This window comes from Burkholderia sp. MSMB1072, from assembly GCF_001524725.1.
In the GTDB taxonomy this organism is placed as follows: Bacteria; Pseudomonadota; Gammaproteobacteria; order Burkholderiales; family Burkholderiaceae; genus Burkholderia.
The window spans coordinates 1-42,053 of sequence record NZ_LOYC01000023.1 but is presented as its reverse complement, the minus strand read 5'-3'; the positions used below and the strand labels follow the sequence as shown (position 1 = coordinate 42,053).

Annotated in this window: 40 protein-coding genes and 1 pseudogene; 24 read left to right on the top strand and 17 right to left on the bottom strand. The window is 66.1% G+C overall.

Annotated features, from left to right (window positions below):
* A pseudogene (locus WS89_RS33755) lies at positions 1–77 on the bottom strand (sel1 repeat family protein); the annotation flags it as partial.
* Between the two features lie 414 nt (positions 78–491).
* Between WS89_RS33755 and WS89_RS12255 the strand changes: the two are divergent.
* From WS89_RS12255 to WS89_RS12230, 6 genes are all read left to right on the top strand, one after another.
* The gene (locus WS89_RS12255; RefSeq protein ID WP_059500092.1) at positions 492–1,094 is read left to right on the top strand and encodes a TetR/AcrR family transcriptional regulator; all 603 of its coding nucleotides are present in this window, start codon (positions 492–494) and stop codon (positions 1,092–1,094) included.
* Between the two features lie 61 nt (positions 1,095–1,155).
* Complete coding sequence (locus WS89_RS34625) at positions 1,156–1,341, top strand: hypothetical protein (RefSeq protein ID WP_257128163.1); 186 nt, start codon at positions 1,156–1,158, stop codon at positions 1,339–1,341.
* Positions 1,342–1,448: 107 nt separating this feature from the next.
* Entirely contained in the window at positions 1,449–1,670 is a 222-nt protein-coding gene (locus tag WS89_RS34620) for a hypothetical protein (RefSeq protein WP_257127210.1), read from the top strand.
* Between the two features lie 84 nt (positions 1,671–1,754).
* A complete protein-coding gene (locus WS89_RS12245) occupies positions 1,755–3,047 on the top strand; it encodes an NRAMP family divalent metal transporter (protein ID WP_059791212.1) in 1,293 nt (430 codons plus the stop codon).
* A gap of 328 nt (positions 3,048–3,375) precedes the next feature.
* Positions 3,376–3,657 (top strand): hypothetical protein, encoded by a 282-nt coding sequence (locus WS89_RS12240; RefSeq protein WP_059500094.1) that lies wholly within the window; start codon positions 3,376–3,378, stop codon positions 3,655–3,657.
* Between the two features lie 592 nt (positions 3,658–4,249).
* Positions 4,250–5,155: a manganese catalase family protein gene (locus WS89_RS12230; RefSeq protein ID WP_059791209.1), complete on the top strand. Its 906-nt coding sequence runs from the start codon at positions 4,250–4,252 to the stop codon at positions 5,153–5,155.
* Positions 5,156–5,257: 102 nt separating this feature from the next.
* On the opposite strand, the gene WS89_RS12225 is transcribed toward WS89_RS12230, so the two are convergent.
* The 3 genes from WS89_RS12225 to WS89_RS12215 all read right to left on the bottom strand — a co-directional run bounded on the left by WS89_RS12225 (position 5,258) and on the right by WS89_RS12215 (position 7,689).
* A complete protein-coding gene (locus tag WS89_RS12225) occupies positions 5,258–5,554 on the bottom strand; it encodes a hypothetical protein (RefSeq protein WP_059500097.1) in 297 nt (98 codons plus the stop codon).
* Positions 5,555–5,668: 114 nt separating this feature from the next.
* Complete coding sequence (gene groL / locus WS89_RS12220; RefSeq protein WP_059791208.1) at positions 5,669–7,291, bottom strand: chaperonin GroEL; 1,623 nt, start codon at positions 7,289–7,291, stop codon at positions 5,669–5,671.
* Between the two features lie 80 nt (positions 7,292–7,371).
* A complete protein-coding gene (locus WS89_RS12215) occupies positions 7,372–7,689 on the bottom strand; it encodes a co-chaperone GroES (RefSeq protein ID WP_006482399.1) in 318 nt (105 codons plus the stop codon).
* Positions 7,690–7,985: 296 nt separating this feature from the next.
* On the opposite strand from WS89_RS12215, the gene WS89_RS12210 reads away from it, so the two are divergent.
* The 3 genes from WS89_RS12210 to WS89_RS12200 all read left to right on the top strand — a co-directional run bounded on the left by WS89_RS12210 (position 7,986) and on the right by WS89_RS12200 (position 10,283).
* Positions 7,986–8,435: a hypothetical protein gene (locus tag WS89_RS12210; RefSeq protein ID WP_257128162.1), complete on the top strand. Its 450-nt coding sequence runs from the start codon at positions 7,986–7,988 to the stop codon at positions 8,433–8,435.
* Positions 8,429–8,707, top strand: a complete 279-nt coding sequence (locus tag WS89_RS12205) for a hypothetical protein (RefSeq protein ID WP_059791204.1) — start codon at positions 8,429–8,431, stop codon at positions 8,705–8,707. Before WS89_RS12210 ends, WS89_RS12205 begins: the two co-directional genes overlap by 7 nt.
* 370 nt (positions 8,708–9,077) lie before the next feature.
* The gene (locus WS89_RS12200) at positions 9,078–10,283 is read left to right on the top strand and encodes an MFS transporter (RefSeq protein ID WP_059791201.1); all 1,206 of its coding nucleotides are present in this window, start codon (positions 9,078–9,080) and stop codon (positions 10,281–10,283) included.
* Positions 10,284–10,321: 38 nt separating this feature from the next.
* On the opposite strand, the gene WS89_RS12195 is transcribed toward WS89_RS12200, so the two are convergent.
* Positions 10,322–11,215: a LysR substrate-binding domain-containing protein gene (locus WS89_RS12195; protein ID WP_059500101.1), complete on the bottom strand. Its 894-nt coding sequence runs from the start codon at positions 11,213–11,215 to the stop codon at positions 10,322–10,324.
* Positions 11,216–11,310: 95 nt separating this feature from the next.
* Here WS89_RS12195 and WS89_RS12190 point away from each other — a divergent pair, with 95 nt between their 5' ends.
* From WS89_RS12190 to aepX, 6 genes are all read left to right on the top strand, one after another.
* Positions 11,311–12,507 (top strand): MFS transporter, encoded by a 1,197-nt coding sequence (locus WS89_RS12190; RefSeq protein WP_059791199.1) that lies wholly within the window; start codon positions 11,311–11,313, stop codon positions 12,505–12,507.
* Positions 12,508–12,544: 37 nt separating this feature from the next.
* The gene (locus tag WS89_RS12185) at positions 12,545–13,366 is read left to right on the top strand and encodes a hypothetical protein (protein ID WP_059791197.1); all 822 of its coding nucleotides are present in this window, start codon (positions 12,545–12,547) and stop codon (positions 13,364–13,366) included.
* Positions 13,367–13,437: 71 nt separating this feature from the next.
* The gene (locus tag WS89_RS12180) at positions 13,438–14,724 is read left to right on the top strand and encodes a pyridoxal phosphate-dependent aminotransferase (RefSeq protein WP_257128160.1); all 1,287 of its coding nucleotides are present in this window, start codon (positions 13,438–13,440) and stop codon (positions 14,722–14,724) included.
* A 121-nt stretch (positions 14,725–14,845) separates the two neighbouring features.
* Positions 14,846–15,676: a hypothetical protein gene (locus WS89_RS12175; protein ID WP_059791196.1), complete on the top strand. Its 831-nt coding sequence runs from the start codon at positions 14,846–14,848 to the stop codon at positions 15,674–15,676.
* A 162-nt stretch (positions 15,677–15,838) separates the two neighbouring features.
* A complete protein-coding gene (fumC, locus tag WS89_RS12170; protein WP_059791194.1) occupies positions 15,839–17,224 on the top strand; it encodes a class II fumarate hydratase in 1,386 nt (461 codons plus the stop codon).
* 58 nt (positions 17,225–17,282) lie between these two features.
* Complete coding sequence (gene aepX, locus WS89_RS12165; RefSeq protein WP_059791214.1) at positions 17,283–18,173, top strand: phosphoenolpyruvate mutase; 891 nt, start codon at positions 17,283–17,285, stop codon at positions 18,171–18,173.
* An 81-nt stretch (positions 18,174–18,254) separates the two neighbouring features.
* Here the strand turns inward: aepX and WS89_RS32280 are convergent, their stop codons facing one another.
* Positions 18,255–18,485, bottom strand: coding sequence for an IS1096 element passenger TnpR family protein (locus WS89_RS32280; RefSeq protein ID WP_082741854.1), 231 nt, complete (start codon positions 18,483–18,485; stop codon positions 18,255–18,257).
* 365 nt (positions 18,486–18,850) lie between these two features.
* Here WS89_RS32280 and msrB point away from each other — a divergent pair, with 365 nt between their 5' ends.
* The 4 genes from msrB to WS89_RS12145 all read left to right on the top strand — a co-directional run bounded on the left by msrB (position 18,851) and on the right by WS89_RS12145 (position 23,458).
* Positions 18,851–19,381, top strand: a complete 531-nt coding sequence (msrB, locus tag WS89_RS12160) for a peptide-methionine (R)-S-oxide reductase MsrB (protein ID WP_059791192.1) — start codon at positions 18,851–18,853, stop codon at positions 19,379–19,381.
* 35 nt (positions 19,382–19,416) lie between these two features.
* A complete protein-coding gene (locus WS89_RS12155) occupies positions 19,417–21,276 on the top strand; it encodes a cytochrome c biogenesis protein DipZ (protein WP_059791189.1) in 1,860 nt (619 codons plus the stop codon).
* 72 nt (positions 21,277–21,348) lie between these two features.
* The gene (gene msrA / locus WS89_RS12150) at positions 21,349–22,092 is read left to right on the top strand and encodes a peptide-methionine (S)-S-oxide reductase MsrA (RefSeq protein ID WP_059791187.1); all 744 of its coding nucleotides are present in this window, start codon (positions 21,349–21,351) and stop codon (positions 22,090–22,092) included.
* A 250-nt stretch (positions 22,093–22,342) separates the two neighbouring features.
* Positions 22,343–23,458 carry an aromatic ring-hydroxylating oxygenase subunit alpha gene (locus WS89_RS12145; RefSeq protein ID WP_059791185.1) on the top strand — a complete coding sequence of 372 codons (1,116 nt, stop codon included), beginning with the start codon at positions 22,343–22,345 and terminating at the stop codon, positions 23,456–23,458.
* A gap of 21 nt (positions 23,459–23,479) precedes the next feature.
* Here the strand turns inward: WS89_RS12145 and WS89_RS12140 are convergent, their stop codons facing one another.
* The 8 genes from WS89_RS12140 to WS89_RS12105 form a co-directional block, all read right to left on the bottom strand.
* Positions 23,480–23,869, bottom strand: coding sequence for a cytidine deaminase (locus WS89_RS12140; RefSeq protein ID WP_059791183.1), 390 nt, complete (start codon positions 23,867–23,869; stop codon positions 23,480–23,482).
* A gap of 19 nt (positions 23,870–23,888) precedes the next feature.
* Positions 23,889–25,205, bottom strand: coding sequence for a thymidine phosphorylase (deoA, locus tag WS89_RS12135; RefSeq protein WP_059500107.1), 1,317 nt, complete (start codon positions 25,203–25,205; stop codon positions 23,889–23,891).
* A 39-nt stretch (positions 25,206–25,244) separates the two neighbouring features.
* Complete coding sequence (locus tag WS89_RS12130) at positions 25,245–26,519, bottom strand: NupC/NupG family nucleoside CNT transporter (protein WP_059791181.1); 1,275 nt, start codon at positions 26,517–26,519, stop codon at positions 25,245–25,247.
* A 248-nt stretch (positions 26,520–26,767) separates the two neighbouring features.
* Positions 26,768–28,225 (bottom strand): dihydropyrimidinase, encoded by a 1,458-nt coding sequence (gene hydA, locus WS89_RS12125; RefSeq protein ID WP_059791180.1) that lies wholly within the window; start codon positions 28,223–28,225, stop codon positions 26,768–26,770.
* Between the two features lie 65 nt (positions 28,226–28,290).
* The gene (locus WS89_RS12120; protein WP_059500110.1) at positions 28,291–29,799 is read right to left on the bottom strand and encodes an NCS1 family nucleobase:cation symporter-1; all 1,509 of its coding nucleotides are present in this window, start codon (positions 29,797–29,799) and stop codon (positions 28,291–28,293) included.
* Positions 29,800–29,899: 100 nt separating this feature from the next.
* Positions 29,900–31,216 (bottom strand): NAD-dependent dihydropyrimidine dehydrogenase subunit PreA, encoded by a 1,317-nt coding sequence (gene preA / locus WS89_RS12115; RefSeq protein ID WP_059791178.1) that lies wholly within the window; start codon positions 31,214–31,216, stop codon positions 29,900–29,902.
* Positions 31,217–31,268: 52 nt separating this feature from the next.
* Positions 31,269–32,606, bottom strand: a complete 1,338-nt coding sequence (locus WS89_RS12110; RefSeq protein WP_059791176.1) for an NAD(P)-dependent oxidoreductase — start codon at positions 32,604–32,606, stop codon at positions 31,269–31,271.
* A gap of 127 nt (positions 32,607–32,733) precedes the next feature.
* Positions 32,734–34,014 carry a Zn-dependent hydrolase gene (locus WS89_RS12105; protein WP_034209427.1) on the bottom strand — a complete coding sequence of 427 codons (1,281 nt, stop codon included), beginning with the start codon at positions 34,012–34,014 and terminating at the stop codon, positions 32,734–32,736.
* 320 nt (positions 34,015–34,334) lie between these two features.
* On the opposite strand from WS89_RS12105, the gene WS89_RS12100 reads away from it, so the two are divergent.
* Complete coding sequence (locus tag WS89_RS12100) at positions 34,335–35,027, top strand: TetR/AcrR family transcriptional regulator (RefSeq protein ID WP_059500113.1); 693 nt, start codon at positions 34,335–34,337, stop codon at positions 35,025–35,027.
* A 108-nt stretch (positions 35,028–35,135) separates the two neighbouring features.
* Here WS89_RS12100 and WS89_RS12095 read toward each other — a convergent pair whose 3' ends face one another.
* From WS89_RS12095 to WS89_RS12085, 3 genes are read right to left on the bottom strand one after another with little or no spacing between them, the layout of a single operon-like run.
* Positions 35,136–36,326, bottom strand: coding sequence for an acetyl-CoA C-acetyltransferase (locus tag WS89_RS12095; protein ID WP_059791173.1), 1,191 nt, complete (start codon positions 36,324–36,326; stop codon positions 35,136–35,138).
* Between the two features lie 18 nt (positions 36,327–36,344).
* Entirely contained in the window at positions 36,345–37,112 is a 768-nt protein-coding gene (locus tag WS89_RS12090; protein WP_059791172.1) for a 3-hydroxyacyl-CoA dehydrogenase, read from the bottom strand.
* 13 nt (positions 37,113–37,125) lie between these two features.
* Positions 37,126–38,793 carry an acyl-CoA synthetase gene (locus tag WS89_RS12085; RefSeq protein WP_059791170.1) on the bottom strand — a complete coding sequence of 556 codons (1,668 nt, stop codon included), beginning with the start codon at positions 38,791–38,793 and terminating at the stop codon, positions 37,126–37,128.
* A gap of 143 nt (positions 38,794–38,936) precedes the next feature.
* Between WS89_RS12085 and WS89_RS12080 the strand changes: the two genes are divergently transcribed.
* The 4 genes from WS89_RS12080 to WS89_RS12065 all read left to right on the top strand — a co-directional run bounded on the left by WS89_RS12080 (position 38,937) and on the right by WS89_RS12065 (position 41,814).
* Positions 38,937–39,941 (top strand): AraC family transcriptional regulator, encoded by a 1,005-nt coding sequence (locus WS89_RS12080; RefSeq protein ID WP_059791167.1) that lies wholly within the window; start codon positions 38,937–38,939, stop codon positions 39,939–39,941.
* A gap of 236 nt (positions 39,942–40,177) precedes the next feature.
* Complete coding sequence (locus tag WS89_RS12075; protein ID WP_059791165.1) at positions 40,178–40,777, top strand: hypothetical protein; 600 nt, start codon at positions 40,178–40,180, stop codon at positions 40,775–40,777.
* Between the two features lie 54 nt (positions 40,778–40,831).
* Positions 40,832–41,203, top strand: a complete 372-nt coding sequence (locus WS89_RS12070) for a nuclear transport factor 2 family protein (RefSeq protein WP_059791163.1) — start codon at positions 40,832–40,834, stop codon at positions 41,201–41,203.
* A 146-nt stretch (positions 41,204–41,349) separates the two neighbouring features.
* A complete protein-coding gene (locus tag WS89_RS12065) occupies positions 41,350–41,814 on the top strand; it encodes a GNAT family N-acetyltransferase (protein ID WP_059791161.1) in 465 nt (154 codons plus the stop codon).
* The last annotated feature ends 239 nt before the right edge of the window (positions 41,815–42,053 follow it).

Sequence of the window (42,053 nt, the reverse complement as noted above, 5' to 3'; positions counted from 1 at the left end):
CCGGCGGTAACCGACGGATCCTGCGCGCACGCGGCCAACAGCAACAGCAGCCCCGGTGCGAGTAAACGGCGATACATGGGTATTTTCCTCACGTTTCATTGGCGCCGTATTACTTCGCGCGCTCGCCCGCGAGCATGCCCCGGCCGGTGCGGGGTGCGGCGAACATCGTCCGCGGGCCGCGTACCAAGGTTCTCTCAGGTTCTCTTTTCGTCTTGAAACATCGTTGCAGCGGCTGATACGGCGGAAAACGGCACGCAGGAACCTGCCCCGTTCTGTCTCTTTAATCCACGCAATATCGATCGCTGCTTACTGGCTTCAAATGATACATATCGGTCTATCCAATAGTCAAGACGACTCGATAACCGGCTCGACAAGCGAAGACTGGCGGGGCCGAACTGCCGTCAAACAGAGCCGGGAGGCCGATTTCATGCACCGGCATGATGCTAGAATAATCGGTCTACGCCGTTGAAATATCGAGGAGGAAGCCGTTCGTGCGAGCCAACAAACGCCAGCTGGTGGTAGACAAAGCGACCGAACTGTTCTCCAGGCACGGATTCCACCCGGTGGGCGTCGACTGGATCATCGACGATTCCGGTGTCGCCCGAATGACGCTGTACCGGCATTTCGCGAGCAAGGACGAGCTGATCCGCGAAGTGCTGGTCCAGCGCTATGACCTGATCGTCGGCAGCATCGACGCTCAGTTGCAGCACGTCGTCGATCCGGTCGAGCGCGTCAAGACCATCTTCGACTGGTACGCAGCATGGTTCAGGACACCTGAATTTGCCGGCTGCCTGTTCGAGCGTGCGCTGGCCGAATTCGGCACCGCTTATGCACCGATCTCGGATGTCGCGATCCGCTATCGTCGCAAAATGGTCGAATGGATCGCCGAACTGATCGAAGCGCTCGTGCCGGCCGAAACCGCAAACCGGCTGGCGACCGTCTTCATGATGCTGCTGGACGGCGCCACGGTCGAAGCGCGGGCGTTCAACGACTCCGCGGCGGCCGCGCGCGCGTGGCAAGCCGCGCATGCCCTTCTTGACCAGGCGATGCACGCAACGGGCTCGGCCGCCGACGGTGCGGGTAGCCGGACGTAACGCCACGTCGCGCACCGTCGTATTGCAGGCGAACCGAAACCGCGAGGCGCGGGAAGACGACATGCATGACCGGATGCGTTTGATCTGTTTCGCGCCGCCTGCGGCAATCGCGTGTGCCGGCTGCAAGTCGATAGATGTCAGCCGATACGAAATCCAGCACCGGGACCGGAACGGCCTCACGATCGTTGCGTACACCCCCGAAGATCCGGCGTCGCTCGACAACACGCTGTGGGCCGATCACGTCTAACTCCGCTACGCCGTCACGCCGCTCTCCATCCAAAAGCGATTCGATGCGGGTGCAATCGATATCGACGACTATCCGTTCTCTGCCCGGCGGCTCGACATCCGCACCCAGTGCCCGGTCCCCACGTCGGAGTTCTGCTCTTCCTGTTCATCCCGTTCCATGATCGCGCCGGACTGCACGGTCTGGATTATCTGTCGGGACTCGATGCAAACGAACCGGCGCTCCTGAAGTTGCGCCTCGGCGGCGGAAGCATGGCCGGCGGCCGACTGGTGTCGAAGGGACAGGCAATCAAGGTCGACGCGGGCAACACGGCGACGCTGAACGGACCGTGATGCCCGCCTGCGCTGCCGGCGCGAGATACCCATCGAGCGGGCACGGCGATTGCGCCTGCTGCACTCCTCGGGAGGCGCGCCATCATGAACGACAACGATTTGCTTCAGCCCGAGCCGACGGAACCGGACCCGAACGCCGTCACGTGGGTCCGCCGCCTAGGCCCCGGTCTGGTCACCGGCGCCGCTGACGACGATCCTTCCGGCATTGGCACGTACTCGCAAGCGGGCGCGCAATTCGGCTTCGAACTGCTGTGGGCACTGCTGTTGACGTACCCGCTGATGACGGCCATCCAGCTGGTCAGCGCGCGCATCGGCCGCGTGACGGGCAAGGGGCTCGCGTCCAACATGCGCACGCACTATCCGCGATGGCTGCTGTACGCGACGGTCGTGCTGCTGATCGCGGCCAACGTGATCAACATCGCGGCCGACTTGTCGGCCATGGGCGCGGCAGTCAATTTGTTGCTGCCCGGCCCGCAACAGCTCTACATCGTGTGCCTCGGCGGCATGTCGGTCGTGCTGCAGGTGTTCGTCCCGTACGACCGCTACGCGCGATTGCTCAAATGGACGGCGCTGACGCTGCTGGCCTATGTCGCGGTCGCCCTCATCGTGCCAGTCGACTGGGCGGAGGTTGCTCGCGCGATCGCGATGCCGCACGCGCAACTGACCGCCGCCTATCTGACCACGGTCGTCGCCGTGCTCGGCACGACCATCAGCCCGTACCTGTTTTTCTGGCAGGCGTCCCAGGAAGTCGAGGAATTGCACGCCGTGCCGAACCAGCGGCCGCTGCGGCGCATGCCGGGCCAGGCGCCCGCGCAGTTGCGCCGGATCAGCTTCGACACGTGGTTCGGCATGGGCGTATCGAACGTGATTGCATTCTTCATCGTGCTGACGGCAGCAGCCACGCTCAACGCGCATCGCATCGACGTCAAAACGTCGGCGGACGCCGCGCGGGCGCTCGAGCCGCTTGCCGGTCACTTCGCGTACGTGCTGTTCGCGCTCGGCATCGTCGGCACCGGCCTGCTGGCGCTGCCGGTGCTTGCGGGATCGGCCGCCTATGCGGCCGCCGGCACGTTTCGCTGGCGCAACAGTCTCGCACTGCAGTTGGGCGTCGCGCCCGAATTCTATGCGGTGATCGCATTGGCGATCGTCGGTGGAATCGCGTTCACGTTCATGCATTTCGACCCGATCCGCGCGCTTTACTGGAGCGCCGTCATCAATGGGGTGAGCGCCGTTCCGATCATGGTCGTGATGATGCTGATGGCGGGAAGCAAACGGGTCATGGGCAAGTTTGCCGTCAGAGGCCCGCTTGCGTGGGGAGGATGGACCGCGACGCTCGCGATGGCGATCGCGGCGATGGGCGTGTTCGTGCCGGGATAAATCGCACCATATCGACCGCCGTCGACGTGAAAAAGTCAGGATCAACGAGGTCTCGCGGCGCGTCACCGGAACGTCATCCATGCCGACATACCATCGACTCCGGTTCGCAAAAAACGCCGCTTCGTCCCTGCGCCTAGCGGGAACGAATCCTGCTCCTCCGACACACCAGGTGGAGCCAATTTATTTTCTTTGACGGATTCCGTATTACCGGCGAATATTCGCGTCGATCAATCATTAGTACCGCTCAAAAAAAACGACACGATGCTCGCTCATTCAATCGGGGATATTTCACTACTTCACCAACTGATACCTGATCGAAGGGGAAGACATGACACCGTTGTCCCAGAATGTGAGCATCAAGCAGACAGCCGCTCTATCGAAAGCGTCGCCGCTGTCGCCCGTTTTCTGGAAGCCGGATCCGCTCGTCGAGCCCGTTCCACCCGAGCCGAAAGCCGCCACCCCGGATCTTCGCGATTTCTTCGCCGCCGCCGCGCTGCAGGGTTTATTGTCGCGTGACGCCGGTCGCAACGTGTCCACGATCGCCGACTACGAATCGAAGCGTGCGGTCAGCGCGTATCGGCTCGCCGACGAAATGCTGAAAGCGCGATGACGCGGCATGTCCGCTAGCGCCGCTCGGCCCGCGCGCCTGTCGTCGTCAGGCTCACCGACAATGCGGCGCCACGTCGCTCCCGTCGAGCGTCGCCTTCTGTACTCCCGTGCGAAACCGGCATCGCGCATCGGCGACGCGGCCGGTCCCGCGCATCGTCGGCATGCCGCATCGCGCCGCATTCATGCCGGCGTGACACGGCCTATGCAGCCGAAATGACAACCGCTTGAAAATCCGGCGCCGCCGACCGCGGGTCACGCGACGCGCGCTCGGTCGCCGCCGTCTCTGCCGTATTCGCATGCGGCGCCTTGCATCGACGGCGGGCAGCGTCGCCCGCCAGACGCTGCCCGTCGCGAGCCGATCGCACGATCGCTGCTTCGTCGCCCGGCGCCGGTTCATGTCTGCGCCGACTCGCGCCCGTTGGCACGATGCACGCGTGCCGCACGACGAACCGCACCAGCGCCCACGAGAAGCCGCCCCTGTCGCGGCCCGCATCGGCCGCCATCGCACATGCCCGGAATCGTCGGCCGCCCACGGGATCGATTCGTGCTGATTCGGCCAGGCGAATGTCGCGCAACCTTTCAATGGAGATGCCATGTTCATCCACAACACACGGCTTCAGTACACGGTGCGCGTGGGCGCGCCGAATCCGGGACTCGCCAACCTGCTGCTCGAGCAGTTCGGCGGCCCGCAGGGCGAGCTTGCCGCCGCGATGCGCTATTTCACGCAGGCGATCACCGAAGAAGATCCCGGCCGCAAGGACATGCTGCTCGACATCGCCACCGAGGAGTTGAGCCACCTCGAAGTAATAGGCTCGATGGCCGCGATGCTGAATCGCGGCGCCAAGGGCGAGCTGGCCGAAGCGGTCGACGAACAGGCCGAGCTGTACCGCAAGCTGCACGGCGCGGGCAACGACAGCCACGTGACGCAGGTGCTGTACGGCGCTGGCGCGCCGTTGACCAATTCGGGCGGCGTGCCGTGGTCGGCCGCGTACATCGACACGATCGGCGAACCGACGGCGGACCTGCGCTCGAACATCGCGGCCGAAGCACGCGCGAAGATCATCTACGAGCGGCTCATCAACGTGACCGACGATCCGGATATCCGCGACGCGCTCGGCTTCCTGATGACGCGCGAGGTGTCGCACCAGATGTCGTTCGAGAAAGCGCTGTATGCGATCACCGCGAACTTCCCGCCGGGCAAGCTGCCGCCGAAGGCGCCGTACGATCACGTGTATTTCCGGATGCAGCCGGACGCGGCACCGCTGGTCGGGCCATGGAACCACGGGGGCGAACTCGAAATCCGCCCCGCCGAACCTGCGGTCGACGGCGGCAGCGGTATTGCGGAAGGCATGCTCGACGCGCAGCAAGCGGACGCCATCGAGGCGATGGCGCAGCGACTCGCCTCCGATCCGAACAGCGACCCGGTGACGGGTGCCGAGCTGGGCGCGGGTCCGCCGGCTCCCCAGGGCCGCAAGCCGGGCAAGCCGGACGGCGCCTGAGTCGCGGTTCCCCGCGCGCGACGGCGATTCCGACGCGCCGGCGCAGCGACAGGAGGCACGCCGAATACGTCGCCGGACGGGCGGACGCGCGTTCGGCGCGCGTCACTCGCCTGCTTCGCCGGGCCCGCTCTGGTCGGTCTGGTCGGTCTGGTCGGCCATCAGGTACTGGATGACCAGCGTCGGATCGGCGATGTCGAGAATCAGGCGGCGCATCACGCGCTTGCGCATATGGTCGTCATCCAGCGTCCACGGCCCCGCCGCATCGCCGAGGTAACGGCCGATCGCGCCGCGATGATCGCCCTCCGGCGGCAGGCCGAGCCGCGCAGCGAGCAGGCCGGCGATGACGTCGTCGAGTTCGACGTGCAGCGGCCTGGAATCGATCGAAAGTTCGAGCTTCATGGTCGGTCTCGCAAGCATGAAAAGGCGGCGGCGCGCCCCCGCTGTCGCGCGCGCCGGGAAAAGCCGCTCCGGCCAGCGGCTGTTCGACGATCGCAGGCGAGCCTGCGATGCAGGTCAGTAGCCGAGTTCGGGCGCGGGAGCCGGCTCGGCGCCGTCCTCTTTCGGCGCTTGCGCGACGGTCGCATCGGTCGTCAGCACGAGGCTCGCGATCGACGCGGCGTTCTGCAGCGCGGTACGCGTGACCTTGGTCGGGTCGACCACGCCCGCGTCCACCAAATCGCCGTACTCGCCGGTCGCCGCGTTGTAGCCGAAGTTCCCGGTGCCTTCGAGCACCTTCGAAACCACGACCGACGGCTCGTCGCCCGCATTGGCCGCGATGATGCGCAGCGGCGCCTCCAGCGCGCGCAGCACGATCCGGATGCCGGCGTCCTGGTCCGCATTCGCGCCCCGGATGTCCGACAGCGCCGCGCGCGCACGCAGCAGCGCGACGCCGCCGCCCGGCACGATGCCCTCCTCGACCGCGGCGCGCGTCGCATGCAGCGCATCGTCGACGCGATCCTTCTTCTCCTTCATTTCGACCTCGGTGACCGCGCCGACCTTGATCACCGCCACGCCGCCCGCGAGCTTCGCGACACGCTCCTGCAGCTTCTCGCGATCGTAGTCGCTCGTCGCTTCGTCGATCTGCACGCGAATCGACTTCACGCGCGCATCGATGCGCGCCGCATCGCCCGCGCCGTCGATGATAATCGTGTCGTCCTTGCGCACCTCGACACGCTTCGCGCTGCCAAGATCCTCGAGCGTGGCCTTGTCGAGCTGCTTGCCGGTTTCCTCCGAGATGACCGTCGCGCCGGTCAGGATCGCGAGATCCTCCAGCATCGCCTTGCGCCGGTCGCCGAAACCCGGCGCCTTGACGGCGGCGACCTTCAGGATGCCGCGCATCGAATTCACGACGAGTGTCGCGAGCGCTTCGGCCTCGACATCCTCGGCGACGATCAGCAGCGGCTTGCCGGTCTTGGACACCGCTTCGAGGATCGGCAGCAGGTCGCGGATACTGGAAATCTTCTTGTCGTGCAGCAGAATCAGCGCATCGTCGAGATAGGCCGCCTGCTTCGCGGGATCGTTGATGAAATACGGGCTCACGTAACCGCGATCGAACTGCATGCCTTCGACCACGTCGAGTTCGTTCTCCAGCGACTTGCCGTCCTCGACGGTGATCACGCCGTCCTTGCCCACTTTCTCCATCGCATCGGCGATGATCTTGCCGATCGCATCGTCCGAGTTCGCGGAAATCGCGCCGACCTGAGCGATTTCCTTGTGGGTCGAAATCGGTCGGGACAGCTTGCGCAGCTCATCGAGCACCGCGCCGACGGCCTTGTCGATGCCGCGCTTCAGATCCATCGGGTTCATGCCGGCCGCGACGTGCTTCATGCCTTCCTGCACGATCGCCTGCGCGAGCACGGTGGCGGTGGTCGTCCCGTCGCCGGCCACGTCTGCCGTCTTGGACGCGACCTGCTTGACGATCTGCGCGCCCATGTTCTCGAAGCGGTCCTTCAGCTCGATTTCCTTCGCGACCGACACGCCGTCCTTCGTGATCACCGGCGCGCCGAAGCCACGCTCGATCACGACGTTGCGGCCCTTCGGGCCGAGCGTCACCTTCACCGCGTCGGCCAGCACGTTCACGCCCTTGACGATCTGCTGGCGGGCGCCATCGCGGAATTTCACGTCTTTTACGGTCATTTTCTTGCTCCGGATACAGTCGTTGAACGAGATGCCGCGCGCATCGGGCTCCTACCCGTGCGACGCGGTCGAATCGGTATTCAGGCCGCTTTCCTGGCAGCCGGCGATTCGGGTTCGAGTACGCCCATGACGTCCTCTTCGCGCATCACGAGCAGTTCCTCGCCGTTCACCTTCACGGTCTGGCCTGCATATTTGCCGAAGAGAACCTGGTCGCCGACCTGGAGCTGCAGCGGGCGCTGCGAGCCGTCCTGGAGCAGCCGGCCGCTGCCGACTGCAATCACTTCACCCTGCTCGGGCCGTTCTGCGGCCGAATCGGGAATCACGATGCCGGAGGCCGTCGTCCGTTGCTGTTCGATTCGCTTGACGATAACCCGGTCGTAGAGGGGACGAATCTGCATTTTCATCTCCTGAGCGATGAGATCACCTGGAAAAGGGAATCCGCCAGCGCCTGCACGCGCAAAGGCCGCGATGCGCCGGCGTGCCGTCGATTGGCGAAAAGCGAAATAGTGGCGCGTGAAGCGCGCTTCAAGAGGGGGAAGAAAGCGCATGTGTAACAAAATGTTTCAGACCAGAACCACGTTCGTCCGACCGTCGCGCGTCTCGCGATGCCGCGCGACGCGCGCCGGTGCGGCCTCGACGGGCCGCGCGAATCATCGCAAAAACGGCGCTTGAAATCCGCGCTTGCCGTCCTATTTTGGTATCGCTCAAGCAGCCGCGGCTTACGCGCTGCGTGTTTCGATTTGTTTGTCAGCGAGGCCTCTCGCGGATCGACGAACTGGAGCGCGTGGTCCGGTTCGTCCTCCGTGCGAGGTCCAACCGGGAGCGAATCATGAACGATCCTTTCCTTACCTCCGATCGGCTGACGGAAGTCGGCCGCCGGCCACGACGCGTCGTCGCGGGTCTGTCGGCCGGCCTGCGAGTCGCGCGCAACGGCAACGGTCGCTTCGCGCCGATCGGTGCTCGAGTACGCGCCGCGCGCAAGCCGTTCGCGTTGCGTCGCATCGACCCACCCGCCGTGATCGGCCGACCGAAGCTGCCGCGCCGTCGCGTCGCCACCCGCGGACGCGCGCTGCACCATATTTCATTTTTCTTCGCCACGCCTGCCGGCGGCGGCTCCGTGCGCGACGGGAGGCGGCCATGCTGAGCCCGCACGAATTCGCGACGCTGATGCTGGTGTGCGAGGCGCCGGATCAGCTCGACATGAATCGCGCCGAACTCGATGCGTTGCTCGAACGACAACTCGTCATGCTCGAACATGGCGCCCCCGGCCGTCGGCGCGCATATCTGACGAAGAAAGGCCGATCGATCCTTCATGCGCTCGGGGCCGATACCGGTTTCCGCCGGAGCCAGGAGGCGACGGCAGAGCGCGACGGTCAGCATGCTGCGCCCGTGTCGCTCTCGGACGAGGCCGGATGACGCGAGGGTCGGGGCAGCGGCGCGGTGCCGACGCGAACGGCATGGGGTGTCGTCGCCAGGCCTGTCGTGGGCCATTCCCTCCGCTTCGTGGAAGCGGATCGACGGCTCGGCCTCGCCGGTCAATCACACGAGGCCGACCGAGGAACGTTCTGGTTTATCATCGACGCGTCCTACGCGTAGCCCGGCACTGCCCGCAATCGGCGAGCACATCGATATCGTCGATAGCCGGAAGCACGGATCGGCGTATCTGAATTGCCGATCGCCTGCGGCAAATTCGCGATACTTCCACCCCAACGAGCTCGCTACTCCGCCGCTTGGTCTCCAGGAATGATGGCGAACCGCGACCAACATCCGGCACATAATCAACAAAATGAGCGATTTGAAAAGCGCAGTCTCTCGTGAGGCACTGCATGTCCCCGATCCGTCCCGTCGTCGCTCGCTGATCGCCGCCTGCGGCGCGCACGCCGTCCACGACGGGCTGACCGACGTCATTTACGTGCTGCTTCCGATCTGGCAGGCCCAGTTCGCACTCAATTACGCTCAGATCGGCTTGTTACGCGGGCTCTATTCCGGCGTGATGGCGAGTTTTCAGTTGCTTGCGAGCCAGGCAGCGCGGCGATGTGGGCGCGAGCGCATGCTGGTGGCCGGGACCGCCCTCGCGGGCGTTGCCTATCTCATCGCCGGTCAGGCCGGTGGGCTGACGGTACTGCTGATCGCGCTGGCGCTGGGCGGCTTGGGCGCCAGCACGCAGCATCCTCTGGCATCGTCGATGGTCACCGATTCCTACGAGGCAGGCGGCGGCGTGAAGGAGGCGCTGGCCCAATACAACTTCTCCGGAGACATCGGCAAGACGCTGATACCAGGCCTGATCGGCCTTCTGTTGACGGCCGTGACGTGGCGCACCGGCGCCACGCTGATCGGCCTGCTGGGCGTGGTTTCGGCGGGCCTGCTGTGGTGGCTGATTCCGTCGCGCGACTCGTCGCGCACGGCACGCGACAAGACGCCGAAAGCGGCCTCCGGCAGCGGTTCGTCTGGCGGCTTGCATGCGCTGCTCGCGACCGGCACCCTCGACAGTGCCGTACGGATGGGCTTTCTGACGTTTCTGCCGTTCCTGCTCAAAAGCAAGGGAGCTGGCACTGCCGGTATCGGTCTTGCGCTCACGTTGCTGTTCGTGGGCGGTGCGTTCGGCAAGCTGTTCTGCGGCTATCTGGGGGCGCGCATCGGGATGATGAAGACGGTGTGGCTCACGGAGTCGGCCACGTCGCTGCTGATCGCGCTCGCTGTGTTCTCGCCGCTCTTCGCCATGATGGCGATGCTGCCGCTGCTTGGACTGGCGCTGAACGGAACATCGTCCGTGCTCTACGGTGTCGTGCCGGAACTGGCCGGTGTCGGCAAGCGCGAGCAGGCGTTCGCGTTGTTCTATACGGGCACGATCGGCGGCGGCGCGCTGTCGCCGGTGCTTTTCGGCCGTCTCGGCGACATCGCGGGCGTCCCGATCGCGCTGCTCGCGCTGGCCTCGGTCCTGCTGTTGACACTGCCGTTGTCGTGGTACGTGCAGAAGGGCGTGGAAGCCTAGCCGGCCGCGCCTAGCCGGCCGCGCCTAGCCAGCCGCGCCTAGCCAGCCGCGGCCGACCTCGCGAACTCGATGAACTGCCCGACGCAGGTCGACGAAAACGGTTCGGACCATGTGACGACCAACTCGAGAACATGCGGCGTCGCCAGCGGCACGTAGGCGACGCCCGAGCGTTGTAGCGTCGACGTGAAGCCGGGCACGATGGCGACGCCGCGCTCCGCTGCCACCAGCGACACCAGCGTCGTCATCTGCGATGCGGTAGGCCCTATCTGCGGCGCAACGCCCTCCTGGGCGCACAGATCCTCGAGCGCCGCATTCAGCGCGGAACCGTAACCCGCCGGGAACGTGACGAAATTCTCCTTGACGAGTTCACGGAACGCGATCGTCGCCTTACCCGCGTATCGACTCTGCGCGGGGACCGCGGCGACGAGCGGCTCCCGCGATAGGACGAGGGACCGGATACGCTCCCCGGACGTCTTTGCCGCCGACCAGCCGAATCCGACGTCCATCGTGCCGACGGCGATCTGCTGGCGTTGACTCGCGGTCGATACTTCCCGAAACGCCAACTCGACTTCCGGCATGCTTCGGCTCACCTTGCGGATGATGTCCGAAAACGCGTCGGACATCGGAATGGAACTCGCATAACCGATCACGACGCGACCGACCATCCCTTGCGCCATCTTGCGCGCCGTTGCCTCCGCCTCGTCGACTGCATGAATGACGCTCCTTGCGTGTTCGAGAAACAGCGCGCCTGCCGGCGTGAGCTGGACCGCGCGTGTCGATCGTTCGAACAGCCGGATACCCAGATCAGTTTCAAGCGCGGCGATATGGCGCGTCAAAGGCGGCTGGGCGACACGCAAACGCAACGCCGCGCGTCCGAAGTGCAATTCGTCGGCGACGGTCACGAAATAGCGGAGGCGGCGTAGGTCGAGCATTCTTGTCTTTTCGGTATCAATGGCCACGAAAACAGTATTGGCGCGCGTGTCGCCCACTCGTCAGACTGTCACACAAACCAGATAGGGCGTCACCAGTGGGCAACAGAACCATTCGATTCGCATTTTTCCTGTGCGGATTTGCGGCTTTTCTCAATCTTTATTCGACCCAGGGCATCCTGCACGAACTCGCTGCGGCATTCCACGTGAGCGCCGAACAGGCGGGTCAGGGCATCAGCGCCACCACCTTGGCGGTTGCCATTATCGCTCCGTTCGTCGGTGCTCTGGCCGCCCGCTTCGATCGCCGAACGGTCATTTCGTGCGCCGCCGTGGCATGTGCGCTCCCCGTTCTCTGGTCCGCGCACGCGACGAGCTTTTCATCGTTCCTCGCTGCCCGCTTTGCCGCGGGCATGCTGATGCCGTTCATCTTCGCGATCTCGATCGCCTGCATCGGCGAGATCTTCAGTCACGACGCGGCGACGGAAGTCAGTGCGCTCTTCGTCGCCGGCACGACGCTCGGCGGATTCGCCGGACGCTTCGTGACCAATACCCTGACGTCCGCGTTCGGCTGGCGTCACGCGCTCGATTTCGTCGCGTTCCTGTGTCTCGCAACGGGCCTCGCGATCCACGCGTGCCTGCCGGCATCCGGCGCCGCGCGTCCGGACGACGAAGGTGCGTCGACGTCTCGCTGGACGCTCTTGACGCGTGGCCCGCTGCTCGCGTCGTTTCTGGTCGGAGCATGCGTGCTCGCATCGCAGGTCGCGACGTTCACCTTCGTCGGACTGCGACTGGCCAGCGCGCCATTTGGCTTCAATACGGTCGAGATCGGCGCGATCTATGCGGTATTTCTCGTCGCGGTCGTCGTCACGCCGCTCGCGGGCCGCGTCGCGGCTCAACGCGGCCCGCGCGATCTCGCCCTCGCGGCGACCGGGCTCGCGATCGTCGGTGCACTGCTGACGCTGTCGAGCAGTGTCAGCGCGATCCTGACCGGTCTCGCGCTCAGTTCCACCGCGGTGTTCGTCGAGCAGGCGTCGGCCAATGCGTTCATCTCGCGAGCGGCACGGAGTGCACGATCGACGGCGATCGGCATTTACCTGTCCTTCTACTACTTTGGCGGAAGCCTCGGCTCGGTCCTGCCCGTTCCCGCATGGAATCGCTGGGGCTGGGTGGGCTGCGTCGCATTCGTCGTCGGTGCACAGGCGCTCGCAGGCGCACTCGTGTTTTTCTTCTGGCGCGGGATGCCTCCCGCCAGCGCAAGCAGACCGCGCTCATCTGAAGTGCGGCTGACTCGGTAGTTCGCTTCAAATCACATCTAGAACCGGAGAGAAAAGGATGGAAACGTTTCAGTCGCAAGCGGGGTTGCTCGATATCGTCGCGCCGGTGCTTCACGAGATGAAAGGCGGAGTCCTGAAGGATGCGCTCGTTGCGGCCTTCTCGGCCGAAGAGGACTCGCTTCGGGACATCGAAGATGCATTCCGCCGGTTGACGGAGCGCGGCTATGCGGCGCCGGCGCTTCGCACCTTTTTCGCCAGTTGGTCGAAGACCAACAATTCCGCGGCGAGCGTATCCGGCCTTGCAAACCGGATCACGCTACTCGCGCGCTCCGAAGCCGGTTCGGCGGCGTCGAACCAGCTTCACGACGTATGCGCCAGCCTGCAACGCATCACCGACGAGGATCTCGGTGCGCTGGGCGGCGTGCTCCATGCCGATCTCTTCTATACGATGGCGACGGCTGCGTGCGGTGACGACACATGGCTGCTGAAGTCCGCTTGCCTGCCGTCTGCGCAGGCATTCAAGGACTGGACGGATCGCCAGCGGCTGAAGGAACGGGATCTCCTCCTCGGGCTGCTCACCACACTGATTCACGAGGTCTACACGCACGGCGAAGTCGAATTCATCCACGACCTCTACAAATCCTGGTTCCAAACGCACGTCGGCATTCCCGCCGATCGCGTGCGCCACGTCGTCGCGTGGGTCACCGTCCATACCGGCGGGACCGAGAGCAACCACTTCGGGCACGCCGTACAGGCGGTCAGCGCGTTCGCCGACGCAATGCAGGTAACGATCGACGAATCGGCCGCGACGATGCTGTTCCAGACCTACCTGCGTCGCAAGGCGGCCGTCATGCGCGAGTGCGCGCAAGCGCTCGTCTGACGCAGTGAAAGGCCGGGCGGGATACCGAACCCGCCGGCTTCCGTTCGCATAACTGATCACAAGGCGCGGCGATGGCCGGCTGCGCCTTGCCGTGGCTCGTGATTTCATTGGTTTTCGCATACAACGACATGAATACACGCGACATCCCGAAAATCGAGTTGCCGTTGTCGGACCGTGCGCGAAGCATTACCGCGCCGGGAACGTCAAGCATGCGCAGCAAAGCAAACGCATTGAAGGACCGTGGCATCAAGGTGATCAATTTCGCCGCCGGAGAACTTTCTTTCGATGCATGCCCGCCAATGAAGGCGGGTGCGATCGATGCCGTGCAAAGCCGGCGCAATCGCTATACGCCCCCGATCGGATTGCCCCAGCTCCGTGAAAAGCTGGCGGAAAGCGTGGGCCGGCGATGCGGGATCCCGTTCACCGCAGACGAGATCGCCGTCACGGCTGGGGCGAAGCAGGCGCTCTTCAATGCATCGATGGTTTTGCTGAACCCCGGTGACGAAGTGATCGTTCCGACACCCTATTGGGAGACCTTTCCGACCCAGATCCGGCTCGCCGGTGCGACGGCCGTCTGCGTCGACACGCAGGCCGATCAGTACCGACTGGCCCGGCGTGCGGTCGAAAGCGCGCTGACGGACAGAACCCGAATGATCGTGATCAACACGCCCAACAACCCGACGGGAACCGTCTATCAACGCGAGCAGTTGCTTGAAATAGCGCAGCTCGCGTTCGACCGTCAAATCTGGGTGGTGTTCGACGAGTGCTACCGGCATCTCGTCAGGCCTCCCCATGAGCATCACAACATTCTGTCGCTTTTCGAGCCGCTCAGGCGACAGACGATCCTCGTCGACTCGTTTTCGAAAAGCCAGGCCGTGACTGGCTGGCGCGTCGGCTATGCGTGTGCGCCGGCGCACGTGATATCCGCCATGCACAACCTGCAGGGGCATACGACGTCGAACCCGAGCAGCCTGTCGCAGTACGCGGCGCTCAGCACGATCACGTCGGGTTCCGACGCATTCGTTGCGGAAATCAACCGATTCCTCGAACGGCAACTGACCACGGCACGCACGTTTCTGGACCGAATCGCGGGAATCACCTATGCCCCGCCCGAAGGCGCGTTCTATCTGTTCGTCGATGTTTCGGAAAAGCTGGGCCGCCATTACCGCGGGCAGCGGATCCGCGATGTCGACCATCTCGCCGAGTTGCTGCTGACGGAAGCGCACGTGGCGGTCGTTCCGGGCGCTGGCTGTGGCGATCCCAACTGCATCCGGATCTCTTATGCAATCGAGCACGAGGAACTGGTCGAAGGCCTGATGCGCGTCGGCCGGTTCGTTGCGGAGCTCGACGTTGACTGAACCCGACGGTCGACGCCTGCACACGGCGCGACTGGTTTTCCGAGTAGCGCTGGCATGGGGGCGCCGCGCCGCCGGGCAAGTCTCGTCACGATCGACACGCTCATCCATCGAGGAGGAAGACATGGAACATTCGACGCCCGCATTCATCGACTACGTCAACGATGCACTGATCGATGTGGAGGACAGGCAACTCGTTGACGCGCTGCTGACCGGCTTTCAAAACAATAGCGACAGGTTGCGAGAATACCGAAAAACCTATGAAGGAATCACGTCGGGAAAATGGTCCGCCGACTCGCTCTGTACCTTCTTTTGCGGATGGCGCAACCCCGACGGCGCAGCCCATGCCGTATCGAGCATCATCGTGCGACTCCTGCAGGAATCCGAATCGCTCGAGGCCGAGCGGAACAAAGTGAAGATGCTGACAGCCGCGCGACACTGTGGCGAGATCATCGTCGAGGATATCGGCCTGGGTGAACTGCATGGACATCCCCATCACTCGAAGCTGTATCACCGGATGGCAACCGCCATTTGCGGCTCCGACAACTGGCGTCTGCAGGACCGGTTTCTCGATCCCGTCACGAAGGAATTCTCCGCATGGGTCGGACAGAAGCGTCCGCTCGCTCCGGACCTGATCGAGGCGATCGAGATGATGGCGATGACCGAGCTGTTCAATACGGGCGAATACAACCTGATGACACCGATGTGGAAGAAGTGGATCCGCGAGTCCCTCTCGATCACGGCGACCGAGGTCAACCGCATCGCGTCGTTTCTGAGCGTGCATTGCGGAAGCGTCGAAGCGCGACATTTCAGGCACGCGGCCGACGCGCTGACGCTCTATGCGGAAGCATCGAACCAGAAGATCAACTATCGGCGCATCGGCATGCTGTCCGACGAGTATGTGATCCGGGCCTGCGAGCACCTTGGAAAAATGGCATCGGTACTCCGTGCGTAACGGCCCTTGGAAGCGAGTCGAGCGGGTCGCACGCTGCCGCGATCCACGAGGCCGACGCTGAAAACCGACAGCGCCGGCCGGCGAATGCATTCGAATTCCGCTTCGCCAAATGAATGAGTCCAACTCTCGCCACGGCGAGCTACTGAATCGAGGTTAACGAGCATGCGTATCGAATCGGATTCGATGGGTCCCATCCAGGTCCCGTCGGACAAATACTGGGGTGCACAAACCGAGCGTTCCATCATCAACTTCCCGATCGGCCAATCACGCTTCAAGTGGGGGCGGTCGATCATCCGCGCAATGGGCATCCTGAAGAAGGCTGCGGCGGTGGCGAACCTCAAGCTCGGCGAGTTGCCGGAGGCGATCGCCACCCCGATCTCGGAGGCGGCGGATGAAGTGATCTCGGGGGCGCTCGACGAACATTTTCCGCTCGTGGTATTTCAAACGGGCTCCGGAACGCAGTCGAACATGAACGTCAACGAGGTCATCTCCAACCGCGCAATCGAGATGAAAGGTGGGGTGCTCGGCAGCAAGACACCGATTCATCCGAACGATCACGTCAATCGCGGCCAGTCGTCGAACGACACGTTTCCGACTGCGATGTATATCGCGGTCGTCACGGAACTGTTCGACACGCTGTTTCCGAGCGTAATGGCGCTGCGCGATACGTTGCTGGAGAAATCCGAACGGTTTTTCGACGTCGTGAAGGTGGGTCGCACCCACTTGCAGGACGCTACGCCGATCACGCTCGGGCAGGAGATCGGCGGCTGGGTGAAGCAGATCGACTATTCGCTCGCCTCGATCCGAACCAACCTGACCGGCTTGTACGATCTCGCGATCGGCGGTACGGCCGTGGGCACGGGGCTGAACGCGCATCCGCAGTTCGGTGACACGTGCGCGGCCATCATTGGGGAACTCACGGGACATCCGTTCCGGTCGTCGGCCAACAAGTTCTTTGCGCTGTCCGCGCACGACGCGCTCGTCAGCACGTCCGCGGCGATCCGGACGCTCGCGATGGCGCTGCTGAAGATCGCCAACGACGTTCGCTGGCTGGCAAGCGGACCGCGCTGCGGGATCGGCGAGATCCACATTCCCGAGAATGAGCCCGGCTCGTCGATCATGCCCGGGAAAGTCAATCCGACGCAATGCGAAGCGCTCACGATGGTGTGCACGCAGGTATTCGGCAACGACGCGACTGTCGCATTCGCCGGGAGTCAGGGGAATTTTCAGCTCAACGTGTACAAGCCGGTGATGGTCCACAACGTACTGGAAAGCATCACGCTGCTCGCCGACGCGTGTCGCGCGTTCAACGTGCATTGCGCGGTCGGCATCGAACCGAATCTGCAGCAAATCGACGAGAACCTCGAAAAGAACCTGATGCTGGTCACCGCGCTCAATCGTCACATCGGCTACGACAATGCAGCGATCGTTGCGAAGACGGCCCACCGCGAAGGGAAATCGCTGCGTGAGGTCGCGAATGCGCTGGGGTTCGTTGCGCCGGCGGATTTCGACCGATATGTCGTGCCGCTCGACATGACGCGATCCTGACAAGCCGCGCCGGTTTCTTTCCATCGTGATGTCGCTGATCGAGAACAAAGGGGAGCACATGTCTGATACCGACGTTCGCAGGACGACGCTGAGGGAGTTGCTCGCGATCAAGCGATGCGTTCGCGTCCTCGAAGCCCATAGTCCGATCTCCGCGTTGCTGGCAGAGCGCGCCCGGCTCGAACTGGCTTCGGGCCAGTGTGTCGGTTATGACGCGATCTGGTCGAGTTCGCTGACCGATTCGACGCATAAAGGCTTGCCGGACATCGAGATCCTGTCGCCTAGCAATCGCCTTCAAGGTATTCGGGAGATATTCGACGTGTGCGCGCTGCCGATGATTTTCGACGGCGACACCGGCGGGAAACCGGAACATTTCGCAATTCACGTGAAAATGCTCGAACGCGCCGGCATATCGGCCGTCGTCATCGAGGACAAGTGCGGACTCAAGAAGAACTCGTTGTTCGGCAACGCGGTGCCCCAGACTCAGGACGACGTCGAGGACTTCTCCGAGAAGATTCGCGTCGGCTGCGCGAGCCGGATTGGCCGCGACCTGATGATCATCGCTCGCTGCGAAAGCCTGATCCTGGACAAGGGCATCGACGAGGCGATCGGCCGCTGCTTCGCCTATGTCGAGGCGGGTGCGGACGGGATCATGATTCACAGCCGCAAGAAGGACGGCCAGGAGGTGCTCGACTTCGCGCGGCAGTTCCGTCGGCGCCATGCGGACGTGCCTTTGATCTGCGTGCCGACGAGTTATGCCCATCTCCGATTCGAGGAGCTTCAGGAGGCCGGGTTCAACGTAGTGATCTACGCGAACCACATGCTTCGGAGCGCATACATGGCGATGCGGGCTGTCGCCATCGACATCCTGGCGCATGGCAGGACGCTGGAGGTCGAGGACCGATGCCTCGGCATCGATGAAATCCTCGATCTTGTACCGGGCACGCGATGAATACGACGGGTATCGTTCTTCCAACGTACGTTTCGGAGTATCTCGCCGGCTGAAGGTCTCGGGTTGGACGACGTTTTCTTGTCAAATCACCGCGGGCCGCACATTCACCTCGCTCAGCCGAAACGCGTCCGAGTCGAATGGTTCGCCGAGCCAGTCAAGCAGGTCGCGCTTTTCGTCGGTCATCCGGCCGGCCAGCGTGCGTCCCAACTCCGCGTAACCGGCGGGACCACCGCAGTCCTCGGGCGGACAGGCCCCGGCACCGGCCACGCAACGCGGCGTGCGTGCCGTCTCGGCCGCCGGCCCACCGCCCATCCGACAGGAAATACCGCTTTCCGGTCGCCTTCGCGGCTTCGATTTGCCGAACCGTCAATGCATCCATGATCGTTCTCCATCGATATCGTGCCCGATCGGCCCGCGTATCCTGAGCAGGGCTTACCCACACCGCGAACATTAAAAAGACACTAAAAAGTTGCGGTTCGTGCAGGATTTTCGAGGAAGTCGCCGGGCCATCAATTTCCCGCAAACCCTTTCCGGACATGGCTCGAGAAGATTTCAGCTGCCCTGACCGAAACGCCGGGTAAATCATCACGATTCATTTAACTTTCCGTGAGGACTTCGACACCGGCCGCCGCCTACGATGGGCGCATGTTTTCAGGACCTGCTTCCAGGAGCCCATCATGCCCACCCGCAGACACCTGCTGTTCGCCGGCGCCACCGGCCTCGCCGCGCTCGCGGCGCTGTCGTCCGCCGGCCGCCGCGCGCTGGTCGGCCGCGCGTTCGCCGCGCCGCCGGCCGGCTCGCCCAAAGCCGCTCCTTTCGAGATCGCGCACAGCGACGCCGAATGGCATCGCCGGCTCACGCCCGCCCAATACACGGTCCTGCGCGAAGCCGGCACCGAACGGCCGTTCAGCAGCCCGCTGAACGACGAGCACCGGCACGGCACGTTCGCGTGCGCCGGCTGCGACCTCGCGCTGTTCTCGTCGGCCACCAAGTTCGACAGTCATACGGGCTGGCCGAGCTTCTGGAAACCGCTCGACCACGCGGTCGGCACCGACACCGACGCGTCGTTCGGGATGGTCCGCACCGAAGTGCACTGCCGCCGCTGCGGCGGCCATCTCGGCCACGTGTTCGACGACGGCCCGGCGCCGACCGGCCTGCGCTACTGCATGAACGGCGTCGCGCTCGCCTTCCACCCGGCCGCCGCCTGACCCGGCCCCACTCCCGTCCGACCGGAGAACGCACCATGCTGCTCATCGTCCTTGCCTATCTCGGCGGTGTGCTCACGATCCTGAGCCCGTGCATCCTGCCCGTGCTGCCGTTCGTGTTCGCGCGCGCCGACCAGCCGTTCGTGCGCACCGGCCTGCCGCTGCTCGCCGGCATGGCGCTCACGTTCGCCGTCGTCGCGACGCTCGCCGCCGTAGGCGGCGGCTGGGTCGCGCAGGCCAACCAGGCCGGCCGCTGGATCGCGATCGTGCTGCTCGCGGTGTTCGGCCTGACGCTGCTGATGCCGCGCTTCGCGGAACACCTGACGCGCCCGCTCGTCGCCGCCGGCAACCGGCTCACCGGGTTCGCGCAACGCGACGGCCGCCCGGCCGGCCCGGCGTCATCGCTGCTGCTCGGCGTCGCGACGGGCCTGCTGTGGGCGCCGTGCGCGGGCCCGATCCTCGGCCTCGTGCTGACCGGCGCCGCGCTGCGCGGCGCAAGCGTCGGCACGACGCTGCTGCTCGTCGCGTATGCGGCCGGCGCGGCGACGTCGCTCGGCGTCGCACTCGTGATCGGCGGCAAGGTGTTCGCCGCGATGAAGCGCTCGCTCGGCGCCGGCGAATGGATCCGGCGCGGGATCGGCGTGGCGCTCCTGGCCGGTGTCGGCGCGATCGCGCTCGGCCTCGACACGGGCGCCCTCGCGCAACTGTCGACCGTCACCACGGGCGGGCTCGAAACGAAGCTCGTCGACCGCCTCGGCGGACGCTCGAACGGTGTACCGGCAACAACGGCCGCGACCGGCACCGCCGATGGCACAACGAGCGGCGCGATGATGGCCGCCGCGACTGACGGCGCGCAGGCAGGCGGCAGTGCGATGACCGACGGTGCGATGATGCGTGCGGCCGGCGCCCCCGCAGCCGCGCTGCCGGTCGAAGGCACGCTGCCGTCGCTCGACGGCGCGGTGCAGTGGCTGAACTCGCCGCCGCTGACGGCGGCCGGGCTGCGCGGCAAGGTCGTGCTGGTCGACTTCTGGACGTATTCGTGCATCAACTGCCTGCGCACGCTGCCGTACACGACCGCGTGGGCGCGCAAGTACGCGCCGTACGGGCTCGTCGTGATCGGCGTGCACGCGCCGGAGTTCGCGTTCGAACGCGACATCGGCAACGTGAAGAAGGCGGTGCACGACCTCGGCATCGACTACCCGGTCGCGATCGACAACGGCTATTCGATCTGGCGCGCGTTCAACAACGAATACTGGCCCGCGCACTACTTCATCGACGCGCAAGGGCGGATCCGTCATCACCACTTCGGCGAAGGCGAATACGCGCAATCGGAACGCGCGATCCAGTCGCTGCTCGCCGAAGCCGGCCATCCGGACGCGCTGAACGTGCCGCTCGGGCTCGCCGGCGCGCCCGCGAAGGGTGCGCTCGCGGCCGCCGACAGCGCGGACGTCCGTTCGCCCGAAACCTACGTCGGCTATGCGCGCGCGGAAAGCTTCGCGTCGCCGGGCGGCGTCGTACGCGACGCGGCGCACCGCTACGACGTGCCGGCCCGGCCGGATCTCAACGGCTGGGGCCTCGCGGGCACGTGGAACGTCGGCGCCGAACGCGCGTCGCTCGCCGCGCCGGATGGCAGGATCGTCTACCGCTTCCATGCACGCGATCTGCATCTCGTGCTCGGCCCCGGCACGACCGGCCGGCCCGTGCGCTTTCGCGTGACGCTCGACGGCGCGGCGCCCGGCGCCGCGCATGGCGCCGACGTCGACGCGCAGGGCTACGGCACCGTCACCGGTCAGCGCCTGTACCAGCTCGTCCGGCAGCCCGGCGCGATCGCCGATCGCACGTTCTCGATCGAGTTCCTCGATCCGGGTGTCGATGCCTATGCATTCACTTTCGGTTGATCGCGGGTGCCGCCGCCATCCGGGCGCCGCTTTTCTCGACACATTTCCCGACGCATTTCGAAGGAGCAAAGGATGAACCCGATCCCTATCCGCGATGCCGCCGCACAGCGGCGCGCGGCCATGCTGCGCCGCATCGGCGCCATCGCCGTCGCGGCGGCCGCCGTGTTCGGCTACCAGCGCATCGTCAATTCCGCCGAGCCGATGCGCACCGTGCCTGCGCCGACGCTCGACGAAACGCCCGGCGCGTCGCACGACGAGACGGCCGTGCTCGCCGGCGGCTGCTTCTGGGGTGTTCAGGGCGTGTTCGAGCACGTGAAGGGCGTGAAGCAGGTCACCGCAGGTTACGCGGGCGGCGCGTCCGAAACCGCGCACTACGCGCTGGTCGGCTCGGGGCTGACGGGGCACGCGGAATCGGTGCGCATCGTCTACGACCCGACCCAGATCACGTACGGCCGGCTGCTGCAGGTGTTTTTCTCCGTCGCGCACGATCCGACCGAACTGAACCGGCAAGGCCCCGACGAAGGCTCGCAGTACCGGTCCGCGATCTTCCCGACCACCGCGCAGCAACGCGCGGTCGCGACCGCGTACATCGCGCAGCTCGGCGCCGCGCACGTGTTTCCGGCGCCCGTGGTCACGCGCATCGAGGCCTACAAGGGGTTCTATCCGGCCGAGGCCTATCATCAGAACTACCTCGAACTGCATCCGGATGCGCCGTATATCGCGTTCAACGACCTGCCGAAGGTCGCCGGGCTGAAGCAGCGCTTCCCGGCGCTATACCGTGCCGACGCGGTGCTGTGGCGCGAAGCGCGCTTGTGAGCCGCTTGTGAGCCGCTCGCGCCCCCCGCCCGGCTGCGTGACGGGATGCCGCCCGCCGCACCGCCGCGGCGGGCCGCCACGCCACGCACCGGCGGCGGCCTCTTTGCGCCGCATCAACGAATCGGCGGACGCGATGCCGGGGCAAACCCGCATCGCGTCCGCCGCGGCCGGCAACTTCGCGTAGACTTCTCCTGATCCTCGCCGCATGATGCGGCGTCCGGACTACCCGCCAAGCCAGGAGGCGTCACGCATGCGCGCAGTGCCTTTGCCTGACAGCAATACCCTCGAAGAACCGTCCACCGGCGCGGTCGTGCGCGACCTGCGCCGCGTGCCCATTCATCCGGATCACTGGTATCCGCTCGCGTGGTCGCGCGAGCTCAAGCGCGGCAAGACGCTCGGCGTGCGCTTCGCCGGCGACCCGATCGTGCTCGTGCGCACCGAATCGGGCGCCGTGTATGCGCTCGAAGATCGTTGCGCGCACCGCCAGGTGCCGCTGCATGCGGGCGTGGTGAGCGGCGAGACGCTGCGCTGCTGCTATCACGGCTGGACCTACGCGTGCGACAGCGGCCGCTGCGTCGACGTACCCTACCTCGGCCGCGAGCGCTTGCCCAACGGCGTGCGCGCGTATCCGTGCCGCGAAGCGCACGGGCTGATCTTCGTGTTCCCGGGCGACGCCACGCTCGCCGAAGCACGACCGTTCCCCGCGCTCGAATCCGCGGACAACCGCGCGTACAAGACGCGCCGCTTCGGCCGCGAGGTCAAGTGCCACTACTCGTTCATGCACGAGAACCTGATGGACATGAACCATCAGTTCCTGCATCGCAAGCAGATGGGGCAGATGCGCGCGCGCTCGGTGGGCCGCCGCCGCGGCGACGACTGGATCGAGGTCGACTACACGTTCGCACGGATGGAAGGCAAGCAGCCGGTCGGCGAGGCGCTCGTGTTCGGTTCGAGCAAGAAGCCAGGCGACCAGGCCAACAAGAGCGTGATGACGGTGCGCACCGGCTATCCGTACCAGACGCTGCAGATTCGCTCGAGCGAAGGCACGCTCGTGATGGATCTGTGGATCGTCTACGTGCCGCTCGACGCCGAGCAGCGCACCAACCGCACGTTCGGGCTGCTGTCGATCCACAAGCCCGGCATCCCGTTCGCACTCGATCTCGCATGGCCGCTGCTCGTGTGGTTCACCGAGCGCATCTTCCGCGAGGATCGCTGGATCGTCGAACGCGAACAGGAAGCGCACGATCGCCAGGGCGCCGACTGGAACCACGAGGTGTTTCCGGTCATCAACGAGCTGCGCGACCTGCTGCGCCAGTGCGGCGCACGCACCGTGATCCCGATCCGCGACGCGCGCGACGGCGCGTGAGGCGACGCATGCGGCGCGCCGTTACAGCGTGAACGCGCCCGGCAGCAACGCGCGGGCCGTCGTGATCTCGACGGCCCCTTTCAGGTTGGCGAGAATCACTTCGATATCGGGCTTGCCGATCTCGATGATCACCTGACGACATGCGCCGCACGGCGCGATCGGTCCGTCCGTGTCGCCGACGACCGCGAGCCGCGCGAAATCGCCCGGCCGATAACCGGCGGCAATCGCCGCGAACAGCGCCGTGCGTTCCGCGCAATTGCACAGTCCGTACGACGCGTTCTCGACGTTGCAGCCGTGGAAAACCGTCCCGTCGCGCGCCTGCAGCGCCGCGCCGACCTGGAAGCGCGAATACGGCGCATACGCGCGCTCGCGCGCCGCCTTCGCCTGTTCGATCAGTTCGTCTCGTTCCATCGAGGTCTCCGAGGCAGGGTCAGCCGATCTGCCGGTAAAGGGTCGGCGGCGCTTCGCCGGTCTCGCCGAGCACGTAGCTGCGGCGAATCGCATCCGCCGCGTGGGCCGCGGCTGCTTCGTCGCGGGCATGCACGAAGCCGAGCGGCTCGCCGGCCCCGATACGCTGCCCGATCTCCGCGAGCGCCGACAGGCCGACGCTGACGTCGATCGCGTCCTCCGCACGCGTGCGGCCGCCGCCGAGCGCGACCACCGCGAGCCCGAGCGCGCGGCAATCGACGCGCTGCACCACGCCGCCCGCGGGCGCCGGAACCGGCACGATCACCGCGGCCCGCGCCAGATGCCGTGCCGGCGCGTCGATCAGGTCGGCGGGGCCGCCGAGCGCGACGACCATGCGCGCGAAACGCTCGGCCGCCGCGCCCGAATCGAGCGCGTGCTGGAGCTGCTCGCGCGCGTGAGCGGCATCGCGCGCCAGCCCGCCGGTGACGAGCAGTTCGGCCGACAGCGCCATCGTCACGTCGTGCAAGCGCGCGGGGCGCGACTTGCCCGTCAGGTAGTCGATCGCGCACGCCACCTCGAGCGCGTTGCCTGCGCACGGCGCGAGCGACTGGTTCATGTCGGTGAGAATCGCGGTCGTCTTCATGCCGGCGCCGTTGCCGACGTCGACGATGCTGCGCGCCAGTTCCGCCGATTTCTCCGCGGTCGGCATGAACGCGCCGGAGCCGACCTTGACGTCCATCACGAGCCCGTCGAGCCCTGCCGCGAGTTTCTTCGACAGGATCGACGCGGTGATCATCGCGACCGATTCGACGGTCGCCGTCACGTCGCGGATCGCATAGATGCGCTTGTCGGCCGGCGCGAGCCGCGCGGTCTGCCCGATGATCGCGACGCCGACCTCGCGCACCGTGCGGCGAAACGCGTCCGTATCGGGCATCACGTCGTAACCGGGAATCGCGCTGAGCTTGTCGAGCGTACCGCCGGTATGGCCGAGCCCGCGCCCGGAGATCATCGGCACGTAGCCGCCGCACGCGGCCACCATCGGCCCGAGCATCAGCGACACGACGTCGCCGACGCCACCCGTCGAATGCTTGTCGATCACCGGCCCGCCGAGATCGAGCGCACGCCAGTCGAGCACGTCGCCCGAATCGCGCTGCGCGAGCGTCAGCGCGACGCGTTCGTCCGTGCTCAGGTCGTTGAAATACACGGCCATCGCGAACGCGGCCACCTGGCCTTCGGTCACGCTGCCGTCGGTCACGCCGCGCACGAACGCGGCCATGCCGTCGCGATCGAGCGGCTGCCCGTCGCGCTTCCTGCGAATGAATTCCTGCGGTAGAAACATCGTTGCCTCGCTTCGATCGATCGGAGTCTGCTGCACGGGTCAATGCAGCGAGAAAAACAGGCCGGCAATCGCCGCGCTCATCAGGTTCGACAGCGTCGCGGCCGTCAGCGCGCGCAAGCCGAGCCGCGCGACGTCCGAGCGGCGCTCGGGCGCGACCGCGCTGAAGCCACCCGCGAGAATCGCGATCGACGAGAAGTTCGCGAAGCCGCACAGCGCGAACGACACGATCGCGAGCGTCTTCGCGTCGAGCACCTGGAGGCCGGCCGCTGCCGCGTGCGCATCGCCCTTCAGGTACGGCGACAGGTCGCCGTACGCAACGAATTCGTTGAAGATCAGTTTCTCGCCGATGAAGTTGCCGGCCAGCGCCGCATCGTGCCATGGCACGCCGATGATCCACGCGAGCGGCGCGAACAGGTGACCGATGATGCCGACCAGCGTGACCTGCGGAAAGCCCGCGAACGCGGCCGCGCCGCCGACGATCAGGTTCATCAGCGCGATGAGCCCGACGAACGCGATCAGCATCGCGCCGACGTTGATCGCGATCCGCAGGCCGACCGATGCGCCGGATGCGGCCGCCTCGATCACGTTGGCGGCCCGCTTGTCGTCGAAATCGAGCCCATCGACCACCACGCGGCTCGGCTCGACGGTCGGAAACAGCAGCTTGCCGAACAGCAGCCCGCCCGGCACCGCCATGAACGATGCGGCGAGCAGGTACTCCATCTTCACGCCGAGGCCGGCGTAGCCGACCAGCACCGAGCCCGCGACCGACGCCATGCCGCTCGCCATCACCGTGAAGATCTCGGCGCTCGTCATGTTGCGCACGAACGGCTTCACGAGCGCGGGCATCTCGCTCTGCCCGAGGAAGATCGTCGCGACGGCCGAGCACGCCTCGATGCGGCTCACGCCGAGTATCTTCGCGAGCCCCGCGCCGAGGATCGCGACGATCCACTTCATCACGCCGATGTAGTACAGCACCGAGATCAGCGCGGTGACGAAGATGATCATCGGCAGCACGCGCAGGCCGAACACGAACCCGCCGTCGCCGAACAACTGGAACATCCGTGCGTCCACCAGCCCGCCGAACACGAACGCGATGCCGTGATTGCCCATGTCGAGCACGCGATTGACGCCGTTCGCGGCCGCGGCCAGCGCCGCTCGCCCCGACGGCACGAACAGCACCAGCGCACCGATCGCGAACTGCGTGAGCAACGCGGCGATCATGGTTCGCGCGCTGACCGCGCGGCGGTTGTTCGACAGCAGATACGCGACCAGCAACAGAAACAGCATACCGAGGAGACTGCGCAGAATATCCACCTTGTGCTCCTTTCTCACTATTTGAACTGTCCGGCGGGCGGCCCGTGCCCGCGACCCGCGTGATCGGGTTGGTGGATGTTACTCGTTCGATATGCGCGCCGGCAACGTCGCCAAAATCGCCGCGATCAATGGCATCGATCGTTTCTTTTTTCGCGCTCCGGCCGCTTGATCAGTTGTTCTACCTACCCATCCGGAACACGCGCGGGGCGTGCCGTCCGAACGGATACGCCCCGCACGGCATGCGTCGTTCAACCCGCGCGCTCGACCGGATGCGGTTCGCGCAGACGGTTCGCGATCCGCGCCGCCTCGTAGTAGCCTGCCGCCGGCGGGCGCTTCAGGTAGCGGCCCGCGCCGCGCACCGCGCGCAATTCGCCGTCGGCCCACGCGAGCGCACCGCGCGTGAGCGTGTGCGTCGCGACGCCCTGCACGGTCATCCCCTCGAACACGTTGAAGTCGACCTGCTGGTGATGCGTCTTCACCGAGATCGTCTTCGTCGCGGCCGGGTCCCACACGACGAGGTCGGCATCGGCGCCGACCTGCACGGCGCCCTTGCGCGGATACAGGTTGAAGATCTGTGCAGCGTTCGTCGACGTGATCCGCACAAACTCGTTCGGCGTGATTCGGCCATGATTCACGCCGTGATGCCACAGCACCGACATGCGATCCTCGACGCCGCCGCAGCCGTTCGGGATCTTCGTGAAATCGTTGCGGCCCATCGCCTTCTGCGACGCGCAGAATACGCAGTGGTCGGTCGCCGTCGTATGCAGCTGCCCCGACTGCAGCCCGCGCCACAGCGCCTCGCGATGCTCCGCCGAGCGAAACGGCGGACTCATCACGTGGGCCGCCGCACGCGTCCAGTCCGGATCGCGATAGACGGCCTCGTCGATCACGAGGTGGCCCGGCAACACTTCGCCGAACACGCGCAGCCCTTCGCTGCGCGCGCGCGTGATCACATCCACTGCATCCTTCGCCGACACGTGCACGATATACACGGGCACGCCGAGCACCTGCGCGATACGGATCGCACGGTTCGCGGCTTCGCCCTCCACCTCCGGCGGCCGTGACAACGGATGCGCCTCCGGGCCCGTCATGCCGCGCGCGAGCAGCGCCTTTTGCAGTTGGAACACGAGTTCGCCGTTCTCCGCATGCACGGTCGGCAGCGCACCGAGTTCGAGCGAACGCGTGAAGCTGTTCACGAGAATCTCGTCGTCGGCCATGATCGCGTTCTTGTACGCCATGAAATGCTTGAAGCTCGACACGCCGTGCTCGCGCACGAGCGTGCCCATGTCGCGGTGCACGCTGTCGTCCCACCACGTCACGGCGACGTGAAAGCCGTAGTCGGACGCCGATTTCTCGGCCCAGCCGCGCCATTCGCGGAATGCATCCATCAGCGGCTGCTTCGGGCTCGGAATCACGAAGTCGATGATGCTCGTCGTGCCGCCCGACAGCCCGGCAGCGGTGCCCGAGTAGAAATCGTCGCTCGCGGTCGTGCCCATGAACGGCAGTTCCATGTGCGTATGCGGATCGATGCCGCCCGGCATCACGTACTGGTCGTGCGCGTCCACGACGGTCGCGCCGGCCGGCGCGTCGATCCGCTCTGCAATCTGCAGGATCGTGCCGCCGTCCTGCGGGTCCGCGCAGAGTACGTCCGCACGATAGGAACGGTCCGCATCGACCACGGTGCCGCCACGAATCAGGATTGCCATTTCGTTGCCTCCTCGTTGACTGTCGGGTGCCGCATGCCGCGCGCGAGTCGCCTCCGGCTCGCGCGTCATGCGCTCGCGATCTGCGCGCGCTGTCCGGCGCGCCGCTTCATCCAGGTGCCGTACACGCCGGACGCCAGCACGAGGCCGACGAACCACGCGTACGTGTAAAGCGTGTTGAAGAACGCCGGCACGTTCGGGAACGACGCCGGAAACGCCGTATGCAGGAAGCCCGGCAGGTTCGGCAGCACGCCGACCGCGAGCGCGACCAGCGCGGCCGGGTTCCAGCCGCGCGCGTAGCTGAAGTCGCCGCCCTCGTCGAACAATGCGCGCGTATCGAGCTGCGTGCCGCGAATCAGGAAATAGTCGACCATCAGGATGCCCGCGACCGGCCCGAGCAGCGCCGAATAGCCGACGAGCCAGGTGAAGATATAGCCGTCCGTCGTCGCGAGGATCTTCCACGGCATCATCACGATCGCGATCGTCGCGGTAATCATCCCGCCCGCGCGGTACGAGATCGCCTTCGGCCACAAGCTCGAAAAATCGTATGCAGGACCGACGAGATTCGCGGCGAGGTTGCAGCACATCGTGTCGAGCGTGAGGATCACGAGCGCGATGCCGACACCGATGCCGGTCATCCGGCTCGTCAGGTCGATCGGATCCCAGATCGCGTTGCCGTAGATCACGACGGTCGCCGACGTCACGACGACCGACACCACCGACAGCAGCGCCATCGGCAGCGGCAACCCGATCGACTGCCCGATCATCTGGTCGCGCTGCGAACGCGCGAAGCGCGTGAAATCGGGGATGTTCAGCGCGAGCGTCGCCCAGAAGCCGACCATCGCGGTCAAGCCCGGCCAGAAGGTCGCCCAGAACAGTCCGGCCTTCTTACCGCCCGCCGCGAACTGCGACGGCGCCGACAGCATCGAGCCGAACCCGCCCGCCTTCGACGTCGCCCACCACACGAGCGCCACGCACATCACGACCTTGATCGGCGCGGACCAGCTTTCGAGCCAGCGGATCGAATCGGTGCCGTGCAGGATGAAGTACAGCTGCAGCGCCCAGAACACGAGGAAGCACGCGAGCTGCCCGAACGAGATGCCGACGAGCGGCAGCGCCGCGCCGTGCAGCGCATTGCCGGTCAGGATGTTCAGCAGCGTGTAGATCGCGCTGCCGCCGAGCCAGGTCTGGATGCCGTACCAGCCGCAGGCGACGATCGCGCGCAACAGCGCCGGCAGCTTCGCACCCTGCGTGCCGAACGACGCGCGCACGAGCACCGCGTACGGAATTCCGTGCTTCGCGCCCGCATGGCCGATCAGCAGCATCGGCACGAGCACGATCAGGTTGCCGAGCAGCACCGTCGTCACCGCCTGCCACGGCGACATGCCCTCCTGGATCAGCCCGGCCGCGAGCATGTACGACGCGATGTTCATCACCATCCCGACCCACAGCGCCGCGAAGTGGTACCACTTCCACGTGCGCTGCGCCGGCGTCGTCGGCGCGAGGTCGTCGTTGTACAGGCTGCCGCCGTGCGCCACGGCGCTGTCGGGATCGGCGGGATTCGCTGCGGATTTCATCGATCGCACTCCACGAAAACGTCGGCGCCGGCATCGTGCGATGCCGGCCCGGGGAAACGAAAAGCGGCGGCGCGGCACCTTCCGCGCCACCGGACACCGGTCAGGCCGCCTTCGCGTGCTTCTCGGGCGCGGCAGCCGGGCCGCCGCTCGCACCGGCATCCGCGCTCGCCGGATTGTTCGGATGCGTGGTCCAGTTCGCGTAGTCGCCCGAATCGACGCGCTCCATCGTGATGCATTGCTCGACCGGACACACATGCATGCAAAGATTGCACCCGACGCACTCCGAATCGATCACTTCGAAATGCCGCACGCCGTCCTTCGTCGCCGTGATCGCCTGATGCGACGTGTCCTCGCACGCGATATGGCACAGCCCGCACTTGATGCAGCGGTCCTGGTCGATGCGCGCCTTGATGTCGTACTTCAGGTTCAGGTATTTCCAGTCGGTCACGTTCGGCACCGCGCGGCCGCGGATGTCGTCGAGCGTCGCGTAGCCCTTCTCGTCCATCCAGTTCGACAACCCGTCGGCGAGATCCGACACGATCCGGAAGCCGTAATGCATCGCGGCGGTGCACACCTGCACGCTGCCGGCGCCGAGCACCATGAACTCGGCCGCGTCGCGCCATGACGAGATGCCGCCGATGCCCGAGATCGGCAGGTTCGGCGTTTCCAGATCGCGTGCGATCTCCGCGACCATGTTCAGCGCGATCGGCTTGACCGCCGGGCCGCAATAGCCGCCGTGCGTGCCCTTGCCGTCGACGGTCGGCACCGGCGCCATCTGGTCGAGATCGACCGCGACGATCGAGTTGATCGTGTTGATCAGCGACACGCCGTCCGCGCCGCCCTTGTACGCGGCGCGCGATCCCATCCGGATGTCGCTGATGTTCGGCGTGAGTTTCACGAGGCATGGCAGCTTCGTGCCTTCCTTCACCCAGCGCGTGACCATCTCGACGTATTCGGGCACCTGCCCGACCGCCGCGCCCATCCCGCGCTCGCTCATCCCGTGCGGGCAGCCGAAGTTCAGTTCGACCGCATCGGCGCCGGTATCCTCGACGAGCGGCAGGATCCATTTCCAGTCGCGCTCGTTGCACGGCACCATCAGCGACACGATCAACGCACGGTCCGGCCAGTCGCGCTTCACCTGCGCGATTTCTCTCAGGTTCACGTCGAGCGGACGGTCGGTGATCAACTCGATGTTGTTCAGCCCCGCGATGCGCTGGCCGTTCCACTGCACCGCGCCATAGCGCGAACTGACGTTGACGACGTGCGGATCGAGCCCGAGCGTCTTCCAGACGACACCGCCCCAGCCCGCCTCGAAGGCGCGATTGACGTTGTAGGCCTTGTCGGTGGGCGGCGCGGACGCCAGCCAGAAGGGGTTCGGCGAGGTGATGCCTGCGATGGTGCAGCGAAGATCGGCCATGTTCGGCTCCGTGAGAAGGGATCGTGTTCGGTGTGCCGGCGGTGTGCCGCGTTCAGGCCGCCTTCGCGGCGTGCGCGGCGAGCGCCGCGTCGATCGACGCGGCCGCGCGCTTGCCGTCCTGCACGGCCTGTACCGTGAGATCGACGCCGTCGGTCGCCGCGCAGTCGCCGCCCGCCCACACGTCCGGCAGTGCCGTGCGCCCGTCCGCATCCACCGCGATACGCGTGCCGTCCGCGGTCAGCAACATGGCCGCGATACCGTCCGGCACGAGCGTCTGGCCAATCGCCTTCAGTACCATGTCCGCGTCGACGGTGAAGCGCTCGCCCGATGCGGCCTCGAATTCGACACCGGTCACCTGCCCGTTCGTGCCCGCCATGCGCACCGGCTTCGCGTGCGTGACGAGCGTGACGCCGCTCTTCTGCGCGAACTCGCGCTCGGCCCACGTCGCGCTCATCGCGTCCACGCCGCGCCGGTACACCATCGTCACGCGCTCGGCGCCGAGCTTGCGGCTCTGCACCGCCGCATCGATCGCCGTATTGCCGCCGCCGATCACGACCACGCGCCGCCCGACCGGCACGTTCGCGAGCTCGTCGGCCTGCCGCACCTGCTCGATGAAATCGACCGCGTTCATCACGCCGCGCAGTTGCTCGCCGTCGATCGCGAGCGCACGCACGCCGCCGAGCCCCATCGCGAGGAATACCGCGTCGTGCTGCTCGCGCAGCGCGTCGAGCGTCACGTCGCGTCCGAGCGCCACGCCCGTTTCCAGCGTGATGCCGCCCACCGACAGCAGCCACTCGACTTCGCGTTGCGCGAAATCGTCGACGGTCTTGTATGCGGCGATCCCGTATTCGTTGAGGCCCCCGGCCTTCGGGCGCGCGTCGAACAGCGTGACGCGGTGCCCGGCGAGTGCGAGCCGGTGCGCGCACGCGAGCCCGGCCGGCCCCGCGCCGACCACCGCCACCCGGCGGCCCGTCTCGGGCGCGCGCCGGAACTGCACCGCGCCGGTCTGCATCGCCCAGTCGGTCGCGTGCCGCTGCAGCGCGCCGATCGCGACCGGCTGCGCATCCTGATGGTTGCGCACGCATGCACCTTCGCACAGGATCTCCGTCGGGCACACACGTGCGCACATCCCGCCGAGTGGATTCGCGGACAGGATGTCCATCGCCGCGCCTTTCAGGTTGCCGTTGCCGATCTTGCGGATGAAGCTCGGGATGTCGATCTGCGTCGGGCACGCGTTCACGCACGGCGCGTCGTAGCAGTAATGGCAGCGGCTCGCGGCGGCCGCCGCGGCAGTCGGATCGAGCAGCGGCGCGATATCGGCGAACTCGCACGAGAGTTGCGTGGACGACAGGCGATGCGCGGCGATATCGCCGGTTGGCTTGGTGGTCATACGCGTTCCTTCGACTAGGTGGAGACAAAGCCGTCCCCGCCGGCTGCGAATGCACAGTCGGGGCGGTCATGCTTAGGCCTGCGAATTTCAAACGACAGGCAGCCTCGCGGCTGCTACGGTCGGTCCGTCATGACGCCGGCTCGCACGCGCGCGACAGCATCGCGTGCAGCAGCACGTTCGCGCCAGCCTCGATCCATGCGGGCGTCGCGTCCTCGATCTCGTTGTGGCTGATGCCGTCGACGCAGGGCACGAACACCATCGACGTCGGCGCGACCTGCGCCAGATAGCACGCGTCGTGGCCCGCGCCCGACACGATGTCGCGATGCGAGTAGCCGAAGCGATCGGCCGCGTCGCGCACGGCCGCGACGCATGCGGGATCGAACGCAACCGGCTTGTAATAGAAAATCTGCTCGAGCTCGGTGTCGAGCCCGATGTCGGCCGCGATGCGCGCGACGCCGTCGCGCAGCGCCGCATCCATCTTCGCGAGCACGGCGTCGTCCGGATGACGGAAATCGACGGTGAAGAACACGCGGCCGGGAATCACGTTGCGCGAGTTCGGGTGGACCTGCATCATGCCGACCGTCGCGCAACCGAACGGCGCATGATCGAGGCCGATCCGGTTGACGAGATCGACCACGCGCGACGCGCCGAGCAACGCGTCGCGGCGGCGCGGCATCGGCGTCGGCCCCGCGTGCGCTTCCTGGCCGGTGAACGTGATCTCGTACCACCGCTGCCCCTGCGCGTCGGTCACGACGCCGATCGTCTTGCATTCCGCTTCGAGAATCGGCCCCTGCTCGATATGCAGCTCGAATGCCGCATGCAGCTTGCGCCCGCCGCACGGCACGTCGCCCGCATAGCCGATGCGCGCCAGTTCCTCGCCGATCGTCTTGCCGTCGACGTCCTTGCGAGACAGCCCGTATTCGAGCGGAAACACGCCCGCGAACACGCCCGACGCGACCATCGCGGGCGCGAAGCGCGAGCCCTCCTCGTTGGTCCAGATCACGACCTCGACCGGATGCTCGGTCTCGATGCCGTGATCGTTGAGACTGCGAATCACCTCGAGGCCGCCGAGCACGCCGTAGATGCCGTCGAAGCGCCCGCCGGTCGGCTGCGAATCCGCGTGCGAGCCCGTGACGACCGGCGCCGCGTCGGCCACACGGCCCGCACGGCGCATGAACACGTTGCCCATCGTATCGACCGTCACCGTGCAGCCGGCGGCCTTCGCCCAGCCGACGATCAGGTCGCGGCCGGCCTTGTCGAGATCGGTCAGCGCGAGTCGGCACACGCCGCCTTTCGGTGTCGCGCCGATTTTCGCGACCTCCATCAGGCTCTCCCACAACCGCTTGCCGTCGACCTTGATCGACGTGTCGAAAGCTGCCCGCTTCACTGTTTCCGATACTGCGTTCATTCGTATCGCTCCTGTGGGGTCGGTGATGTCGTCGGCCCGGTCCGTGCCGGTGCACGCGAGGCCTGTTTCGGGGCACGCCGCCCGGATGCGGTGCATGCTCCGCCGGTTCGCGAAACGCGTTAAATCCTGTCCGATTGGACAGGTTTTAGACGATCAAAATGACCAGCGCAACGTCTTTCTTGCGCGACGCACCTGAGCGAGAAACGTGCCATCGCAACGCAGCATCGTCGTGGAGCGGCGGCATCTCCGCGCGTGTGCGCGACGCGAATCAGCGGCTAGAATGAAGCCCAACGCGGCATGCCCGCCGCGCGAGGGTAACGATGAGACATGACGAGGCGACAATCGCAGCCACCGACCGGGACGAAACGCCGGCGCCTTTGCGGCGACGCAAGGCGCACATTCGCGAGTCCAACGAAGCGCATCTGCTCGCGTGCGCGGAAGCCGTATTCGCGGAACGCGGGCTCGCCGGCGCCAGCACCGCGATGATCGCGGAGCGCGCCGGCCTGCCGAAGGCGAATGTGCACTACTACTTCCCGACCAAGCTCGCGCTGTACCGCCGCGTGCTCGACGATCTGTTCGAGGACTGGCATCGCGCGGCCGGCTCGTTCGAGGCCGGCGACGATCCGGTGGAGGCGATCGGCGGCTACGTGCGCGCGAAAATGGCGCTGTCGCAGCGGCGCCCGCTCGGATCGAAGGTCTGGGCCAACGAGATCATCCACGGCGCGGAGCACATGCAGGACATCCTGTCGCAACGCGTGAAGCCGTGGTTCGACACGCGCATCAAGGTGATCGAAGGCTGGATCGCGCGCGGCCTGCTCGCGCCGATCGACCCGCATGCGCTGATGTACCTGATCTGGGCGACCACGCAGCACTATGCGGATTTCGATGCGCAGATTCGCGCGCTGAGCGGCAAGCGTGCGTTCACGAAGAAGGCGTTCGACGAAAAGACCGAGCAGGTCGTGCAACTCGTGATTCGCGCGTGCGGCGCGGTGTCGCCGCATGCGAAGTCGTAACGCGACACGACGATCCGTCGAATAAAAACGGGCGGCGCGCACCACACGGGGATGTTCCGTGCGATACGCGCCGCCCGTGTCGGCGCTGGCTTGCGTGCGAACGATGCGTTACGCGATGCGCTCGATCGCGACGGCCGTCGCTTCGCCGCCGCCGATGCACAGCGATGCGATACCGCGCTTCAGGCCATAGGTTTCGAGCGCGGCCAGCAGCGTCACCATCACGCGCGCACCGGATGCGCCGATCGGATGCCCGAGCGCGCACGCGCCGCCGTGTACGTTGACCTTCTCGTGCGGCAGGTCGAGGTCGCGCATCGCGGCCATCGGCACCACCGCGAACGCTTCGTTGATCTCGAACAGGTCGACGTCGCGCAGGTTCCAGCCGGTTTTCTCCGACAGCTTGCGCAGCGCACCGATCGGCGCGGTCGCGAACAGGCCGGGCTTGTCCGCATAAGTCGAATGCCCGACGATCACGGCCTTCGGCGTGAGGCCGAGGCGCTCGGCTTCCGAGCGGCGCATCATCACGAGCGCAGCCGCGCCGTCCGAGATCGACGACGCGTTCGCGGCCGTCACCGTGCCGCCGTCGCGAAACGCCGGCTTCAGCGTCGGAATCTTGTCGAGTTTCGCCTTGCCCGGCTGCTCGTCGATCGACACGACGCTTTCCGTCTTGCCGGCCTTCACGGTCACCGGCGCGATTTCCGACACGAAGTGCCCTTCCGCGATCGCGCGCTGTGCGCGCGTGAGCGATGCAATCGCGAACGCGTCCTGCGTTTCGCGCGTGAACTGGTAGGCCTGCGCGCAATCCTCGGCGAACGTGCCCATCAGGCGGCCCTTTTCATAGGCGTCCTCGAGCCCGTCGAGGAACATGTGGTCCAGCACTTGCCCATGCCCCATGCGCATGCCCGCGCGCGCCTTCGGCAGCAGGTAAGGCGCATTCGTCATGCTCTCCATCCCGCCCGCCACGACGACGCCCGCCGACCCCGCCAGCAGCAGGTCGTGCGCGAACATCGCCGCCTTCATCCCCGAACCGCACATCTTGTTGACCGTGGTCGCGCCCGCCGCGAGCGGCAGTCCGGCCTTCAGCGCGGCCTGTCGCGCGGGCGCCTGGCCCTGGCCGGCCGGCAGCACGCAGCCGAACACGATTTCGTCGATGCGTTCGGCCGGCACGTTCGCGCGCTCGAGCGCGGCCCGAATCGCCACCGCGCCGAGGTCGCTCGCGCTGGCTGCCGCCAGGTCGCCCTGAAAACCACCCATCGGCGTGCGCGCCGCGCCCACGATTACGATCGGATCCTGAGTCGTCATGATTCGCTTCCTCCAGTGTCAGCGCGGTGCCATCCGCAACGCGCCATCGAGACGGATGACTTCGCCGTTCAACATCGTGTTCTCGACGATGTGGCGCACCAGCGCCGCAAATTCTTCCGGGCGGCCAAGCCGCGGCGGGAACGGCACGCTCTTGCCGAGCGCGTCCTGCACGTCCTGCGGCATGCCGGCCATCATCGGCGTCGCGAAGATGCCGGGCGCGACCGTCACGACGCGAATACCGAAGCGCGCGAGCTCGCGTGCGATCGGCAGCGTCATGCCCACCACGCCGCTCTTCGACGCCGCATACGCGGCCTGTCCGATCTGCCCGTCGAACGCCGCGACCGATGCCGTATTGACGATCACGCCGCGCTCGCCTTCCGCGTCGGCGTCCTGCTTCGACATCGCTTCGGCCGCCAGCCGGATCATGTTGAACGTGCCGACCAGATTGATCGACACCGCGCGCGCGAAGCGGTCGAGCGAATGCGGGCCGTCGCGGCCCACGACCTTCTCGCCCGGTGCGACGCCCGCGCAATTGACGAGCACGTCGACACGGCCGAACGCGTCGCGCGCGGTGGCGACCGCCGCCTGACCGTCGGCTTCGCTCGTCACGTCGGTCTTCACGAACCGCGCGGCCTCGCCGAGTTCGTTCGCGAGGCTCGCGCCCGCTTCTTCGTTGACATCCAGCAGCACGGCCTTGCCGCCTTGCGCGACGACCATGCGCGCCACCGCGGCGCCGAGGCCGGAACCTGCGCCCGTAATCAGAAAAACGCGATCCTTGATATTCATTCGCAGTCCATAATCAGCGTTGAGCGGCCTTCTCGGCTTCCATCTTGCGCAACACGAAGCGCTGGATCTTGCCGCTCGGGGTTTTCGGCAGCGCGTCGACGAAGTCGATCGCGCGCGGATAAGCGTGAGCGGACAGCCGCCGCTTCACGTGCAGACTCAATTCCTCGGCCAGTTCCGGCGTGCCGTCGAACCCTTTCGACAGGACGACGAACGCCTTCACGATTTCAGTGCGCTCAGGGTCGGGTACGCCGATCACGGCAGCCTCGCTGACCGCCGGATGCTCGATCAGCGCGCTTTCCACGTCGAACGGGCCGATCCGGTAACCCGACGATGTGATCACGTCGTCCGAGCGCCCGATGAAGCTCACGGTGCCGTCCGGCTCCAGCTCGACGTTGTCGCCGGTCCGGTAGTAGCCGCCGGAGATCGCCGGCGTGTCCTGCTGCCAGTAGCCGGAGAACCACAGCAGCGGCGAGTGCGCGATGTCGATCGCGAGGGTGCCCGGCTCGCCGGGGCCGAGCTCGCGGCCGGCTTCGTCGAGCACCGCGACACGATAGCCGGGCAGCGCGAGGCCGGCCGAACCGACGTGCACGACATGCGTGAGGCCGTGATGGTTGTTCACGACCATGCCGAGTTCGGTCTGGCCGTAGTGATCGTGGATCGGCGCGCCGAGCGCCGCGTGGAACCAGCGCACGACTTCCGGATTCAGCGGTTCTCCCGCGCTGCTCACCACCCGTAGTTGTCCCTTCACGCGCGCGGCCGCTTCCGTCCCGGCCGCCATCAGCATCCGGTACGCGGTAGGCGAACCCGCGAGGCTCGTGATGCCGAGCCGTTCGATCACGTCGTACGTGCTCTCGACCGTGAAGCCGCCCTCGTAGAGCGTCGTTGCATGACCGAGCAGCAACGGGCCCGTGATCGCGTAATAGAGGCCGTACGCCCAGCCCGGATCGGCGATATTCCAGAACCGGTCGGCGGCGCGCAGGTCGACCGCTTCGCGCATGTACGCGCCGAACGCGAGCAACGCATACAGCGGCACCGGCACGCCCTTCGGCAGGCCTGTCGTGCCCGACGTCGACATCATCATGAACAGGTCCGACCCCTTGCGCAGCACAGGCTCGAATCTATCGGGCTGCACATCGAGCGCCGCCCGGAAATCGATGTCGCCGTCCGGTAGCGTGTCGCTCGCTTCGCGCACCGTCGCCACCGGCGGGCAATCGGCGATTTCGTCGAGCTTCGTGCGATTCGCGACGTTGGTCACGACGAGCCGCGCGCCGCTCATGCGCAGCCGATGCTCGATCGCCTTCGGGCCGAACGCCGTGAACAGCGGCTGGTACACGGCGCCCGCGCGCCACGTGCCGAGGATCGTCGCGACGAGCTCCGGCGTGCGCGGCAGCAGGCCGGCCACCACGTCGCCCGGCTTCACGCCCTGGGCGACGAGCAGGTTCGCGACCCGGGCCGACAACGCCTGCATCTGCGCGAACGTGAAGCGGTGGTGCTGCCCGGCGGCGTCGATCCAGTCGAGCGCGATCGCGTCCGCCTTCGCGTGGCGGTCGCAGCATTCGACACACGCGTTCAGGCCGCGCTCCAGATCGCCGCTCAGTTGCGCGGCGGCGGTCTCGATACTGAACTGGGCCACGGCGTCGGCATAGGCCGGCACCGGCCGGGCGGTAGCTCCTTCGGGCATGCGCGTCTCCTGTTCGTTATGGCCGCCGTCGAGCCAGGGCGCGACGGGGATACATCGATAGTAGACAGCCGCTACATTGCAATCAATGACAAACGGAATCTAGAATCGTGATCGCTTTTGCCATGTCGGGAGGACGCGGGAAAATGGGGCCGCAGATGATTTCGCCGGATTTCGTCGACGATGCGCTCGCGTGCCTGCGCCGGCATGGTCTGCCGACCGCGCCCGTGCTTCGCGCCGCCGGGCTGCCGGCCGCCGTGCGCGAGCCCGTCACGCCGCAACAGTACGGCCGGCTGTGGCTGGCGATTGCCGGCGCGCTCGATGACGAATTTTTCGGGCTCGCCGCGCGCCCGATGCGGCGCGGCAGTTTCACGCTGCTGTGCCATGCAGTGCTGCATGCCGGCACGCTCGACAAGGCGCTGCGGCGCGCGCTGCAGTTCCTGCGGGTCGTGCTCGACGAGCCGCACGGCGAACTCGTCGTGGCGGACGGGCAGGCGCAGATCGTGCTGGCGCAATCGGGCGCGCCGTACCCGGCGTTTGCGTACCGGACGTTCTGGCTGATCCTGCTCGGCGTCGCGTGCTGGCTGATCGGCCGGCGCATCCCGCTGCAGCGCATCGATTTCGCGTGCCCGAGCCCCGGTCAGCGCAGCGACTATCACCAGTTCTTCGGCGTGCCCGTGCATTTCGATCGGCCCGACAGCCGGCTCGCGTTCAATGCCGCCTACCTCGCGCTGCCGACGATCCGCTCGGAGCAGGCGCTGAAGACCTTCCTGCGCGGCGCGCCCGGCAATCTGCTCGTGCGCTACCGGCACGACACGGGCTGGGTCGCGAAGACACGCGCGCACCTGAAGGCGCGGCCGGCCGCCGAGTGGCCCGACTTCGACACGCTGGCCGTGTACCTCGACACGACACCGGCGACGCTGCGACGGCGTTTGCGCAGCGAAGGGCAAAGCTTCGCGGCGATCAAGGACGAGTTGCGCGGCGCGCTCGCACAGTCGCTGCTGCGCGGGCACACGCTGAGCGTCGCGGAGATCGCGGCCGAGCTCGGCTTCACCGAGCCGAGCGCGTTTCATCGCGCGTTCCGGAAATGGACGGGCACGAGCCCCGGCGCCTATCGGCGCGACGTGCATGCGGCGGAAGCGGAGTCGTGAATGCCGATGGACGCGAGCGTCTCGTCGTGTGCCGTCGATACGCCCGGCTCTGCCTCCAGCCCCTTGTGCAAGGTCTGCTCGCCGAGGCAGTTCTCGAGCGTCTTCAGCACGTGGCCGCCCCTTGCGTTCCGGTGGGATTCTGCGTAGCGCTCACCGCACCACGGAGCGTGGCATGACGTTGCACCCCGTTCCGTCAGACCACATACTGGTCGGCCCGTCCGAACGAGGTTGCGTCGATGGTGAATACCGCTGAGAGCGCCGCTTCGATCTTCGGCGCGATCGGAACGGCCGTGTCGTTGCTGGCAGCGATTCCTTACGCGCTCGCGATCTACCGGTGCACCGTCCGCCCGCATCTGTTCACGTGGCTCGTGTGGTCGGTCGTCACGGCGATCGCGGCCGCCGGCCAGTTCGTCGCGGGCGCGGGACCGTCCGCATGGTGCACGGCAGCGATTGCCATCACATGCTTTCTGACGCTGATCGCCAGCCTGTTTCGCGGCGAGCGCGGCTGGACGGGCCTCGACTGGTTATTCCTGTGCGCGGCGCTATCGGCCATTCCGCTGTGGATGCTGACCGACGATCCGACTGTGTCGATCTGCCTGGGTACGCTGATCGAGCTTGCCGGCCTCGGCCCGACCGTGCGCAAGACGATCCGCGATCCGTGGAGCGAGAGCCTCGCCTATTTCGCGCTGTGCGTACTCAAGTACGCGCTGGCGTTGCTGGCGCTGAGCACGTGGAGTGTCGCGGTCGCGTTCTATCCGGCCGTCAACCTCATCGCGTCGATCGGCATCTGCCTGGTGATGCTCATCCGGCGTCAGTCGTTGTCGAATGCGCGGTAGGCTGCGTTCGTCGTCGCCGTACCGCTTCCCTTCCGAAATGATGCGAGGCCTGACATGGATGCAATCCGTACCGTCATCGAACCCAGCGAAACCGCGCTGCGCGCCGCGATGCTGGCCAACGATGTCGACGTGCTCGACGCGCTGCTCGACGACGATCTGGTGTTTACAGTCCCGACCGGCCAGGTCATCTCGAAAGAGGACGATCTGGCCGCGCATCGCGCGAAGCTTCTGCGTCTCGACACACTCGACGTTCACGAAATGCGCGCATGCGCGATCGACGGGATGATCCTGACCACGACACGCGCGACCCTCGCCGGTCATTTCGATGGCACGGCATTCGCCGGCACGTTTGCCTATACGCGCCTGTGGCGTCGATCGGGCGCCAACTGGCGCGTCATCGCCGGGCATGCATCGCAGGTCATGTAGCTGCGCCGAGCGTGTGCGGATGAGCCGCGGCAAGCAATGCTGCTGTGAGCGGCCCGGCTGTCGATCGAGCGGTGAGACGCCGCGATCCGGATGATGCACTGATGAAATCGCCGACCATGGTGGTATCGGCCATGACGAGAGTCTAAATGAACGAGCTATTTACCGTGCGTCCTGCGCGTGCCGCGGACGCGGACGAACTCACGCAATTGGCGCGCCTTTCGAAGGCGCATTGGGGCTATCCGAAGGAATGGCTCGACTTGTGGCAAAACGATCTTACGATTTCGCCGGAGACGATCGAAGGAGCGATCGGTTACGTCGCGGAATCGGGCGAGTCGATCATCGGGTTCTGGGTCCGAGCATCATTGGATTCGGATGGACCGACGCCCGGATGGTTATTCGTTCATCCCGATTACATGGGCCAGGGCATCGCCCGTGCGCTGTGGGAATCAGTTCGGGCCGAAGCCGCTGCGAGAGGAATCAAAAGCTTCGTGATCGAAGCGGATCCCAATGCTGCGCCGTTCTATCTGGCGCTGGGAGCTGAAAAGATTGGCGAACAGGAATCGAGCGCCATTCCGGGCAGATTTTTTCCGATCTTGCGGATCACGGTCTGACGAGGGGGATGCGGCGGAGAAATATCGGAATTCGGTCGGTCGGACTAGCGGCATGACGACGTTTTCTACGCTCCAGGCTCATGCTGTATAGCGCTTCGCCGGACCAAGTGCATTTCCGCCGGGCCAATGCAAAAACCCCCGCCTGATCGGGCGGGGGTCCTTGGCTTAGGGAGCCTGACGATTACCTACTTTCACACGGGAATCCGCACTATCATCGGCGTAGAGTCGTTTCACGGTCC

Bases quoted from the DNA above. Each gene is read 5' to 3' on its own strand.
- WS89_RS12085 (WP_059791170.1), bottom strand. From the start codon at position 38,793: ATGCCCGAAGGAGCTACCGCCCGGCCGGTGCCGGCCTATGCCGACGCC.
- msrB (WP_059791192.1), top strand. From the start codon at position 18,851: ATGCCCACCCGCAGACACCTGCTGTTCGCCGGCGCCACCGGCCTCGCC.
- WS89_RS12185 (WP_059791197.1), top strand. From the start codon at position 12,545: ATGGAAACGTTTCAGTCGCAAGCGGGGTTGCTCGATATCGTCGCGCCG.
- WS89_RS12090 (WP_059791172.1), bottom strand. From the start codon at position 37,112: ATGAATATCAAGGATCGCGTTTTTCTGATTACGGGCGCAGGTTCCGGC.
- WS89_RS12110 (WP_059791176.1), bottom strand. From the start codon at position 32,606: ATGACCACCAAGCCAACCGGCGATATCGCCGCGCATCGCCTGTCGTCC.
- fumC (WP_059791194.1), top strand. From the start codon at position 15,839: ATGCGTATCGAATCGGATTCGATGGGTCCCATCCAGGTCCCGTCGGAC.
- WS89_RS12245 (WP_059791212.1), top strand. From the start codon at position 1,755: ATGAACGACAACGATTTGCTTCAGCCCGAGCCGACGGAACCGGACCCG.
- hydA (WP_059791180.1), bottom strand. From the start codon at position 28,225: ATGGCAATCCTGATTCGTGGCGGCACCGTGGTCGATGCGGACCGTTCC.
- WS89_RS12240 (WP_059500094.1), top strand. From the start codon at position 3,376: ATGACACCGTTGTCCCAGAATGTGAGCATCAAGCAGACAGCCGCTCTA.
- WS89_RS12155 (WP_059791189.1), top strand. From the start codon at position 19,417: ATGCTGCTCATCGTCCTTGCCTATCTCGGCGGTGTGCTCACGATCCTG.
- WS89_RS12120 (WP_059500110.1), bottom strand. From the start codon at position 29,799: ATGAAATCCGCAGCGAATCCCGCCGATCCCGACAGCGCCGTGGCGCAC.
- WS89_RS12180 (WP_257128160.1), top strand. From the start codon at position 13,438: ATGGCCGGCTGCGCCTTGCCGTGGCTCGTGATTTCATTGGTTTTCGCA.
- WS89_RS12105 (WP_034209427.1), bottom strand. From the start codon at position 34,014: ATGAACGCAGTATCGGAAACAGTGAAGCGGGCAGCTTTCGACACGTCG.
- WS89_RS12175 (WP_059791196.1), top strand. From the start codon at position 14,846: ATGGAACATTCGACGCCCGCATTCATCGACTACGTCAACGATGCACTG.
- WS89_RS12070 (WP_059791163.1), top strand. From the start codon at position 40,832: ATGGATGCAATCCGTACCGTCATCGAACCCAGCGAAACCGCGCTGCGC.
- WS89_RS12200 (WP_059791201.1), top strand. From the start codon at position 9,078: ATGAGCGATTTGAAAAGCGCAGTCTCTCGTGAGGCACTGCATGTCCCC.
- WS89_RS12095 (WP_059791173.1), bottom strand. From the start codon at position 36,326: ATGACGACTCAGGATCCGATCGTAATCGTGGGCGCGGCGCGCACGCCG.
- WS89_RS12065 (WP_059791161.1), top strand. From the start codon at position 41,350: ATGAACGAGCTATTTACCGTGCGTCCTGCGCGTGCCGCGGACGCGGAC.
- WS89_RS12080 (WP_059791167.1), top strand. From the start codon at position 38,937: ATGGGGCCGCAGATGATTTCGCCGGATTTCGTCGACGATGCGCTCGCG.
- WS89_RS12215 (WP_006482399.1), bottom strand. From the start codon at position 7,689: ATGCAGATTCGTCCCCTCTACGACCGGGTTATCGTCAAGCGAATCGAA.
- WS89_RS12100 (WP_059500113.1), top strand. From the start codon at position 34,335: ATGAGACATGACGAGGCGACAATCGCAGCCACCGACCGGGACGAAACG.
- preA (WP_059791178.1), bottom strand. From the start codon at position 31,216: ATGGCCGATCTTCGCTGCACCATCGCAGGCATCACCTCGCCGAACCCC.
- WS89_RS12140 (WP_059791183.1), bottom strand. From the start codon at position 23,869: ATGGAACGAGACGAACTGATCGAACAGGCGAAGGCGGCGCGCGAGCGC.
- WS89_RS12225 (WP_059500097.1), bottom strand. From the start codon at position 5,554: ATGAAGCTCGAACTTTCGATCGATTCCAGGCCGCTGCACGTCGAACTC.
- WS89_RS12075 (WP_059791165.1), top strand. From the start codon at position 40,178: ATGGTGAATACCGCTGAGAGCGCCGCTTCGATCTTCGGCGCGATCGGA.
- groL (WP_059791208.1), bottom strand. From the start codon at position 7,291: ATGACCGTAAAAGACGTGAAATTCCGCGATGGCGCCCGCCAGCAGATC.
- WS89_RS32280 (WP_082741854.1), bottom strand. From the start codon at position 18,485: ATGGGCGGTGGGCCGGCGGCCGAGACGGCACGCACGCCGCGTTGCGTG.
- WS89_RS12145 (WP_059791185.1), top strand. From the start codon at position 22,343: ATGCGCGCAGTGCCTTTGCCTGACAGCAATACCCTCGAAGAACCGTCC.
- WS89_RS34625 (WP_257128163.1), top strand. From the start codon at position 1,156: ATGCATGACCGGATGCGTTTGATCTGTTTCGCGCCGCCTGCGGCAATC.
- aepX (WP_059791214.1), top strand. From the start codon at position 17,283: ATGTCTGATACCGACGTTCGCAGGACGACGCTGAGGGAGTTGCTCGCG.
- deoA (WP_059500107.1), bottom strand. From the start codon at position 25,205: ATGTTTCTACCGCAGGAATTCATTCGCAGGAAGCGCGACGGGCAGCCG.
- msrA (WP_059791187.1), top strand. From the start codon at position 21,349: ATGAACCCGATCCCTATCCGCGATGCCGCCGCACAGCGGCGCGCGGCC.
- WS89_RS12195 (WP_059500101.1), bottom strand. From the start codon at position 11,215: ATGCTCGACCTACGCCGCCTCCGCTATTTCGTGACCGTCGCCGACGAA.
- WS89_RS12205 (WP_059791204.1), top strand. From the start codon at position 8,429: ATGCTGAGCCCGCACGAATTCGCGACGCTGATGCTGGTGTGCGAGGCG.
- WS89_RS12230 (WP_059791209.1), top strand. From the start codon at position 4,250: ATGTTCATCCACAACACACGGCTTCAGTACACGGTGCGCGTGGGCGCG.